Origin of the sequence: Streptomyces sp. NPDC098101, from assembly GCF_044760185.1 — a bacterium.
In the GTDB taxonomy this organism is placed as follows: Bacteria; Actinomycetota; Actinomycetes; order Streptomycetales; family Streptomycetaceae; genus Streptomyces.
On the sequence record NZ_JBIWAS010000006.1, the window covers coordinates 209,275 to 266,090 of the forward strand.

At 74.0% G+C, this 56,816-nt stretch carries 52 protein-coding genes (1 of these 52 running past the window's edge); 36 read left to right on the forward strand and 16 right to left on the reverse strand.

What is annotated here, in order from left to right; translation table 11 throughout:
* Positions 1-172: 172 nt before the first annotated feature.
* Complete coding sequence (locus ACIQVI_RS26420) at positions 173-1,009, reverse strand: siderophore-interacting protein (protein WP_403600155.1); 837 nt, start codon at positions 1,007-1,009, stop codon at positions 173-175.
* A 63-nt stretch (positions 1,010-1,072) separates the two neighbouring features.
* Positions 1,073-1,978, reverse strand: coding sequence for a 5'-3' exonuclease H3TH domain-containing protein (locus ACIQVI_RS26425; protein ID WP_403600569.1), 906 nt, complete (start codon positions 1,976-1,978; stop codon positions 1,073-1,075).
* Positions 1,979-2,246: 268 nt separating this feature from the next.
* On the opposite strand from ACIQVI_RS26425, the gene ACIQVI_RS26430 reads away from it, so the two are divergent.
* The 4 genes from ACIQVI_RS26430 (at position 2,247) to ACIQVI_RS26445 (ending at position 6,775) form a co-directional block, all read left to right on the forward strand.
* Complete coding sequence (locus tag ACIQVI_RS26430) at positions 2,247-3,521, forward strand: glycine betaine/L-proline ABC transporter ATP-binding protein (RefSeq protein WP_403600158.1); 1,275 nt, start codon at positions 2,247-2,249, stop codon at positions 3,519-3,521.
* Positions 3,514-5,301, forward strand: coding sequence for an ABC transporter permease/substrate binding protein (locus ACIQVI_RS26435; RefSeq protein WP_403600161.1), 1,788 nt, complete (start codon positions 3,514-3,516; stop codon positions 5,299-5,301). Before ACIQVI_RS26430 ends, ACIQVI_RS26435 begins: the two co-directional genes overlap by 8 nt.
* A 173-nt stretch (positions 5,302-5,474) precedes the next feature.
* Positions 5,475-6,026 carry a cupin domain-containing protein gene (locus ACIQVI_RS26440; RefSeq protein ID WP_351974025.1) on the forward strand — a complete coding sequence of 184 codons (552 nt, stop codon included), beginning with the start codon at positions 5,475-5,477 and terminating at the stop codon, positions 6,024-6,026.
* On the forward strand, positions 6,023-6,775 hold the full coding sequence (locus ACIQVI_RS26445) for a helical backbone metal receptor (RefSeq protein ID WP_403600164.1): 753 nt from the start codon (positions 6,023-6,025) through the stop codon (positions 6,773-6,775). The genes ACIQVI_RS26440 and ACIQVI_RS26445 overlap by 4 nt, the downstream gene beginning before the upstream one ends.
* Here ACIQVI_RS26445 and ACIQVI_RS26450 read toward each other — a convergent pair.
* Positions 6,702-7,871, reverse strand: coding sequence for a TDT family transporter (locus ACIQVI_RS26450; RefSeq protein WP_403600167.1), 1,170 nt, complete (start codon positions 7,869-7,871; stop codon positions 6,702-6,704). The genes ACIQVI_RS26445 and ACIQVI_RS26450 overlap by 74 nt on opposite strands.
* Before the next feature lie 349 nt (positions 7,872-8,220).
* Between ACIQVI_RS26450 and ACIQVI_RS26455 the strand changes: the two genes are divergently transcribed.
* Positions 8,221-9,171, forward strand: coding sequence for a LysR family transcriptional regulator (locus ACIQVI_RS26455; RefSeq protein ID WP_403600170.1), 951 nt, complete (start codon positions 8,221-8,223; stop codon positions 9,169-9,171).
* Here ACIQVI_RS26455 and ACIQVI_RS26460 read toward each other — a convergent pair whose 3' ends face one another.
* Together ACIQVI_RS26460 and ACIQVI_RS26465 are read right to left on the reverse strand one after the other, a co-directional pair.
* Entirely contained in the window at positions 9,172-10,800 is a 1,629-nt protein-coding gene (locus tag ACIQVI_RS26460) for an amidohydrolase (protein ID WP_403600173.1), read from the reverse strand. It abuts the gene before it with no gap.
* A 102-nt stretch (positions 10,801-10,902) separates the two neighbouring features.
* A complete protein-coding gene (locus ACIQVI_RS26465; RefSeq protein ID WP_351973354.1) occupies positions 10,903-11,553 on the reverse strand; it encodes a TetR family transcriptional regulator in 651 nt (216 codons plus the stop codon).
* A 69-nt stretch (positions 11,554-11,622) separates the two neighbouring features.
* Between ACIQVI_RS26465 and ACIQVI_RS26470 the strand changes: the two genes are divergently transcribed.
* Positions 11,623-13,077 (forward strand): purine-cytosine permease family protein, encoded by a 1,455-nt coding sequence (locus tag ACIQVI_RS26470; protein ID WP_403600176.1) that lies wholly within the window; start codon positions 11,623-11,625, stop codon positions 13,075-13,077.
* Here ACIQVI_RS26470 and ACIQVI_RS26475 read toward each other — a convergent pair whose 3' ends face one another.
* The 3 genes from ACIQVI_RS26475 to ACIQVI_RS26485 form a co-directional block, all read right to left on the reverse strand.
* Positions 13,078-13,770 (reverse strand): gamma-glutamyl-gamma-aminobutyrate hydrolase family protein, encoded by a 693-nt coding sequence (locus tag ACIQVI_RS26475; RefSeq protein WP_351973352.1) that lies wholly within the window; start codon positions 13,768-13,770, stop codon positions 13,078-13,080.
* Between the two features lie 27 nt (positions 13,771-13,797).
* A complete protein-coding gene (eat, locus tag ACIQVI_RS26480) occupies positions 13,798-15,276 on the reverse strand; it encodes an ethanolamine permease (RefSeq protein ID WP_351973351.1) in 1,479 nt (492 codons plus the stop codon).
* 124 nt (positions 15,277-15,400) lie between these two features.
* A complete protein-coding gene (locus ACIQVI_RS26485; RefSeq protein WP_351973350.1) occupies positions 15,401-16,129 on the reverse strand; it encodes an FCD domain-containing protein in 729 nt (242 codons plus the stop codon).
* Between the two features lie 89 nt (positions 16,130-16,218).
* On the opposite strand from ACIQVI_RS26485, the gene ACIQVI_RS26490 reads away from it, so the two are divergent.
* From ACIQVI_RS26490 to ACIQVI_RS26505, 4 genes are all read left to right on the forward strand, one after another.
* Positions 16,219-17,583 carry a glutamine synthetase family protein gene (locus tag ACIQVI_RS26490; RefSeq protein WP_403600180.1) on the forward strand — a complete coding sequence of 455 codons (1,365 nt, stop codon included), beginning with the start codon at positions 16,219-16,221 and terminating at the stop codon, positions 17,581-17,583.
* Positions 17,584-17,606: 23 nt separating this feature from the next.
* Positions 17,607-18,962, forward strand: a complete 1,356-nt coding sequence (locus tag ACIQVI_RS26495) for an aldehyde dehydrogenase family protein (RefSeq protein WP_403600183.1) — start codon at positions 17,607-17,609, stop codon at positions 18,960-18,962.
* A gap of 5 nt (positions 18,963-18,967) precedes the next feature.
* Positions 18,968-19,753 (forward strand): 3-oxoacyl-ACP reductase, encoded by a 786-nt coding sequence (locus ACIQVI_RS26500; protein ID WP_121828697.1) that lies wholly within the window; start codon positions 18,968-18,970, stop codon positions 19,751-19,753.
* Positions 19,754-19,876: 123 nt separating this feature from the next.
* Complete coding sequence (locus tag ACIQVI_RS26505; RefSeq protein ID WP_403600187.1) at positions 19,877-21,133, forward strand: haloacid dehalogenase-like hydrolase; 1,257 nt, start codon at positions 19,877-19,879, stop codon at positions 21,131-21,133.
* A gap of 3 nt (positions 21,134-21,136) precedes the next feature.
* On the opposite strand, the gene ACIQVI_RS26510 is transcribed toward ACIQVI_RS26505, so the two are convergent.
* A complete protein-coding gene (locus ACIQVI_RS26510) occupies positions 21,137-22,339 on the reverse strand; it encodes an amino acid deaminase/aldolase (protein ID WP_403600190.1) in 1,203 nt (400 codons plus the stop codon).
* Positions 22,340-22,447: 108 nt separating this feature from the next.
* Between ACIQVI_RS26510 and ACIQVI_RS26515 the strand changes: the two genes are divergently transcribed.
* The 3 genes from ACIQVI_RS26515 to ACIQVI_RS26525 are packed head-to-tail and all read left to right on the forward strand — an operon-like array spanning position 22,448 to position 26,085.
* Complete coding sequence (locus ACIQVI_RS26515; protein WP_403600193.1) at positions 22,448-24,127, forward strand: hypothetical protein; 1,680 nt, start codon at positions 22,448-22,450, stop codon at positions 24,125-24,127.
* Positions 24,124-25,305: a type VII secretion-associated serine protease mycosin gene (gene mycP / locus ACIQVI_RS26520; protein ID WP_351973684.1), complete on the forward strand. Its 1,182-nt coding sequence runs from the start codon at positions 24,124-24,126 to the stop codon at positions 25,303-25,305. The genes ACIQVI_RS26515 and mycP overlap by 4 nt, the downstream gene beginning before the upstream one ends.
* Before the next feature lie 45 nt (positions 25,306-25,350).
* Complete coding sequence (locus ACIQVI_RS26525) at positions 25,351-26,085, forward strand: SseB family protein (protein ID WP_403600196.1); 735 nt, start codon at positions 25,351-25,353, stop codon at positions 26,083-26,085.
* A 147-nt stretch (positions 26,086-26,232) separates the two neighbouring features.
* On the opposite strand, the gene ACIQVI_RS26530 is transcribed toward ACIQVI_RS26525, so the two are convergent.
* Positions 26,233-26,610, reverse strand: a complete 378-nt coding sequence (locus ACIQVI_RS26530) for a DUF1844 domain-containing protein (RefSeq protein ID WP_030214668.1) — start codon at positions 26,608-26,610, stop codon at positions 26,233-26,235.
* A 286-nt stretch (positions 26,611-26,896) separates the two neighbouring features.
* On the opposite strand from ACIQVI_RS26530, the gene infC reads away from it, so the two are divergent.
* The 10 genes from infC to ACIQVI_RS26580 all read left to right on the forward strand — a co-directional run bounded on the left by infC (position 26,897) and on the right by ACIQVI_RS26580 (position 38,718).
* Positions 26,897-27,625 (forward strand): translation initiation factor IF-3, encoded by a 729-nt coding sequence (infC, locus tag ACIQVI_RS26535; protein WP_403600199.1) that lies wholly within the window; start codon positions 26,897-26,899, stop codon positions 27,623-27,625.
* Positions 27,626-27,748: 123 nt separating this feature from the next.
* Complete coding sequence (gene rpmI / locus ACIQVI_RS26540) at positions 27,749-27,943, forward strand: 50S ribosomal protein L35 (protein ID WP_015032399.1); 195 nt, start codon at positions 27,749-27,751, stop codon at positions 27,941-27,943.
* A 106-nt stretch (positions 27,944-28,049) separates the two neighbouring features.
* The gene (rplT, locus tag ACIQVI_RS26545) at positions 28,050-28,436 is read left to right on the forward strand and encodes a 50S ribosomal protein L20 (protein WP_019884941.1); all 387 of its coding nucleotides are present in this window, start codon (positions 28,050-28,052) and stop codon (positions 28,434-28,436) included.
* A gap of 228 nt (positions 28,437-28,664) precedes the next feature.
* Positions 28,665-29,504, forward strand: a complete 840-nt coding sequence (locus ACIQVI_RS26550; RefSeq protein WP_121829038.1) for an RNA methyltransferase — start codon at positions 28,665-28,667, stop codon at positions 29,502-29,504.
* Between the two features lie 338 nt (positions 29,505-29,842).
* On the forward strand, positions 29,843-31,093 hold the full coding sequence (locus ACIQVI_RS26555) for an ATP-binding protein (RefSeq protein ID WP_403600572.1): 1,251 nt from the start codon (positions 29,843-29,845) through the stop codon (positions 31,091-31,093).
* Positions 31,094-31,250: 157 nt separating this feature from the next.
* Entirely contained in the window at positions 31,251-32,378 is a 1,128-nt protein-coding gene (gene pheS / locus ACIQVI_RS26560; protein ID WP_121829036.1) for a phenylalanine--tRNA ligase subunit alpha, read from the forward strand.
* Positions 32,378-34,906 (forward strand): phenylalanine--tRNA ligase subunit beta, encoded by a 2,529-nt coding sequence (gene pheT / locus ACIQVI_RS26565; RefSeq protein ID WP_403600204.1) that lies wholly within the window; start codon positions 32,378-32,380, stop codon positions 34,904-34,906. The genes pheS and pheT overlap by 1 nt, the downstream gene beginning before the upstream one ends.
* Positions 34,907-35,239: 333 nt before the next feature.
* Entirely contained in the window at positions 35,240-36,307 is a 1,068-nt protein-coding gene (locus tag ACIQVI_RS26570) for a PP2C family protein-serine/threonine phosphatase (protein WP_403600207.1), read from the forward strand.
* Positions 36,308-36,712: 405 nt separating this feature from the next.
* Positions 36,713-38,053: a transcriptional regulator gene (locus tag ACIQVI_RS26575; protein WP_403600210.1), complete on the forward strand. Its 1,341-nt coding sequence runs from the start codon at positions 36,713-36,715 to the stop codon at positions 38,051-38,053.
* A gap of 134 nt (positions 38,054-38,187) precedes the next feature.
* Positions 38,188-38,718: an NUDIX hydrolase gene (locus ACIQVI_RS26580; RefSeq protein WP_205613797.1), complete on the forward strand. Its 531-nt coding sequence runs from the start codon at positions 38,188-38,190 to the stop codon at positions 38,716-38,718.
* 117 nt (positions 38,719-38,835) lie between these two features.
* Here ACIQVI_RS26580 and ACIQVI_RS26585 read toward each other — a convergent pair whose 3' ends face one another.
* Entirely contained in the window at positions 38,836-39,696 is an 861-nt protein-coding gene (locus ACIQVI_RS26585) for a 3-hydroxybutyryl-CoA dehydrogenase (RefSeq protein ID WP_351973370.1), read from the reverse strand.
* Between the two features lie 197 nt (positions 39,697-39,893).
* Here ACIQVI_RS26585 and ACIQVI_RS26590 point away from each other — a divergent pair, with 197 nt between their 5' ends.
* The gene (locus ACIQVI_RS26590) at positions 39,894-41,165 is read left to right on the forward strand and encodes a glycoside hydrolase family 10 protein (RefSeq protein ID WP_403600215.1); all 1,272 of its coding nucleotides are present in this window, start codon (positions 39,894-39,896) and stop codon (positions 41,163-41,165) included.
* A gap of 115 nt (positions 41,166-41,280) precedes the next feature.
* Here ACIQVI_RS26590 and ACIQVI_RS26595 read toward each other — a convergent pair whose 3' ends face one another.
* The gene (locus tag ACIQVI_RS26595) at positions 41,281-41,484 is read right to left on the reverse strand and encodes a DUF1918 domain-containing protein (RefSeq protein ID WP_121829032.1); all 204 of its coding nucleotides are present in this window, start codon (positions 41,482-41,484) and stop codon (positions 41,281-41,283) included.
* A 123-nt stretch (positions 41,485-41,607) separates the two neighbouring features.
* A complete protein-coding gene (locus ACIQVI_RS26600) occupies positions 41,608-42,447 on the reverse strand; it encodes a DMT family transporter (protein ID WP_351973375.1) in 840 nt (279 codons plus the stop codon).
* 502 nt (positions 42,448-42,949) lie between these two features.
* Here ACIQVI_RS26600 and ACIQVI_RS26605 point away from each other — a divergent pair.
* From ACIQVI_RS26605 to ACIQVI_RS26620, 4 genes are all read left to right on the forward strand, one after another.
* The gene (locus tag ACIQVI_RS26605; protein ID WP_403600218.1) at positions 42,950-44,458 is read left to right on the forward strand and encodes a PLP-dependent aminotransferase family protein; all 1,509 of its coding nucleotides are present in this window, start codon (positions 42,950-42,952) and stop codon (positions 44,456-44,458) included.
* A 31-nt stretch (positions 44,459-44,489) separates the two neighbouring features.
* Positions 44,490-44,942, forward strand: a complete 453-nt coding sequence (locus tag ACIQVI_RS26610) for a GNAT family N-acetyltransferase (RefSeq protein WP_351973373.1) — start codon at positions 44,490-44,492, stop codon at positions 44,940-44,942.
* 69 nt (positions 44,943-45,011) lie between these two features.
* Positions 45,012-45,587 (forward strand): histidine phosphatase family protein, encoded by a 576-nt coding sequence (locus ACIQVI_RS26615; RefSeq protein WP_121829044.1) that lies wholly within the window; start codon positions 45,012-45,014, stop codon positions 45,585-45,587.
* Positions 45,588-45,697: 110 nt separating this feature from the next.
* Positions 45,698-46,858 carry a methyltransferase gene (locus tag ACIQVI_RS26620; RefSeq protein ID WP_403600222.1) on the forward strand — a complete coding sequence of 387 codons (1,161 nt, stop codon included), beginning with the start codon at positions 45,698-45,700 and terminating at the stop codon, positions 46,856-46,858.
* Positions 46,859-46,873: 15 nt separating this feature from the next.
* Here the strand turns inward: ACIQVI_RS26620 and ACIQVI_RS26625 are convergent, their stop codons facing one another.
* Entirely contained in the window at positions 46,874-47,299 is a 426-nt protein-coding gene (locus ACIQVI_RS26625; RefSeq protein WP_403600225.1) for a winged helix-turn-helix transcriptional regulator, read from the reverse strand.
* Positions 47,300-47,387: 88 nt separating this feature from the next.
* On the opposite strand from ACIQVI_RS26625, the gene ACIQVI_RS26630 reads away from it, so the two are divergent.
* From ACIQVI_RS26630 to ACIQVI_RS26640, 3 genes are all read left to right on the forward strand, one after another.
* Complete coding sequence (locus ACIQVI_RS26630) at positions 47,388-48,209, forward strand: NmrA family NAD(P)-binding protein (RefSeq protein ID WP_403600228.1); 822 nt, start codon at positions 47,388-47,390, stop codon at positions 48,207-48,209.
* 352 nt (positions 48,210-48,561) lie between these two features.
* On the forward strand, positions 48,562-49,581 hold the full coding sequence (locus ACIQVI_RS26635) for a zinc-binding dehydrogenase (protein ID WP_403600231.1): 1,020 nt from the start codon (positions 48,562-48,564) through the stop codon (positions 49,579-49,581).
* Between the two features lie 39 nt (positions 49,582-49,620).
* The gene (locus tag ACIQVI_RS26640) at positions 49,621-50,025 is read left to right on the forward strand and encodes a MerR family transcriptional regulator (RefSeq protein ID WP_403600234.1); all 405 of its coding nucleotides are present in this window, start codon (positions 49,621-49,623) and stop codon (positions 50,023-50,025) included.
* 187 nt (positions 50,026-50,212) lie between these two features.
* Here the strand turns inward: ACIQVI_RS26640 and argG are convergent, their stop codons facing one another.
* Together argG and ACIQVI_RS26650 are read right to left on the reverse strand one after the other, a co-directional pair.
* Positions 50,213-51,658 (reverse strand): argininosuccinate synthase, encoded by a 1,446-nt coding sequence (gene argG, locus ACIQVI_RS26645; protein WP_351971439.1) that lies wholly within the window; start codon positions 51,656-51,658, stop codon positions 50,213-50,215.
* 127 nt (positions 51,659-51,785) lie between these two features.
* Complete coding sequence (locus ACIQVI_RS26650; protein WP_403600237.1) at positions 51,786-52,232, reverse strand: anthrone oxygenase family protein; 447 nt, start codon at positions 52,230-52,232, stop codon at positions 51,786-51,788.
* Positions 52,233-52,322: 90 nt separating this feature from the next.
* Between ACIQVI_RS26650 and ACIQVI_RS26655 the strand changes: the two genes are divergently transcribed.
* The 5 genes from ACIQVI_RS26655 to ACIQVI_RS26675 all read left to right on the forward strand — a co-directional run.
* Complete coding sequence (locus ACIQVI_RS26655) at positions 52,323-52,901, forward strand: TetR/AcrR family transcriptional regulator (protein ID WP_403600240.1); 579 nt, start codon at positions 52,323-52,325, stop codon at positions 52,899-52,901.
* Positions 52,902-52,996: 95 nt separating this feature from the next.
* Positions 52,997-54,025: an N-acetyl-gamma-glutamyl-phosphate reductase gene (argC, locus tag ACIQVI_RS26660; RefSeq protein WP_403600243.1), complete on the forward strand. Its 1,029-nt coding sequence runs from the start codon at positions 52,997-52,999 to the stop codon at positions 54,023-54,025.
* 88 nt (positions 54,026-54,113) lie between these two features.
* Positions 54,114-55,280 carry a bifunctional glutamate N-acetyltransferase/amino-acid acetyltransferase ArgJ gene (gene argJ / locus ACIQVI_RS26665; RefSeq protein ID WP_351971443.1) on the forward strand — a complete coding sequence of 389 codons (1,167 nt, stop codon included), beginning with the start codon at positions 54,114-54,116 and terminating at the stop codon, positions 55,278-55,280.
* On the forward strand, positions 55,277-56,191 hold the full coding sequence (argB, locus tag ACIQVI_RS26670) for an acetylglutamate kinase (protein ID WP_403600247.1): 915 nt from the start codon (positions 55,277-55,279) through the stop codon (positions 56,189-56,191). Before argJ ends, argB begins: the two co-directional genes overlap by 4 nt.
* On the forward strand, positions 56,188-56,816 hold the start of the coding sequence (locus tag ACIQVI_RS26675; protein WP_403600250.1) for an acetylornithine transaminase. Its footprint extends 646 nt past the window's final position; 629 of the gene's 1,275 nt are visible here — the first part of the coding sequence; its start codon is at positions 56,188-56,190; its stop codon lies off the right edge, out of view. Before argB ends, ACIQVI_RS26675 begins: the two co-directional genes overlap by 4 nt.

The following is a 56,816-nucleotide window of genomic DNA, read 5'->3' on the forward strand; positions in this document are numbered from 1 at the left end:
GGGCCCGACAGGGGTACGCCGTGCTCACCAGCTCACCAGGCCGGCGAGCTCGTGGGCCCCGTCGGTCCGGCAGGCCGGGGCTTACTGGGCGGCCAGCAGCCAACAGCCAACAGTGCACACACCAACGGGGGTGGCAGGCCCTTCGCCCCGCCACCCCCGCCCAGCGGCCCGCTCAGCTCTCCTGTTCGCGTTCCACCTGGTCGTTCCACTCGCGCTTGATCGCGCGCCAGGCCTCGTCCGACTTGCCCAGGCGCCAGTAGCCCGAGATCGACAGGCGCTCGCGCGGCACCTCGCGGTCCAGGCGCAGGTGGCGGCGGAGCTCCTTCACGAAGCCCGCCTCGCCGTGGACGAAGGCGTGGACGTCGCCCGCCGGGAAGTCCAGCGCCCGCACCGCCTCGACCAGCGCCTCGCCCACCGGGCGGTCGCCCCGGTGGAGCCACGTGACGTCGATGCCCGCCGCCGTCTCCAGCTTCTGCTCCTCCGCCGCGTCCGCGATCTCCACGAAGGCGTGCGCCCGCGCCCCGGCGGGCAGCCGCTCCAGGGCCGCCGCGATCGCCGGAAGCGCGCTCTCGTCGCCCGCGAGCAGGTGCCAGTCCGCCGCCTCGTCCGGCGCGTAGCCGCCGCCGGGGCCGAGGAACCGCACCGTGTCGCCCGCCTCGGCGCGCGCCGCCCACGGGCCCGCGAGGCCCTCGTCGCCGTGGACCACGAAGTCGATGGTCAGCTCGCGCCGCTCCGGGTCCCAGGCCCGTACCGTGTACGTCCGGGTCGTCGGCCACTGCTCCCGGGGGAACTCCTCCCGGATCCGCTCCATGTCGAACGGCTCCGGGTAGGTGACGCCGCCGGGCGCGAAGAGCAGCTTCACATAGTGGTCGGTGTACTCGCCGGCGTCGAAGCCGTCGAGCCCCGCACCGCCCAGGACGAGCCGCACCATGTGCGGAGTGATCCGCTCCGTGTGCACCACGCGCGCTTCGGTGGCCTTCGGTGACCTGCGGGCCGGCTGCTCTGCCACGACGTGCTCCCTGACTCTGCGTACTTAGGTCTGCCTAAGTTAACATCCCGCGGCCCGTCCGGGTCAGCGTTCCAGGACCGGCAGCAGCCGCCCCACGGCCCCGGTGAGGCCCCACCGCTTCACCAGCGCGTCCAGAGCCGCCGGGTCGCGGGGCCCCGACGGCAGGGCCGGGTCGAACTCCGGCAGCGGTACGTCGGAGGCGACCCGCACCACCGTCGGCGCCACATCCAGGTACGCGGCCGCCTCCACGATCCCGCGCCGCTTGGCCGGGGTCAGCTTCGACGCCGGGTCCTCCGCCGCCGCCCGCACCCCCGCCAGGTCCCCGTACTCCGTGATCAGCTGCGCCGCCGTCTTCTCGCCGATGCCCTTCACGCCCGGCAGCCCGTCGCTGGCGTCCCCGCGCAGCGCGGCGAAGTCCGCGTACTGGTCGGGGCGCACCCCGTACTTCGTGAGGATCAGCTCCCCGTCCACCAGGTCGCAGTCGCCGACGCCCTTGCGCGGGTACAGCACCCGCACCTCCCGCGCGTCGTCCACCAGCTGGAACAGGTCCCGGTCGCCCGTGACGATGTCCACCGGACCGGTCGCCCGGCCCGCCAGGGTCCCGATCACGTCGTCCGCCTCGTACCCCGCCGCCCCGATCCGTGCGATGCCGAGCGCCGCCAGGACCTCCTCGATCACCGGCACCTGCGGGGACAGGGTGTCCGGGACCTCCTCCTCGTCCGGGCCCGTCTCCGTCTCCGCGGCCACCCGGTGCGCCTTGTACGACGGGATCAGGTCCACCCGCCACTGCGGCCGCCAGTCCTCGTCCCAGCAGGCCACCAGCTCGTCCGGGCGGTGGTCCTGGACGAGCCGGCCGATGAAGTCGAGCAGCCCGCGCACGGCGTTCACCGGGGTGCCGTCGGGGGCCCGGACGGAGTCCGGCACGCCGAAGTACGCGCGGAAGTAGAGGCTGGCGGTGTCGAGGAGCATCAAACGTCGCGTCACCCGGCCGATCTTAGGACGCGGTGCGCCGCCGGACCGCCGGAACCCGTCCCCCCGTCCCGCCCTTTCGTGACCCGCGTCACCTTTGCGTTTGCGACCTTCGGCCCCGGGCATGTGCGTGCCCGGAGTGAACCCCGGTACGGAATTCAACGAAAAGATCCCGTGCGCGACGGGGCGCGGACCGATCCCGCCCGCTCCACGGTCCGGCCTCGCGGGGGTGGCGGGGCCGTTCTTCGTTGCTACCCGTGAGGTGTATGTGTCCAGGCTCCAGGCCGACCACCTGTACAAGGTGTTCGGCAGACGACCCGACGAAGCCGTCCGCAGGCTGGTGGACGGCGCGGACCGCGAGGAGCTGCGCGCCGAGGGGACGACAGCAGCCGTCGTGGACGCCGGCTTCGTCGTCGAGCCCGGCCAGATCTTCGTCGTGATGGGCCTGTCCGGTTCCGGCAAGTCCACCCTCCTGCGGATGCTCAACGGCCTGCTCGAACCCACCGCGGGCCGGGTCCTCTTCGACGGCGACGACCTCACCGCGCTCTCCCCCCGCGACCTGCGCGCGGTCCGCTCCCGCCGGATCAGCATGGTCTTCCAGCACTTCGCGCTCTTCCCGCACCGGAACGTCCTGGAGAACGCCGCCTACGGCCTGGAGGTCCAGGGCGTGCCCCGCGCCGAGCGCGAGACCCGCGCCGCCGAGGCCCTCGAACTGTGCGGCCTCGCCGGCTGGGAGAAGTCCTGGCCCGACGAGCTCTCCGGCGGGATGCAGCAGCGCGTCGGCCTCGCCCGCGCGCTCGCCACCGACGCCGACCTGCTCCTCATGGACGAGTCGTTCAGCGCGCTCGACCCGCTGATCCGCCGCGACATGCAGGACCAGCTCCTCGTCCTCCAGAAGCAGTTGAAGAAGACCATCGTCTTCATCACCCACGACCTCAACGAGGCCATGCGCCTCGGCGACCGGATCGCCGTCATGCGCGACGGCAGGATCGTCCAGCTCGGCACCGCCGAGGACATCCTCGTCCGCCCCGCCGACGACTACGTGGCCTCCTTCATCCAGGACGTCGACCGCTCCCGGGTGCTCACCGCCTCCGCCGTCATGGCGGCGGGTGCCCCCGCGCCCGAGTGCCCCGACGGCTGCGCCTGCCGACCCGTCGGGCCCGACACCCTCGTCGCGGACCTGTGCGCCGTCGCCGCCGGGGCCCCGCACCCCGTGGCCGTGGAGGACACCGACGGCACCGTCCTCGGCGTCGTGTCCCCGGAGCGCCTCCTCGGCGTGATGGGCGGCCTCGGTACGCACGACGCCGCCGCGCACGACGTCACCACGAAGGGCGTCGAGAACAGGCGCGCCGCCACCAAGGGCCCCGCCACCAAGGGCCCCGCCACCAAGGGCTCCGCCGCCGAAGGCCCCGCCCCCAAGGGCCCCGGCGCGAAGAAGACCGACGCGGACGCGAACGCAACGGACGACGCCGTCGCGAAGGGCGGCGACGATGCCGAGAACGTCCCCGCGAAGAACGGACGGGAGGTGACCGCCGGTGCCTAGGCTTCCCCTCGGCCAGTGGGTCGACACCTCCGTCGACTGGCTCCAGGCCCAGTTCTCCTGGCTCTTCGACGCCGTCACCACCGGCGTCACCGGCCTCTACGACGGCATCGACGCCGTCCTGTCCGCGCCGCAGCCGCTGCTGTTCGCCGGCATCCTGGCCGTCGTCGCCTGGTGGCTGCGCGGCTTCGCCGCCGGTCTCCTCGCCTTCGCGGGCTTCGCGCTCGTCGACTCCGTCCAGCTGTGGGACGAGGCCATGGCGACGCTCTCCCTCGTCCTCGTCGCCACCCTGGTCACCCTGGTGATCGCCGTGCCGCTCGGCATCTGGGCGGCCCGTTCGAAGACCGTCAGCGCCGTCATGCGGCCGGTCCTCGACTTCATGCAGACCATGCCCGCCATGGTCTACCTGATCCCCGGCATCATCTTCTTCGGCGTCGGCGTGGTCCCCGGCATCATCGCCACCATCGTCTTCGCGCTGCCCCCGGGCGTCCGGATGACCGAGCTCGGCATCCGCCAGGTCGACGGCGAACTCGTCGAGGCCGCCGAGGCGTTCGGCACCACCCCGCGCAACACCCTGCTGCGCGTGCAGCTGCCGCTCGCCCTCCCGACCATCATGGCGGGCGTCAACCAGGTCATCATGCTCGGCCTGTCCATGGTCGTCATCGCCGGCATGGTCGGCGGCGGCGGGCTCGGCGGCGCCGTCTACCGCGCCATCGGCAACGTCGACATCGGCCTCGGCTTCGAGGCCGGCGTCTCCATCGTCGTCCTCGCCATGTACCTCGACCGGATGACCGGCGCCCTCGGCCGCCAGGTCTCCCCGCTGGGCCGCCGCGCCGCCGCCAAGGCGCGCGCCGCCACCGCCAAGCGCCCCGGCGCCAAGCTCTGGGGCCACCGGCCGCAGCCCGTCACCGCCCTCGTCGGCGTCGTCGTCCTCGCCCTCGTGGCGGGCGGTACCGGCTTCCTCGGCACCGGCTCCGGAACCACCGGCGGCAACGGCAAGAAGGTCAGCATCGGCTACATCCCCTGGGACGAGGGCATCGCCTCCACGTACCTGTGGAAGGAGCTCCTGGAGCGGCGCGGCTACGAGGTCGACACCAAGCAGCTGGAGGCCGGCGCGCTCTACACCGGCCTGGCCGGCGGGCAGCTCGACTTCCAGACCGACGCCTGGCTGCCCGTGACCCACGCCCAGTACTGGGAGAAGTACAAGAACGAGCTGGAGGACCTCGGCTCCTGGTACGGCCCCACGTCCCTGGAGCTCTCCGTCCCCTCGTACGTCAAGGGCGTCGACTCCCTCGCCGACCTCAAGGGCAAGGCCGGGCAGTTCAAGGGCCGGATCGTCGGCATCGAGCCCAGCGCCGGAATGATGGGCATCCTCAAGGACAAGGTCCTCAAGGAGTACGGCCTGGAGGGCGAGTACCAGGTCGTCGACGGCTCCACCCCCGGAATGCTCGCCGAGCTGAAGCGCGCGTACGAGCGCAAGGAGCCCATCGCCGTGACCCTCTGGTCCCCGCACTGGGCCTACTCCGCGCACGACCTGAAGAAGCTCGACGATCCCAAGGGGAGCTGGGGCAAGGGCGACGGCGTCCACACCCTCGCCCGCAAGGGTTTCACCGGGGAGAACCCCGAGGTCGGCGCCTGGCTGAAGGACTTCGAGCTGACCGAGAAGCAGCTCACGGACCTGGAAGCCGTCATCCAGGAGACCGGCAAGGGCAAGGAGCAGCAGGCCGTCCGCACCTGGCTCGACCGGAACCCCGGCCTCGCGGAGAAGCTCACCCCGCGGTAGCCATACGACGGGACCGGAACGGTTCCTGTCCGAAAAGAGGTGGTCGCCGAACGTGTTCGGCGACCACCCCTTTTCCGCACGACGCGAAACCCCGCCCCAAAGCTGCGTAAGGTTCAGGTAACCGACCGGTACGAGGATCGCGACGGGCACGAGGCGCGAGGGAGGGAGCCGACATGGACGAGAAGGAATCACCCCGCGTGGGCGCGGCCGTCAAGAGGCGCCGCAGAGCGCTCCAGCTCACCCTGGCCGTCGTCGCCTCCCGCAGCGGCCTCTCCGTGCCCTTCCTCAGCCAGGTCGAGAACGACCGGGCCCGCCCCAGCCGCCGCTCCCTCGAACTCGTCGCCGGGGCCCTGGAGACCACGGCCGGCGAGCTCCTCGCCGTCGCCGAGGCCTCCCGGACCGTCGACGTCGTACGGTCCGGGGAGAGCACCCCCGGCCTGCCCGAGGGTGTCCGGTCCCTGGTCCGGGGCCGCCACCAGCTGCACGCCCTGGAGTTCACCGGCGAGCAGGACGCGGGCCGCGAGTTCCAGCACCGCAACGACGAACTGCTCTACGTGGCCGACGGCGCCGCCGAGGTCGAGGCCGAAGGCCGCGCCTACCGGCTCGACCGGGGGGACACCCTCTACCTCTCCGGCGGGGTGCGGCACCGCTGGCGCGCCACCGAGCCCGGCACCCGGCTCCTGGTCGTGGCGGTCGGGGAGCACGTGGAGGCGGAGGAGGAGTGAGGGACCGGGGCACCTCCGCGGGGCCGCGGGTCGTCTCGCTCGTGCCCTCCCTCACCGAGGCCGTCGCCGTCACGCTGCCCGGCGCCCTCGTCGGCGCCACCGACTGGTGCGTCCGCCCCGCCGGGCTCGAGGTCGTCCGGATCGGCGGCACCAAGAACCCCGACGTCCCCGCGATCGCCGCGCTCCGCCCCGACCTCGTCCTCGCCAACGAGGAGGAGAACCGCGTCCCCGACCTCGACGCCCTGCGGGCCGCCGGGCTCGACGTCCTCGTCACCGAGGTCCGCACCCTCGACCAGGGGCTGCGCGAGCTGGAGCGGACCCTCGCCGCCTGCGGCGCGCCCCGCCGCCCCCGCTGGCTGGCGGAGGCCGGGGAGGCCTGGGCGGCGGTCGAGCCGCTGCGCCCCGGGGCGCCGCTCACCGCCGTCGTGCCGATCTGGCGCCGCCCCTGGATGGTCCTGGGCCGCGACACCTTCGCCGGGGACCTGCTCGCCCGCCTCGGCGTCCGCAACGCGTACGCGGGTCACCCCGAGCGCTACCCCCGCCTTCCGCTCGACGAACTCCGGGCCGCCGCCACCGACCTGGTCGTCCTGCCCGACGAGCCCTACCGCTTCACGCGCGACGACGGCCCCGAGGCCTTCCCCGGGACCGCCGCCGCCCTCGTCGACGGGCGGATGCTCACCTGGTACGGGCCGTCGCTGGCCGAGGCCCCGGCGGCGCTGTCCCGGGCCCTGCGAGCAGCGCGCCGCTGACGAGCCCGCGCAGGGTGCGGGCCCCGGCCAGCAGCCAGGCCGCCACGAGAAGCGCGTACAGGCCGACGGCGAGCCACCGGAAGACGGCCAGGCCGGTGTGCGCCGCGAGCCCCTCGGCGCCGGTCACGCACGTCCCGACCGGGAAGGTGAAGGCCCAGAAGGTCATCGCGAAGCCCATGCCCCGGCGCCGCGCCCGCAGCACCATCGCGCCGGCGAGCGCCAGCCACAGCAGCGCGAAGCCCATGACGGGCACCCCGTAGAGGACGGCGAAGGCGGCGAAGCCGTGCGCGTACGGCGCGGGCAGCACGCCCGGGGCCGCGTCGGCGAACTTGTTCGCGGCGGTCGTCGACTGGCCGAGGGGGCCGAGGACCAGGAAGAGGGTGGGGGTGAGCGCGAGCGGCGGCGGACCGGCGGTGACGAGCCGCCCGAAGACCAGGGGCAGCATGACCAGGGTGGCGAGCAGGCTGACGCCGAACAGCGCGTGACAGGCGATCAGGAGCGTCTGCTGCGCCTGCCCGGCGGGCAGGTGGGGGACGAGCAGCGGCCCGAGGGCGGCGGAGACCATGGGGGCGACGACCGGCAGCAGCCACACCGGGGACGCGCCCTCGATCCGGTGGTGCGCCACCATGAGGTACGGGACGGCCACGGCCGCCGCCAGGCCGATCAGCGTCCCCGCGCCGAACAGGACGGCGTCGAGGGCGACGGCCGCCGGGAGCCCGGTCCAGTCCCGGCCCACGACGAGGGTCCCGCCGCCGACCGCGAGCAGCGCCATCGAGAGGCAGCCGTAGAACGGGGCCACGGCCGGGTCCATGAGGTGGGCGCGGGCCCGGTCGCGGTGGTGGATCCAGTGCAGCGCGCGGGCCGCGAGCAGCACGAGCAGCATCGCGAGCGACAGGGCCCAGACCGCCGCGCAGACCGTACGGAGACCGGGCACGCGCACCGGGAGGCCGGCGCCCGCGGTGGCGACGATCGCCGTGCCCATCACGGAGGCGTACCAGTTCGGCCCGAGGTGACGGACGCCCCGGAACCGTGGTCCCGGCCGGGCGACGGTCGGGACCGGGAGGGGAGCCGTGCGGAGAGGTGCGACGCTTGCCATACCCCCACCGTCGCCCCCTTCCCCCGCCCGGACCAGGGATCATGCGGCTATGACGTCATAAGCTGGCTTTATGACCAGGGGAACACGGGGCGGCGACGCCCACGAGAACGGGGACGGGGCGGACACGTCTCCGACACCCGGGCGCGCTCCGGCACCCGGCGCGGGGCCTGCGCCCGGAGGCGTCTCCGCGTCCGACGGTGGTCCTGCGGCCAAGCGCGGCCGGGCGCCCGGCGTGGGCCCGGTGGCCGGGAGGGGCCCGAGGGTCGGTGGCGATCCGGTGGCCGGGGACGGGCCCGTGTCCGGCAAGGGCTCCGCGGCCGGGAGAGGTCCGACGTCCGGTGGCGGTCCGGTGTCCGGCAGTGGCCCCGCGCCCGACGCCGCGGGCGCCCGTCCCCATCTCTCCCACCGTGTTCCCGATCTCGGTGCGCTCGAGTTGTTGCTCGCCGTCGCGCGGCACGGGAGTCTCGGGGCCGCCGCCCGGGAGGTCGGGATCACGCAGCCCGCCGCGAGCAGCCGGATCCGGTCCATGGAGCGGCAGCTGGGGATGGCCCTGGTCGACCGTTCGCCGCGCGGCTCGCGGCTCACCGACGCGGGCGCCCTCGTCACGGACTGGGCGCGGCGGATCGTGGAGGCGGCGGAGGCCTTCGACGCCGGGGCGCAGGCCCTGCGCGGCCGGCGCGACTCGCGGCTGCGGGTGGCCGCGTCCATGACGATCGCCGAGTACCTGCTGCCGGGTTGGCTGATCGCCCTGCGCGCCGAGCGCCCCGACACCGCCGTGTCGCTCCAGGCCGGGAACTCCGCGACCGTCGCGGAACGCCTCTTCGCGGGCGACGCGGACGTCGGCTTCGTCGAGGGCCTCGCCGTGCCGGACGGCCTCGACGGCGTGGTCGTCGCCCACGACCGCCTCGCGATCGTCGCCGCCCCCTCGCACCCCTGGGCCCGCCGCCGCGCCCCGCTGGACCCGGCCGAGCTGGCCGCGACCCCGCTGGTGCTGCGCGAGCGCGGCTCGGGCACCCGCCAGGTCCTCGACGCGGCCCTCTCCGCCCACGGCGGCCTCGCGCGGCCGCTCCTCGAACTCGCCTCCACGACCGCGGTGAAGGCCGCCGCCGTCAGCGGCGCCGGCCCGGCCGTCCTCAGCGAACTCGCGATCACCGAGGAACTGGCCTCCCGCCGCCTGGTCGCCGTCCCCGTCGCGGGCGTGCCGCTGCGCCGGGACCTGCGGGCCGTCTGGCCCGCGGGGCACCGCCCCACGGGCCCGGCCCGCGACCTGCTCTCCCTGACCCGCGACCGGCCCCGCTGATCAGACGCTCGCCGCCCGGTGGGTGATCCGGCCGTCGAGGACCGTCAGCAGGACCGGCAGGTCCATCAGCTCGGTCGCGGCCGTGGTCAGCGGGTCGCCGCCGAAGACCGCCAGGTCGGCCCGGTGGCCGAGGGCGATCCGGCCCGCCTCGTGCTCCTCGCCCGCCGCGTACGCCGGAGCCGTCGTCAGGCCCCGCAGCGCCTCCAGCGGCGTCAGCGCCTGCTCGGGCCCGTGCGGCGCCTGCCCGAGGTCGCGGCTCGGCCGCCGGTGCCGGGCCCCCGCCATCACGCCCAGCGGCGGGAACGGCGCGATCGGCCAGTCCGAGCCGAGGACCACGGCCGCCCCGGAGTCCACCAGGTCCCGGCAGCGCCACGCGCGCGAGGCGCGCTCCTCGCCGAGCCGCCGCGACCAGTTGTCGGTGTGGTCGGCGCGGGTGAAGTCGCAGCAGTGGGTGGGCTGCATGGAGGCGAGGACCCCCAGCTCGGCGAAGCGGCGCAGGGTGTCGTCGGGGACGGTCTCGATGTGCTCGACCCGGTGCCGCACCTCGCCGCCGCCCGAGGCGCGCGCCTTCTCGACGGAGTCGAGGACGTGCCGTACGGCCGCGTCCCCGATGGCGTGCGTCGCGGTGGGCACGCCCGCCCGGTGCAGCGCGCCGACGATCCTCGTGTACGCCTCCGGATCCGGCCAGAACGCGTGCGTGGACTCGCCGTGACAGTCGGGCCGCTCCAGCCACGCGGTGCCGTTGTCGATGGTCCCGTCCATGAAGAGCTTCACGCCGGCGACCCGCCACAGGGCCCCGCCGGTGCCCTGCCGCTCGATCAGGGCCCGTACACCGTCCACGTCGGTCCCGGGCTGGCACCAGGGCGCCACCCGCAGTCGCAGCGCCAGCTCGCCGGCCGCGTCCAGCTCCCCGTACAGGGAGAGGCTGTCGCCGTTGGCGTCCATGGCGTGCCCGCCGGTCAGCCCCGCGGCGGCCATGGCGCGCAGCGCGGCCGCGAGCCGCTCCCGGCTCTCCTCGCGCGTCGGCTTCGGCGCGACCCGCTCGACCAGCTCGCACGCGGCGTCCTCCTGGAGGAGGCCGGTCGGGCGCCCGTCGGCGTCGCAGACGACCTCGGCGGAGGCCTGGTCGAAGGTGCGGGGGCCGTCGACCCCGGCGAGTTCGAGGGCCCGGCGGCTGGCGAGGGCCGAGTGGGCGTCGAAGAGCAGCAGGAAGGCGGGCACCCCGTCGAGGACGGAGTCGAAGGGGGCGGTGCCGAGGGGGCGGCCACCGAAGACGTTCGGGTCGAGGCCCCAGCCGAACAGCCACGCCCCGCGCTCCAGGGTCCGCACCTCGCGGGCGAGGGCCTCCCGGACGTCGTCGAGGTCGGCGCAGTACGACAGGTCGAGGCCGTGCGTCAGCTCGGCGCCGCTGACCGGGTGCACGTGCCCGTCGACGAGGCCGGGGGTGACGACGGCCCCCTTGAGGTCGATCACGGTGGTCGCCGGCCCGGCGAGCGCGCGGATCTCGCGGTCGTCGCCCAGGGCCGCGATCCGGCCCTCCTCGGAGACGGCGAGCGCGGTCTCCGGCAGGAACGCCCCCGTACCGGGGTCGAGCAGACGGGCGGAGAGCAGAACGAGACGGGTGCGCACGGTGGCTCCAGGGGTGCGGGACGATTCTTCGGCGGTACGAGTACGAGTACGGGGACGGGGGCGGGGGCGGGGGACGGGCCGCGTGGAGGCGCGGCCGGTGGATCAGTCCGGCACCCCCGGCAGCTCCGTCTCCGTCAGCGTCCCCGCCGCCAGGCCGAGTCCGCGTTCCGCCGTGGTGACGGCCATGCGGGTCACGGCCTCCGGACGGTTCCCCCGGTCGGTGTTGGCGTGGGCGCCGAGGCCGTCGAGGACCACCAGGATCTGGATGGCCGTCGTGCGCGGGTCGTCCGTGCGGAACTCGCCCCGCTCGACGCCCTCGCGGATGAGCCCTTCGAGGCGGTCGTCGGAGGCGCGCTCCTGCACGGCGACCCGGTCGCGCAGGACGGGCCGGTAGCGGCTGAGGTGCCGGGCGTTGATCCACAGCCGGCTGATGTCGTCGTACGCCTCTCCGGACGAGAGCGCGAAGTAGCGCGCGAGGTACTGCACGGGCGTGCCGTGCGGCCGCTCGGCGGGCAGCAGGGAGTCGAGCTCGCCGGTGGAGGCCACGGCGAACGCCTCGGCCACCAGCTCCTCCGCCGAGGGGAAGTAGTGGCTGATCAGACCCGGTCGTACAGCCAGCTCCTCGGCGATCCGCCGCAGGGTGACGCACTCCAGGCCCTCGGTCAGGGCGACCCGGGCCGCGGTCTCCACGATCTCGGCCCGCCGGGCTTCCGGAGTTTTCCGAACGCGTTTGCGCTCGACGCTTGACGACATACCGGGGATGCTATTGAGTGTGCGACCAATAAGCAACCAGGTGGGCACCACACGCTTCCGGAGGGCCGCATGGCTTCCACGATCCCCGACCAGGACCCGGCCTCCCGGGCCGCCCAGGTCACCCCTCCGGCCGCCGACCGGCCCGGCCGCGTCGAGGCCCACGGCATCGACCGCATCCCCGAGGACGAGCGCCGCGGACACCCCCGCGAGCTCTTCTCCGTGTGGGCCGCGGCGAACGTCAACTACCTGAGCCTGGTCATCGGCGGCGCCCTCGTCCTCATGGGACTGAGCCTCTGGCAGGCCGTCGGCGTGATCGTCGTGGGCAACCTCTTCTGGGTGCTCACCGGCCTGCTCGCCACCCCGGGCCCGGTCGCCGGCGCGCCCAGCGAGGTGATCACCCGGGCCGTGTACGGCGTCCGCGGCAACCGCGTGAACAACGCGATCGGCGGCTGGCTGGTCTCCGTCTGCTACTTCGCGCTCAACCTGGCCGCCGCGGCCACCGCCGCCTTCGCGCTCGTGGAGAGGACCGGCATCGCGGTCACCGTCCCCGTCGAGGCGGCCGTCATCGTGGTGATCGCCGCCCTCACGCTGGTCATCAGCGTCTACGGGCACGGCCTGATCATCAAGCTGTACCTGCCGATCACGCTCGTCCTCGCCGGGGTCTTCGCCGTCGTCGCGTTCGCCGTCCTACGGCACGCCGACCTCTCGTACGCCCCCGAGGCCCGGCTCTCCGGGACCGAGCTGTGGTCCCTGCTCCTCGCGGGCACCACGATGATCGCCTCGGGCCCGCTCTCGTACACCACGAGCGCCGACTTCTCCCGCTACCTGCCCCGCACCGCGTCGAAGCGGGCGATCGTCGGCTGGACCGCCCTCGGCGCCTTCCTGCCCAGCGTCCTCGTCTGTTCGCTCGGCGCCCTCGCGGCCACCGCCGTCGACATGACCGACCCGCAGACCGCGCTCCAGGAACTCCTGCCCGGCTGGTTCGTGCCGGTCTTCCTGCTCGCCCTGGTCCTCGGCACCATCGCCATCAACGCCCTGACCGCCTACAGCGCCGGACTCGCGCTCCAGGCCGTCGGCCTGCGCGTCCGCCGCTCCGTCAGCGTCCTCCTCGACGGCGCCGTGGCCGTCGCCCTGACCCTGTACGGCGTGCTCGTCTCCGGCTTCCTGGACACCGTCAGCAACGCCCTCCAGATGATCACGGTCCTGGTCGGCCCCCTGATGGCCGTGTACGCCACCGACGTCCTGCTGCGCCGCTGCCGCTACGACGGCGCGGCGCTCTCCGACGAGACCCCCGGCGGCCCCTTCTGGTACACCGCCGGGGTCAACCGGGCCGGGGCGCTCGCCCTGGTCGCCGGCGTCGCCGCCGCGTCCCTGTGCGTCAACACCCTCTACACCGGCCCGGTCGCCGCGGCCCTCGGCGGCCTCGACCTCTCCCTGCCCGTCGGCACGCTCCTCTCCGCCGCCCTCTACGCCGTCCTGATGCGGGGCGACCGCACGGTCCTCGCCGCCCGCGCGGCCGCCTGATCAGGAACGCCCACGGGCCGCCGCCGCCCGGACCAGCCCCCGCATCACGCGCGTGTCCTCGCCCATCTCCGGGTGCCACTGCACGCCGAGGGCCCAGGCGGGGGCGGCCAGCTCCACCGCCTCCACCGTGCCGTCCTCCGCGTGGGCCGAGGCCGCGAGCCCCGCGCCCAGCCGGTCCACGGCCTGGTGGTGGTAGGTCGGCACCTCGGCGAGCTCCGGCACCAGGGAGGCGTAGAGCGTGCCCGGCACCGGCTTGACCGGGTGCCGGCCGATCACCCCGACCGCCTCCACGTGCCCGTCCAAGTGCTGGACCAGCGTGCCCCCGAGGGCCACGTTCAGGAGCTGCATCCCCCGGCAGACGCCCAGGAGCGGGGTCCCGGCGGCGAGGGCCGCGTCGACCAGGGCCAGCTCCCAGGAGTCCCGCTCCCTGGCCGGAGGACCGGTCCGGGGGTCGGGCTCGGCCCCGTACCGTACGGGCTCCACGTCCGCCCCGCCCGCCACGACCAGGCCGTCGAGCCGGGCCACGACCGCCGCGGCGGCGTCCGGGGCGTCCGGCGGGAGCATCACCGCGAGCCCCCCGGCCTCCCGTACGAGCCGGGGGTACGGGGCCGGGAGCAGCGCGGCCTCCATGTCCCACACCCCCCAGCGGGCCCGGTCCAGATAGGTGGTCACGCCGATCAGCGGCTTGGACACGACAACTCCTCCAGAAAGGTCGGGACGTCAGCCGCGTTCGAGTTCGGCCTCGGCCGCGGCGAGTGCCGCGAACTCCTCCTCGGGCGCCTTGGCCACCAGGTGGTGCCGACTGTAGAACGCGAAGTAGGCGAGGGCGACGACGTACACCCCGAGCGCCATGAGCGCCGCCGTCCGGTCCACCAGGAAGGTCGCCACCAGGGCCGACAGGGCCAGGACGAAGGCCGTCGACGAGGTCGCGATCCCGCCCGGCGTGCGGTACGGCCGGTGCAGGCCCGGCTCGCGGCGGCGCAGCACGATGTGCGAGAGCGCCATCAGGGCGTACGAGATGGTGGCGCCGAAGACCGCGATGTTCAGCATCCGCGCCCCGTCCCCGGTGCCGGCCGCGAGCGCGAAGCCGATCGCGCCCGGGACGAGGAGCCCCAGGTAGGGCGACTTGCGGCGGCTGGTCAGGGAGAGGAAGCGGGGCAGGTAGCCCGCCCGGGAGAGGGCGAACAGCTGGCGCGAGCCCGCGTAGATGAGGGAGAAGAAGGAGGCGACCAGACCCGCCAGGCCCGCGTAGTTCACGAACCGGCTGAGCGCCGTCGGCTCCCCGTCGCCCTGGAGCGCCACGACCAGCGGGTTCCCGGCCTCCTGGATGGCGGCCGCGCCGCGCGCCCCGGTGGCGGCGAAGAAGGTCATGACGGCGAGCAGCACCAGGACGCCCAGCGAGATCGCCAGCGCCTTCGGCATCGCCCTGACCGGGTCCTTCGCCTCCTCGGCGGCCAGCGGCACCCCTTCGACGCCGAGGAAGAACCACATGCCGAAGGGGAACGCGGCCCAGATCCCGAGCAGCCCGAACGGCAGCCAGGAGTTCGACCCGAAGGCCTCGCCGTCCACCGGGATGTCGTTCAGTCCGTCCGCGCGGAATTCGGTGAACGCGCCGAGCGCGAAGACGACCAGGGCCGCGACCGCGATCGCCGTCACCACCAGGCTGAACCGCAGCGCCTCGCCCACGCCCCACAGGTGGATCCCGATGAAGAGCGCGAAGCAGACCAGGTAGACCGGCCAGCCTGACTCCAGGCCGAAGAGCCCCAGGGACTCGACGTAGTCGCCGATGAAGATGGAGATCGCGGCGGGGGCGAGGATGTACTCGATGAGGATCGCGGTGCCGGTGAGGAAGCCGCCCCAGGTGCCGAGCGCCCGGCGGGCGAAGCCGTAACCGCCGCCCGCCGTCGGCAGGATGGCGGAGAGCTCGGCGAGCGCGAAGACCAGACAGGCGTACATCGCGCCCATCAGGACGGTGGCGACGGCGAGTCCGCCGAAGCCGCCCTTCGACAGGCCGACGTTCCAGCCGGAGAAGTCCCCGGAGACGACGTAGGCGACGCCGAGGCCGGTGAGCAGCAGCCAGCCGGCGCTGCCGCGGCGCAGCGCCCGCCGCTTCAGGTAGTCGTCCTCCGGGGCGCCGCCCCCGGACGTGCCTCCGGGCGTCTTCCCGGACGTGCTCCCGGTCGTGTCTTCGAGCGTCATGGCAGCGTCAGCTCCCCGCAACGGGCCCAATGGATTGAGGCCATACCTTTGCGCCGGTCCTGGCGGGAACGCAACCCCCGTGCGTTACTTTCGGGTTACGGGGACCGGCCGACCGGGGCTCCGCTCACGTCAGGAAGCCCCGCAGCAGCGCCGCCGTGCCCGCGCAGTGCTCCCGCATCACCTCGCGCGCCGCGTCCGCGTCCCCGTCGAGGACCGCCTCCACGAGCGCGGTGTGCTGGTGCTGGGAGTGCTCCAGGTTCCGCACGAGCAGCGGGATGCAGTCGAGCAGGTCGTTCACGGTCGCCCGGACCGCCGCGTACTGGGCCGTCAGGGTCGGCGAGCCGGACAGCTCCGCGAGCGTGAGGTGGAGCAGGGTGTCCTGGCGCCGGTAGTCGCCGAGCGGGGCGTCGTGGGTCGCCGCGAGGGCGGACCGCAGCCGCCCGGCGCCCGCCGCGCCGAGCCCGTGGGCCGCGCAGAGCCCGGCGGCCCCCACCTCCAGGACCTCCCGGAAGCGCAGGGTGTCCTCCATGTCGACCGAGGCGATCCGGCGGCGCAGCTCGTCCTCGTCGCCCGTCCGCGTCCGGGGCAGTACGAACGTCCCGCCGTACCGGCCGCGCCGGCTCTCCACGAGCCCCTGCTCCTGGAGGACCTTCAGGACCTCGCGCAGGGTCACCCGGCTGATCCCCATCCGGTCGGCCAGCTCCCGCTCGGCGGGCAGCCGCTCCCCGTCCGGCACCAGACCGAGCCGCACCACCTGGAGGATCTGCTCCAGGGCCTCCTCGAACCCGTTGCCCGCCCGCACCGGCCGCAGCACGGGCGTCAACCGGTCCGCCGATTCACTCGTACTGGCCACGTTCTCGTTTCCTTTCCGCCGGCACTTCCCAAGCAATGGTCTTCCGCAATACCTTATGGCTTCCGGCAGGCCGAAGGAGGAGCAATCCCGTGGCAGACCGCACACCCCCGCTCGACGTCGAGGGGCTGCGCGCCCTCGTCGCGAGCGGCGAGATCGACACCGTAGTCCTCGCCTTCCCCGACATGCAGGGGCGGCTCCAGGGCAAGAGGTTCGCCGCGCAGTTCTTCCTGGACGACGTCCTCGGCCACGGCACCGAGGGCTGCAACTACCTCCTGGCCGTCGACACCGAGATGAACACCGTCGACGGCTACGAGATGTCCTCCTGGGACCGCGGCTACGGCGACTTCGCCATGCACCCCGACCTCACCACCCTCCGGCGCCTCCCCTGGAACGAGGCCACCGCCATGGTGACGGCCGACCTCGCCTGGGGCGACGGCACCCCCGTCGTCGCCGCGCCCCGCCAGATCCTGCGCCGCCAGCTCGCGCGCCTCGCCGAGCACGGGCTCACCGCCCACGTCGGCACCGAGCTGGAGTTCATCGTCTTCAGGGACAGCTACGAGCAGGCCTGGGACGCGAACTACCGCGGCCTCACCCCCGCCAACCAGTACAACATCGACTACTCCGTCCTCGGCACCGGCCGCGTCGAACCCCTGCTGCGCCGCATCCGCAACGAGATGACCGCCGCCGGGCTCACCGTCGAGTCCGCCAAGGGCGAGTGCAACCCCGGCCAGCACGAGATCGCCTTCAAGTACGACGAGGCCCTCGTCACCTGCGACCAGCACGCCGTCTACAAGACGGGCGCCAAGGAGATCGCCGCCCAGGAGGGCTGCTCGCTCACCTTCATGGCGAAGTACAACGAGCGCGAGGGCAACTCCTGCCACATCCACCTCTCCCTCCAGGACGCCGAGGGCACGAACGTGATGGCCGGGGACGACGAGCACGGCATGTCCGAGACCATGCGGCACTTCCTCGCCGGACAGCTCGCCGCCCTCCGCGACTTCTCTCTCCTCTACGCCCCCAACATCAACTCCTACAAGCGCTTCCAGCCCGGCTCCTTCGCCCCCACCGCCGTCGCCTGGGGCCACGACAACCGCACCTGCGCCCTCCGGGTCGTCGGCCACGGCCGCTCCACCCGCTTCGAGAACCGCCTCCCCGGCGGCGACGTCAACCCCTACCTCGCCGTCGCGGGCCTGGTCGCCGCCGGCCTCCACGGCATCGAGCAGCGCCTCGAACTGCCCGAGCCCTGTACGGGGAACGCCTACGCCGCCGACTACGCCCACGTCCCCACCACCCTGCGCGAGGCCGCCGAACTCTGGGAGACCAGCGAGATCGCCAAGGCCGCCTTCGGCCCCGAGGTCGTCGCCCACTACCGCAACATGGCCCGTGTCGAACTCGACGCCTTCGACGCCGCGGTGACCGACTGGGAACTGCGCCGCTCCTTCGAACGCTTGTGAGGCGAACGCTTGTGAGGAAAGAGTTGCTCCAGGTACTGAACCCGGCGACCGGGGAAGAGGTCGCCATCGTCGAGGCCGCCACCCCCGCCGACGTCGACGCCGCCGTCACCCGGGCCGCCGCCGCCCAGCGCGGCTGGGCCGCCGCCGCGCCCGCCGACCGCGCCCGTCTCCTGCGCCGCTTCGCCGCCGTCGTCGACGAACACGCCGAGGAACTGGCCCGGTTGGAGGTCACCGAGGCGGGACACACCATCGGCAACGCCCGCTGGGAGGCCGGAAACGTCCGCGACCTGCTCGAATTCTCCGCCGGGGGAGTGGAGCGCCTCAACGGGCGCCAGATCCCGGTGGCCGGCGGCCTCGACGTCACGATCCTCGAACCCCTCGGGGTCGTCGGCGTCATCGCCCCCTGGAACTTCCCCATGCCGACCGCCTTCTGGGCCACCGCTCCGGCCCTCGCCGCCGGCAACGCCGTGCTCCTCAAACCGGCCGAGACCACCCCGCTCACCGCGCTCCGCCTCGCCGAACTCGCCCTGGCGGCGGGCCTGCCCGAAGGGCTCTTCCAGGTCCTCCCCGGCACCGGCCCGGTCGCCGGGAACGCCCTCGTCGAACACCCCGGCGTCGCCAAGATCGTCTTCACCGGCTCCACCCGGGTCGGCAAGGCCATCATGGCCAAGTGCGCGGAACGGGTGAAGCGGGTCACCCTCGAACTCGGCGGCAAGAGCCCCAACATCGTCTTCGCCGACGCGGACCTCGACGCCGCGGCCGCCGCCGCCCCGATGTCCTTCCTCGACAACAGCGGCCAGGACTGCTGCGCCCGCACCCGCATCCTCGTCCAGCGGAGCGCGTACGACCGCTTCCTGGAGCTGCTCGCCCCCGCGATCGAGGAGATCGTCGTCGGCGACCCCTCCGACGAGCGCACCCAGATGGGCCCGCTCATCTCCCGCGCCCAGCTCGACCGCGTCCGCTCCTACGTCCCCGACGACCTCCCCGGCATCCGGGGCAAGGCCCCCGAGGGCCCCGGCTTCTGGTTCCCGCCGACCGTCCTCACCGGCCTGCCCGAGGACGCCCCCTGCGCCGTCGAGGAGATCTTCGGACCCGTCGCCGTCGTCCTCCCCTTCGAGGACGAGGCCGACGCGATCCGGCTCGCCAACGCCACCGAGTACGGCCTGTCCGGCTCGATCTGGACCCGGGACGTCGGCCGCGCCCTGCGCGTCTCCCGCGCCGTCCGCGCCGGCAACCTCTCCGTCAACTCCCACTCCAGCGTCCGCTACTGGACCCCGTTCGGCGGCTACCAGCAGTCCGGCCTCGGCCGCGAACTCGGCCCCGACGCCCTGACCGCCTTCACCGAAACCAAGAACGTCTTCATCAGCACGGAGGCCTGAACCGCATGACCACCGAAGAGATCATCTGCCGCCGCCTGGTCGGCCGCACCGCCGTCATCACCGGCGCCGGCAGCGGCATCGGCCTCGCCACCGCCCGCCGCCTCGCCTCCGAGGGCGCGAACGTCGTCTGCGGCGACATCGACGAGACCGCGGGCAAGGCCGCCGCCGAGGAGGTCGGCGGCACCTTCGTACGGGTCGACGTCACCGACCCCGAGCAGGTCGAGGCGCTGTTCAAGACGGCCTTCGACACCTACGGCTCCGTCGACATCGCCTTCAACAACGCCGGCATCTCGCCGCCCGACGACGACTCCATCCTCGAGACCGGCCTGGAGGCCTGGAAGCGCGTCCAAGACGTCAACCTCACCTCCGTCTACCTCTGCTGCAAGGCCGCCCTGCCCTACATGCGCCGCCAGGGCCGGGGCTCCATCATCAACACCGCCTCCTTCGTCGCGATCATGGGCGCCGCCACCAGCCAGATCTCCTACACCGCCTCCAAGGGCGGCGTGCTCGCCATGTCCCGGGAGCTGGGCGTCCAGTTCGCCCGCGAGGGCATCCGCGTCAACGCGCTGTGCCCCGGACCCGTCAACACCCCGCTCCTCCAGGAGCTGTTCGCCAAGGACCCCGAGCGGGCCGCGCGCCGCCTCGTCCACATCCCCGTCGGCCGCTTCGCCGAGGCCGACGAGATCGCCGCCGCCGTCGCCTTCCTCGCCAGCGACGACTCCTCCTTCGTCAACGCCACCGACTTCCTGGTGGACGGCGGCATCGCGGGCGCGTACGTGACGCCCCTCTAGCCGCCACCCCTCGGACAGCCGGGCGTCGCGAGGCGCCCGGCTGTCCGCGTACCCCCACCCGCACACCTCCACCCGCGTGCCCCACCCGCACACCTCCGTCCGCCCACCTCCAGGAGAGTGCCCGTGCACCGCCGATCCCGTACGGCCGCGGCCGTCGCCGCGCTCGCCCTCACCGCGACCGCCCTCGTCTCCGCCGCCCCGGCACAGGCGAAGCACCGCCCGTGCCCCACCCTGAGCGTCTCCACCGGCTGGTACGGCGACAACAAGGCCCGGCTCGACCGCCTGATAGCCGACCACTGCGCCGACGGGAGGAGGAAGGGGGAGAAGCCCCTCGCCGTCTTCGACTGGGACAACACCGTCATCAAGAACGACGTCGGCGACGCCACCCTGTACTGGCTCCTGCGCAACGACCGCGTCCGTCCGCCCCGGAACGACGACTGGTCCACCACCAGCCGCCACCTCACCCCCGCCGCCGCGACCGCCCTGCGCGCGGCCTGTCCCGCCGGCGGGCGCACCCTGCCCACCGCCACCGACGTCCGCTGCGCCGACGAGATCCGCTCCGTCTACACCGACGGCGCCACCACCGGCGGCGCGCCCGCCTTCGCCGGCTTCGACCACCGCCGCACGGAACCCCAGTACGCCTGGCTCGCCCAGCTCCTGCGCGGCTGGACCACCCGCGAGGTCGAGTCCTTCGCGGCCGCCGCCCGCGCCGAGAACCTCGCCGCCCCGCAGGGCGCCACCCAGCGGGTCGGCACCGCCCGCGTCACCGGCTGGATCCGCCACTACGACCAGCAGCGCGACCTGATCCACACGCTCCGGCGGGCCGGCTTCGACGTCTGGATCGTCTCCGCCTCGCCCGAACCCGTCGTCGACGTCTGGGCCCGGGGCATCGGGATCGACCCCGCGCACGCGATCGGCATCCGCAACACCACCGAGCGCGGCCGCCTCACCTCCCACTTCAAGGGCTGCGGCACCGTCCGGGACGGCGAGGACACGACGATCACCTACATCGACGGCAAGCGCTGCTGGATCAACCAGGAGATCCTCGGTCTCCGGGGCCCCGCCGCCGAACGCGTCCAGCCCGCCCCCCGCCGCCAGGTCCTCGCCGCCGGGGACTCCGACACCGACGTCTCCTTCCTGCGGGACGCCACGGGCCTGCGCCTGGTCCTCAACCGCAACAAGAACGAACTGATGTGCCGGGCGTACGAGAACGGCGACGGGCGCTGGCTCGTGAACCCCATGTTCATCGAGCCGAAGGCCCGCAAGGCCGCCCCGTACCCCTGCGCCACCACCGGCTACACGGCTGCCGACGGCACGGCGGGGCCGGTCCGCCGGGCCGACGGCAGCGTGATCCCGGACCAGGAGGACACGGTCCACTAGCCGCTAGAGGAAGGTGCGGCCCTCGCCCCGGTACGTGGGCACGGTCGCCGTGATCCGGTCGCCCTCGACCAGGTGCAGGCTCTCGAACCGCTCGCACAGCTCGCCGGCCTTCGCGTGCCGGAACCACACCTTGTCGCCGATCCGCAGGTCGTCGGCCGGCGAGCCGAGCAGCGGGGTCTGCACCTCGCCGGCCCCCTCCTGCGGGTCGTACCGCAGTCCCTCCGGCAGGTACGGCACGGGCAGCCGGTCCGGGCCCGCCGCCCCGGAGGCCGGGTAGCCGCCGCCGAGGACGGTCACCACGCCCATGCCCGGCCGCCGGACCACCGGCTGCGCGAAGAGCGCGGCCGGGCGCCCGCTGAAGGAGGTGTAGTTGTCGAAGAGGCGCGGCACGAAGAACCCCGAACCGGCGGCGATCTCCGTCACCGCGTCCTCGGCGGCCGTGTGCTGCACGCTGCCGGTGCCGCCGCCGTTCACGAACTCCAGGTCCGGCGCCACCGCCCGCACGGCCCGCACCACGGCCGCCCTGCGCTCCGCCAGCTCCCGGCGGGCGGCGGACTGCATCAGCCGGATCGCCCGGGACCGCAGCGGCCGGCCCGCGACCGCGTCCCCGACCCCCGCGACGTGCCCCTCGTACGCCATGATCCCGACCAGGCGGAAGCCCGGGCGGCGCACCACCGAGCGGGCCAGCTCCGCCAGCTGGGAGGGCTCCCGCAGCGGGGAACGGCGGGCGCCGACCCGGATCCGGCCGCCGAGCAGGCTCAGCGCCGTGTCCAGCTCCAGGCAGACCCGGACCTCCTCCGTGCCGCCCGCGCGGGAGGCGTCGATCAGGTCCAGCTGCGCCACGTCGTCCACCATCACGGTCACGGCGGCGGCCAGCTTCGGGTCCCGGGACAGTTCCCCGAACCCGGCGCGGTCCGCCGACGGGTACGCGAGGAGGACGTCCTCGAACCCGGCGCGCGCCAGCCACAGCGACTCGTCCAGCGTGAACGACATGATCCCGGCGAAGCCCTCCCGCGCCAGCGCCCGCTCCAGGAGCGCCCGGCACCGCACGGACTTGCTGGCGACCCGTATGGGCTTGCCCCCGGCCCGGCGCACGAGGTCCGCCGCGTTGGCGTCGAAGGCTTCGAGGTCGACGATCGCCACGGGCGCGTCGAGGTGAGCGGTGGCCCTGTCGTAACGGGCCCGGTCGCCGGCACGGGGAGTCATGGCCCGAGCTTGCCAGACAGGTTTACGGGTGGGTAGCCCCTGAGTTCCCGCCCGGCCGGGAACAGCCCGTAGAGTGACGGGCATTGTCGACACGAGCGGGAGACGGGGATGACCAGCGAGCACCGCCCCCCGTCCTCCCGCATCGCCGACCTCCTCCCGCCCCACCCCGACGCGCCCGTCGCCCCCGCCCGCCCGGGCCCCGGCGACCCCGCGGGCCGGCCGGAGGACGCCCCTGCCGGAACCCCGGCCACCCGCCCGGCGCGGGACGACACCGCCCGCCCGGTGACGGCCGCCGCTTCCGGGGCTCCCGGGGCCGTCCGTCCGGCGACGGCCGCCGCTTCCGGAGCTCCCGGGGTCGTCCGTCCGGCGACGGCCGCCACCTCCGGAGCTTCCGCCCCCGCCCGCCCGGCGACGGCCGGCGCCGACCCGCTCACCGTCGAGACGACGGCCCGCCTCCGGCCCGCCCGCTCCACGGCCCCCGCCTCGCCGCAGGGACGGCCCGGCCCGGCGCACCCGGCCCCCGCACCGCCGCAGGCGCCCCCGTCCCGTCCGGGGCCCGCGTCTCCCGCCCCGGTCCACCCGAGGCCGGGGCCGTCCGCGTCCCCGCAGTCCACCCCGCCCCGCCCGCCGTCCGGCCCGCTCGCCCCGCCGCAGGCACCTCCGCCCCGGCCGTCGTCCGCGCCTCCCGCGCCCGTACGGTCCGCACGCCCGGCCTCCGGCCCGCTCGCCCCGCCGCAGGCGACCCCGCCCCGGCCCCCGGCCGCGCCCTCCGTACCGCCGCAGGGACGGCCCGGCCCGGCGCACCCCGCACCGGCCCCGTCCGTCCCGCCGCAGGCGACCCCGCCCCGGCCCGCCACGCCCTCGCCGGGCCCGGTGCTCCCGGGCCCTCCGTCGTCCGGCCCGGCCCGGCCGGTGCCCCGGCCGTCCGCCCCGGCGCAGGCCGCCCCCGCGTACTTCACCCCCTCCTACGCCCGCGCCACCGTGCCACCCGAGGCGCCCGTCGAGATCACCACGCGGCTGCGGCCCGTACGGGACCGGAGGAGCGCCGGGCGGACGGCCGTGGTCGCCGCCTGCGCCGTGCTCGGGTTCGGGCTCATCGGCGGCGCCCTCGCCGGGGTGTGGCTGGCGGCCTCCGAGCCCGGCAAGCCCGCCGAACCCGCCGGGTACGCCGAGGCCCGGGAGCTCTGGCACAACGCCCCCGTCGACGTCCTCTTCCCCCGTACCCTCGCGGGCCCCGGCGCGGGCCCCGGCCCCGCCGCCCGCACCTGGACCCGGATCGTCGTCGCCCCGGACGCCGCCTGCTCGCCCGCCGCCCTCGCCGAGGGCCTGCTCGCCACCGTCGAGCCGCTCGGCTGCGAACGCGTCCTGCGCGCCACGTACACCGACGCCACCGCCAGCAGCGTGATCACCGTCGGCCTCGTCTTCACCCGCGCCGACGCGGCCGCCCAGCGCGCCCTCGGCCAGGGCCTCACCGCCCGCCTCGGCCAGGACGTCCCCCCGGCCCTCTCCGGCCCCTCCACCGTCGCCGCCCGCTTCGGCGACCGGCAGCGCGCGAGCTGGTGGACGAGCGCCCCCGCCGACCTGCCCGTCGTCGTCACCGCCGTCTCCGGCTTCGCCGACGGCCGGACCGTCGACGCCCCCCAGCCCGCCGACCGGGCCATGACCAAGGGCCGTACCGACGCCGTCGCCCAGTCCGGCCTCGGCCACGAGGCCAAGGGCATCACCGAGCACCTGGAGCGCCTGCTGCGCACGACCGCCACCGCGGCGGCGAAGGAGAAGACCCGGTGAACCGATCCGTCCGCCGGCCCGCGCGCGGCGGCGCGGCCGTCCTGCTCGCCGCCGCCTTCTCCGTCCTGCCCGCCACCACCGCGCCCGCGCACGCCGACACCATCCGGGCCCGGCAGTGGGGCCTCGAAGCCCTCCACACCGACGAGGCCTGGCGCACCACCCGGGGCGAGGGCGTCACCGTCGCCGTCCTCGACACCGGCGTCGACGCCGACCACCCCGACCTCGAAGGCTCCGTCCTGCCCGGACACGACCTCATCGGCTTCGGCGCCGAACGGGGCGACCGCGCCTGGGCCCGGCACGGCACCGCCATGGCCGGGATCATCGCCGGGCACGGCCACGGCCCCGACGACGGGAACGGCGTCCTCGGGATCGCCCCCGAGGCCGAGATCCTCCCCGTACGGGTCATCCTGGAGTCCTCCGACAAGGCCCGCGACAAGGCCCGCAAGAGCCGGGGCACCGCCCTCGCCGAGGGCATCCGCTGGGCCGCCGACCACGGCGCCGACGTCATCAACCTCTCCCTCGGCGACGACTCCGAGTCCGCCCACCCCGACGCGGGCGAGGACGCCGCCGTCCAGTACGCCCTGTCCAAGGGGGTCTCCGTCGTCGCCTCCGCCGGGAACGGCGGCGAGAAGGGCGACCACGTCTCGTACCCCGCCGCCTACCCCGGCGTCATCGCCGTCACGGCCGTCGACCGCTACGGGACCCGCGCCTCCTTCTCCACCCGCCGCTGGTACGCCACCGTCAGCGCCCCCGGCGTCGACATCGTCATCGCCGACCCCGACCGGCGCTACTACGAGGGCTGGGGCACCAGCGCCGCCGCCGCCTTCGTCTCCGGCGCCGTCGCCCTCGTCCGGGCCGCCCACCCCGACCTCACCCCGGCCCAGATCAAGACCCTGCTCATCGACACCGCGCGCAGCCGGCCGAAGGACGGCCGCAGCGACGCCAAGGGGTACGGGACGGTCGACCCGGCCGCGGCGATCGAGGCGGGCGCCCGGCTGAAGGGCGGCGACCCGAAGAACACCGCCACCGGTTACCGGGGCCGCTACTTCGGGCCCGGACCCGTCGCCGCCGCCGAGGAGCCCCGCTCCTTCGGCCTGCTCGCCCCGCTCCTCGGCGGCCTCGGCGCCCTGCTGCTGCTCACCGCCGTCGTGCTCCGGCGCGCCCACCGCACCGGCTGACACCCGGCGGGCCGGGCGCACCCGCCCGGCGGCTAGGCTCGGGGCGTGGCGCTCAAGAACATTCCGGACCCCGGTTTCTCCGAAGACGACGGCACCGCCGACCCGCGGCTCACCGAGGCCCTCGCGGCCTGGGCGCAGGACAGGACCGCCCACGGCCCCGTCCTCGAAGCCCTGCGCGACGCCCGGCTGCTCGTCCCCGTCGTCGCCGTCCTCGGCGAGGTCGAGACCGACGAGAACGGCCTGCGCCGCGAGAAGACCAGCGACATGGCGGTCCCCACCCTCACGGCCGGCGACCGGCGGGCCCTGCCCGCCTTCACCTCGACCGCCTCGCTCGCCCTCTGGGACCCGCAGGCCCGGCCCGTGGCCGTCCCGCTGCACCAGGCGCTCCAGGCGGTCGCGCACGAGAAGGCGGACACGCTCCTCCTCGACCTCGCGGGCCCCGTGCCGTACCAGGTCACCGGCCCGGCCCTGCTCGCCCTCGCCGAGGGCCGTACCAGCGCCGACCCGCTCGACGACCCCGCCGTACGGGAGGCGGTCCGGGCCGCCGTCGCCGCCGAGCCCGCCGTGCTCCGCGCCCACCTGGGCCCCGGCACCGCCGACGGCACCCTCGCGCTGGTCCTCGCCGGGGACGCGTCCCCCGCGGAGACCGCCCAGAGCGTGGCGCGCGCCCTGGCCGCCGACGAAACACTGAGGGCCCGCCTGGTGCGGGGCCTCGACCTGGCACTCCTGCCGGCCTCGGCCACGCCTCCGGGCGAGCCCTTCTACGTACGGAACGCGTAGGAGTACGGGGCCTAGCCGTACACCGGCCCGGTGGCTGTTGTCTTCCGGGGGACGACCCCCGTACCCCCGAGGTCGGGTCCTGGCCGTACACCGGCCCGGTGGCTGTTGTCTTCCGGGGGACGACCCCCGTACCCCCGAGGCCAGGTCCTAGCCGTACACCGGCCCCGTGTACTTCTCGCCCGGTCCCTGGCCCGGCTCGTCCGGGATCAGGGAGGCCTCGCGGAAGGCGAGCTGGAGGGACTTCAGGCCGTCCCGCAGGGGCGCCGCGTGGAAGGAGGAGACCTCCGTCGCGCCGGCGTCGAGCAGACCCGCGAGCGCGTGCACCAGCTTGCGGGCCTCGTCCAGGTCCTTGTGCTTGTCGCCCTCCTCGGTGAGCCCGAGCTTCACCGCGGCGGCGCTCATCAGGTTGACGGCGACGGTCACGATCACCTCGACCGCCGGGACCTCGGCGATGTCGCGGGTCATGGCTTCGAAGTCGGGGGTGTCGGAGGAGTCGGGGGACTCGTTCTGGGGCGTCTCGCTCATGCCCCACACGATATGCCGGTCCCCGGTTAGCGGAGACCGCCGGGTCCTGCTAACCTTGTGTAACGACCGGCTGGACACGTGTGTGCCCAGCCCACAAGTGGAGGCTCCGTACTCCCACCCGACCACCCTCAGGGGAGGCGGGTCACCGGTCAGGTGGCCCCCATCGTTCCGTACGGACGATGGAGCCGCCCGATGTGCGCCCCGCGGTTGACCGCGGCGGTGTTCCGGTATTTCCCTGGAGCCCCGCCTGTGTCCCGTCCGGGGCATTTTTCATGTACCGGCTCGGTTGGTCTCACTAAACAGACGTTGCGCGTCCGTCCGCCAGGCGGTCGCGTGGTGCTACCGAGGAGGATCCATCAGCGCCGAGCCCCGCATCAACGACAGGATTCGCGTTCCCGAGGTGCGACTTGTCGGACCCAGCGGCGAGCAGGTCGGGATTGTTCCGCTTGCCAAGGCCCTGGAGCTCGCACAGGAGTACGACCTCGACCTGGTCGAGGTCGCGGCGAACGCCCGTCCGCCCGTGTGCAAGCTCATGGACTACGGGAAGTTCAAGTACGAGTCGGCCATGAAGGCCCGTGAGGCGCGCAAGAACCAGGCGCACACGGTCATCAAGGAGATGAAGCTCCGGCCGAAGATCGACCCGCACGACTACGACACCAAGAAGGGTCACGTCGTCCGGTTCCTCAAGCAGGGCGACAAGGTCAAGATCACGATCATGTTCCGTGGTCGTGAGCAGTCCCGCCCCGAGCTCGGTTTCCGGCTGCTGCAGCGGCTGGCGTCGGACGTCGAGGAGCTTGGCTTCATCGAGTCCAACCCGAAGCAAGACGGCCGGAACATGATCATGGTTCTCGGTCCGCACAAGAAGAAGACCGAGGCCATGGCCGAGGCGCGTGAGGCCCAGGCCGCACGCAAGGCCGAGCGCCAGGGCGTCACCGCCGAGGAGACGTCCGAGGCTCCGGCACCCGAGGCCGAGGCCCCGGTCGCCGAGGCTCCGGCCGAGACCCCCGAGGCGTGACCCGAGGGGCTGCCACCCAGGCAGCCCCGGGCCCCGCCCGGACCCACCAAACGAAGAACTGACGCTCCCGGACGTCCGGTGCCCGCACCGGGGGGAGCGCCACTGACGAGGAGATACGGCGCGATGCCGAAGAACAAGACGCACTCCGGTGCCAAGAAGCGCTTCAAGGTCACCGGCTCCGGCAAGATCCTGCGCGAGCGCGCCGGCAAGCGCCACCTGCTCGAGCACAAGTCGTCCAAGCTGACCCGTCGCCTCACCGGCAACGCGGAGATGGCCCCGGGCGACGCGGCCAAGATCAAGAAGATGCTGGGCATCTGATCTGATCACCCGCCCTCGGCGACGAGGGCCACCGGCCAGGTCCGGGACCCATTCGTTTTTCGGGTCGTGTGAGTCCAACCACGACCCCGCTACAAGGAGTTAACAAGTGGCACGCGTCAAGCGGGCAGTCAACGCCCACAAGAAGCGCCGGGCGATCCTCGAGCAGGCCTCCGGCTACCGCGGTCAGCGTTCGCGCCTGTACCGCAAGGCCAAGGAGCAGGTCACCCACTCGCTGGTCTACAACTACAACGACCGCAAGAAGCGCAAGGGCGACTTCCGTCAGCTGTGGATCCAGCGCATCAACGCCGCTGCCCGCCTGAACGGCATGACGTACAACCGCCTCATCCAGGGTCTGAAGGCCGCCAACATTGAGGTGGACCGCAAGATCCTCGCCGAGCTGGCCGTCAACGACGCCAACGCGTTCGCCGCCCTGGTCGAGGTCGCGCAGAAGGCCCTCCCGGCCGACGTCAACGCCCCGAAGGCCGCCGCCTGATCTTCCAGGCCCGCAGTACTTCCGCCCGGACCCGCAGACGCCCACGCGCCTGCGGGTCCGGGTGCGTCGGCCCCCGAACCACCCGGCCCGCCGCCGTGCCCGCACCCGTGGCGCGCGCGTGACGCGTCCTCGTGTCCGCGTCCGGCCCCGTGCCGTATCCGGGCCGCGACCGTCCCGCGCCCGGCCCCCGCAGCCCCCCCGGCCCCGAAGAGAGAACCGCCGCACGCCATGGTCACCCCCGAGCTGATCTCCCCGCGTTCCCCGCGCGTCGTCGCCGCCCGGCGGCTCGCCAAGCGCAACTTCCGGGGCAAGGACCGCCTCTTCATCGCCGAGGGCCCCCAGGCCGTCCGCGAGGCCGTCGAGCACCGGGGGCCCGGCGGGGAGCCCACCCTCGTCGAGCTGTTCACCACCGTCGAGGCCGCCGAGCGGTACGACGCCATCGTGGACGCGGCCCGCGCCGCCGGGGCCCGCGTCCACCACGCCTCCGACGCCGTCCTCGCCGAGGTCTCCCAGACCGTCACCCCGCAGGGGCTCGTCGGCGTCTGCCGGTTCCTCGACTCGCCGTTCGAGGAGATCGTCGCGGCCCGCCCCAAGCTGGTCGCGGTCCTCGCGCACGTGCGCGACCCCGGGAACGCCGGCACCGTGCTGCGCTGCGCCGACGCGGCCGGCGCCGACGCGGTCGTCCTCACCGACGCCTCCGTCGACCTCTACAACCCCAAGTCCGTGCGCGCCTCGGTCGGTTCGCTCTTCCACCTGCCGGTGGCCGTCGGCGTCCCCGTCGAGCAGGCCGTCGCCGGACTCAAGGCGGCGGGCGTACGGATCCTCGCCGCCGACGGGGCGGGGCGCGACGACCTCGACGACGAGCTGGACGCCGGCACCATGGGCGGGCCCACCGCCTGGATCTTCGGCAACGAGGCCTGGGGGCTGCCCGAGGAGACCCGGGCCCTCGCCGACGCCGTCGTCCGCGTCCCGATCCACGGCAAGGCCGAGAGCCTCAACCTCGCCACCGCGGCCGCGGTCTGCCTGTACGCCTCCGCGCGCGCCCAGCGCCCCCGAACCTCTCCCTGAGGGACGCCCGGAAGGGCCCATTCCGCCCCGCCCGCCCAGTAGAGTGACGCACTCGGGGGCCCACTGCGCTACACGGAGGGGTGGGGACGGGGATGACGGCCGGCACGGACAGTCCCGCACAGGCACGGAGCGACCGACCGCACGCCCCGATCCCCCCCGCCGCCCCACCGGAGCCCCCACCCTCCACGGGCCCTGCCGGGCCCCAGAACCCCCCCGCCTCGACCGGCCCCGCCGACGCCACTGATCCAGCCGGATCCCCGGACCCTACGGCTTCCGCCACCCCTGCCGGGGCCACCGGTCCAGCCGGGTCCCCAGCACCCACCGGCCCCGCCGGAGCTCTGGATCCCGCCGCCTCCGCGAGCCTCACCGCCTCCGCCGATGCCACCGGCCCTGCCGGGTCCCCGGGCCCTACGGCTTCCACCGGCTCGGCCGGAGCCCCCAGCCCGACCGGCCCCGCCGGCCCCGCCGGAACGACCGGCCCGGCCGACCCCGCCGACTCCACCACCCCCGCCGACCCCGCCGACCCCGTCGGCTTCGCCGGGATCCACCCCGACGACCTCCCCGACGGTCTCGTCGTCGCCGACGCCACCGGCCGGGTCGTCTGCTTCAACGCCGCCGCCGCCCGCATCACCGCCGTCCCCGCCGACCGGGCCCTCGGCCTGCCACTCGACCGGGCGCTGCCCCTGGAGGACCTCAAGGGCCGTCGCTGGTGGGCGCTGACCGATCCGTACGGCGGACTCGCCACCCGGAGCGGACAGCCCGAGCGCAACCTGCTGCTCCCCGGTGGCCGCGAGGTCCTCGTCTCCGCCCGCTACGTCCGCGAGCACCCCACCGGCCCCGTCCGCCGGGTCGTCGTCTCCCTGCGCGGCACCGAGGCCCGCCGCCGCACCGAGCGCAGCCACGCCGAGCTCATCGCCACCGTCGCCCACGAGCTCCGCTCCCCGCTCACCTCCGTCAAGGGCTTCACCGCCACCCTCCTCCACAAGTGGGAGCGGTTCACCGACGAGCAGAAGCGGCTGATGCTGGAGACCGTCGACGCCGACGCCGGCCGCATCAAGCGGCTCATCGCCGAGCTCCTCGACATCTCCCGGATCGACTCCGGCCGCCTGGAGGTCCGCCGCCAGCCCGTCGACATCGCGGCGGCCGTCGGCCGGCACGTCCACGCCCACACCACCGGCGGCCAGTCCCCGGACCGCTTCTTCGTACGGATCAGGCCCCAGCTGCCCCCGCTCTGGGCCGATCCCGACAAGATCGACCAGATCCTCGGGAACCTCCTCGAAAATGCGGTGCGCCACGGCGAGGGAACCGTCACCATCGAGGTGGCACCCACCACGGCGGGCGACGACGGAGAAGAGGGGACGGAGGTCACCGTGAGCGACGAGGGCCCCGGCATCCCCGAGGAGTCCATGAGCCGCGTCTTCACCCGCTTCTGGCGGGGCAGCAAGCGCGGCGGCACCGGTCTCGGCCTCTACATCGTCAAGGGCGTCGTCGAGGCCCACGGCGGAACCATCACCGTCGGACGGGGCCCCCGCGGCGGGGCCGAGTTCCGATTTATCCTGCCCGTCGGCACCCCGGCCCACCTCCTCTGACGTCCCGCCCCGCGAGACCGGAGACGATCAGGAGCCGCCCGGCCCGCCCACGGGCTCATTCGCGTCCCCCCACCCCGTTAGACTCGACCTTTGGCACGTTTGCGCCCTTGACGTCGAGCGGGGCCGCCCAGCCAAGCCAACGGAAGCACGGGAAGAGATGTCCGCACCCAATAAGTCGTACGACCCGGTTGAGGTCGAGGCACTGAAACCGGAAGAGATCGAGCGTATGCGGGACGAGGCGCTCGCCGCCTTCGCCGCCGCGGACGATCTCGACGCGCTCGCGCACGCGAAGACCGCGCACACCGGTGGCACCTCGCCGCTGGCGCTCGCCAACCGCGAGATCGGCGCCCTGCCCCCGCAGGCCAAGGCCGCCGCGGGCAAGCTCGTGGGCCAGGCCCGCGGCGCCGTCTCCAAGGCGCTCGCCGCCCGCCAGACCGAGCTGGAGGCCGAGCGCGACGCCCGCGTCCTCGTCGAGGAGGCCGTCGACGTCACCCTGCCGTACGACCGCGTCCCGGCCGGCGCCCGCCACCCGCTGACCACCCTCATGGAGCGCGTCTCCGACGTCTTCGTCTCCATGGGGTACGAGGTCGCCGAGGGCCCCGAGGTCGAGGCGGAGTGGTTCAACTTCGACGCGCTCAACTTCGTCCCGGACCACCCGGCGCGCCAGATGCAGGACACCTTCTTCGTCGAGGGCCCCGAAGGCACCACGGGCGACGAGTCCGGCGTCGTGCTGCGCACCCACACCTCCCCGGTGCAGGCCCGCACGCTCATCGACCGGGAGCCCCCGGTCTACGTCGTGTGCCCCGGCCGCGTCTACCGCACCGACGAGCTCGACGCCACGCACACCCCGGTCTTCCACCAGATCGAGCTGCTCGCCGTCGACGAGGGCCTCACCATGGCGGACCTCAAGGGCACCCTCGACCACATGGTCCAGGCGCTCTTCGGCCCGGACATGAAGACCCGGCTGCGCCCGAACTTCTTCCCGTTCACCGAGCCGTCCGCCGAGATGGACATGCTCTGCTACGTCTGCCGCGGCGAGTCCGTCGGCAACCCGGACCGGCCCTGCCGCACCTGCGGCAGCGAGGGCTGGATCGAGCTCGGCGGCTGCGGCATGGTCAACCCGAAGGTGCTCGTCGCCTGCGGCGTGGACCCCGAGAAGTACAGCGGATTCGCCTTCGGGTTCGGCATCGAGCGGATGCTGATGTTCCGCCACAACGTCGAAGACATGCGAGACATGGTCGAGGGTGACGTCCGGTTCACCCGGCCGTTCGGGATGGAGATCTGATGCGGGTCCCGCTTTCTTGGCTGCGGGAGTACGTCGACCTGCCGGCGACGGAGACCGGCCGCGACGTCCAGGCCAAACTCATTTCGGCGGGCCTCGAGGTCGAGACCGTCGAGCAGCTCGGCGCCGGCCTGACCGGCCCGCTGGTGGTCGGCAGGGTCCTCACCATCGAGGAGCTGACGGAGTTCAAGAAGCCCATCCGCTTCTGCACCGTCGACGTCGGGCAGGCCAACGGCACCGGTGAGCCCCAGGAGATCATCTGCGGCGCCCGGAACTTCGCCGAGGGCGACAAGGTCGTCGTGGCCCTGCCCGGCGCCGTGCTCCCCGGCGACTTCCGGATCGCCGAGCGCAAGACGTACGGCCGCGTCTCCCGGGGCATGATCTGCTCCGGCGACGAGCTCGGCATGGGCGACGACGGCTCGCACGGCATCATCGTGCTGCCGCCGGAGCACGAGGTCGGCACCGACGCCACGGTCCTCCTGGAGCTGTTCGACGAGGTCCTCGACATCGCCGTCACCCCGGACCGCGGCTACTGCCTCTCGGTGCGCGGCGTCGCCCGCGAGACGGCCACCGCCTACGGCCTGCCGCTGCGCGACCCGGCGCTGCTCGACGTGCCCGCGCCGAACTCGTACGGTTACCCGGTCCAGATCACCGACCCGATCGGCTGCGACCGCTTCACCGCGCGCACCGTCGTCGGCCTGGCGCCCGAGGCCCGCTCCCCGATCTGGCTCCAGCGCCGCCTCCAGAAGGCCGGAATGCGCCCGATCTCGCTGGCCGTGGACGTCACCAACTACGTGATGCTGGAGCTCGGCCAGCCGCTGCACGCCTACGACCGCAACCGGCTCGACGGCCCCATCGGGGTCCGCCGCGCCGAGGCCGGCGAGAAGATCACCACCCTCGACGGCACCGTGCGCGTCCTGGACGCCGCGGACCTGGTCATCACCGACAACCGCGGCCCGATCGGCATCGCGGGCGTCATGGGCGGCGCCAACACGGAGATCGCCGACCCGGTCACCGACCCGGAGACCGGCGTCGTCACCGGCACCTCCGAGGTCGTCGTCGAGGCCGCGCACTTCGACCCGATCTCGATCGCCCGCACGGCCCGCCGCCACAAGCTGGCCTCCGAGGCGTCCAAGCGCTTCGAGCGCGGCGTCGACCCGCAGGCCGCCGCCGCTGCCGCGCAGCGCACCGTCGACCTGCTCGTGCTGCTCGCGGGCGGCACGGCCGAGGCCGGCGTCACCGAGGTCGTCGCCCCGTCCGCGCCCCGGACGATCGTCATCCCGGCGGACCACCCGGACAAGGTCGCGGGCGTCGCCTACGGCCGCGAGACCGTCGTCCGCCGCCTCCAGGAGGTCGGCTGCGACGTCTACGGGCAGGACGAGCTGATCGTCACCGTCCCCTCGTGGCGGCCCGACCTCAACGAGCCGAACGACCTGGCCGAAGAGGTCATCCGGCTGGAGGGCTACGAGAACCTGCCCTCCACGCTGCCCAAGCCCCCGGCCGGCCGCGGGCTCACCGAGCGCCAGCGCGTCCACCGCCGGGTGGGCCGCGCCCTGGCCGGCGCCGGCTACGTCGAGGCGCTGAACTACCCGTTCATCGGCGAGCAGGCCCTCGACAACCTCGGGCTCGACGCGGACGACGCCCGTCGCCGCCTGGTGAAGCTGGTCAACCCGCTCTCGGACGAGGAGCCCGCGCTCCGTACGACGCTGCTCCCGGGCCTGCTCGGGACGCTGCGTCGCAACGACAGCCGGGGCGGCCACGACCTGGCCCTCTTCGAGACCGGCCTGGTCTTCCTGGCCGGGGAGCGGCCGGGCGTCGCCGTCCGCCTCGGCGTCGACCGGCGCCCCACGGACGAGGAGATCGCCGAGGTCAACGCGGCCCTGCCCGCGCAGCCCCGGCACGCCGCCGTCGTCCTCGCCGGTGCGCGCGAGCAGGCCGGCTGGTGGGGGAAGGGCCGCCCGTCCGACTGGGCGGACGCGGTCGAGGCCGCCCGCACGGTCGCCCGCGAGGCCGGCGCCGAACTGATCGTGCGCCAGGGCCAGTACGGCCCCTGGCACCCGGGCCGCTGCGCCGAGCTGCTGGTCGTCGTCGACGGCGAGGAGCGCACGGCGGGTTACGCGGGCGAGCTGCACCCGCGCGTGGTGAAGTCCTTCGGCCTGCCGGCCCGGACCAGCGCGATGGAGCTCGACCTCGACCTGGTCGAGGCGGCGTCCGGGGGCCCCCTCAAGGCCCCCCGGATCTCCTCCTTCCCGGTCGCCACCCAGGACGTCGCCCTGGTCGTGGCCGCCGGCGTCCCGGCCGCCGAGGTCGAGGCCGCCCTCCGCGAGGGCGCGGGTGAACTCCTGGAGTCCATCCGGCTGTTCGACGTCTACACCGGCGACCAGCTCGACGAGGGCACCAAGTCCCTCGCCTACGCCCTCAAGTTCCGCGCCCCGGACCGCACCCTGACGGTCGACGAGGCCACCGCGGCCCGCGACGCGGCCGTCACCCTGGCATCCACCCGCACGGGCGCCACCCTGCGCGGCGCCTGACCTCGCGACGGCACCCAGCGGCACCGGGAGGGCCGCCCCGGAAGAACTCTTCCCGGGGCGGCCCTTCGCCGTTTCCCGGAGCCGCCGACATCTGCTGTGTAAGAGCAGCGCTCCGTTCCCGAAGTGCGCACACCTTCACGAGAATCGTGTGTCCGTGCCGATGGCGCGGCCCTGGCGCAGCGCGGCGCGCCGGGGGTGGTCACTCCTTCGGGTGAGATCGTTCTGGGGTGTTCCGTAGGGGTGGGCGCGGTCGGGAGAATCGACGCGGCCGCAGGGGCGGACCTGCGTGTCGCAGGGCCTTCGGGCACTGTCGGGGCTCGGGAAGGGCCGTGCATGATCCGTACGAGGTCGTTGGACTCCGATGGCTCCCGGCTCCGCCGGCTGGCCCCGCTCGCTCTTCCCGCCGCCTGGGGCGCGGTGGCCGTGGCGTGGAAGTTCGCCTGCCCGCCGGCCAGGGAGCCGGGGCTGCCGATACGGATCGCCACCAGCGTCGTCTTCCTCTCCGTCGGCATCGGTCTCGTCCTCGGCGTCCGGCGCGGGCTCGCCCAGGAGCTGGCGCGGGCCCGGGCCGTCGCGGCCGCCGCCCAGCGGGTGCTGCTGCGGCCGCCGCCGGGCCGGCTCGAAGGACTGACCCTGGCCGCCGGGCAGCTCTCCGCCTCCCGGGGCGCGTCCGTCGGCGGGGACCTGTACGAGGCGGTGGCCACCCCCTACGGGGTGCGGATCGTCATCGGGGACGTCCGGGGCCACGGGCTCGCCGCGCTCGGCGCCGTGGTCGCGGTGCTCGGCAGCTTCCGCGAGGCCGCCCACGACGAGCCCGAACTCGCCGGAGTGCTGCGGCGGTTGGAGCGGGCCCTGGAGCGGCACCTGCGGGAGCGGGCCCGGGACGAGCACCCGGCGCGGGCCGGGACGGACCCCGAACACCCGGCGGCGGAGGAGTTCGTGACCCTGCTGCTCCTGGAGGTCGCGCCCGACGGGCGGCTCTCCGTGTTCAACTGCGGTCACCCCGGCCCGTACCGCCTCGGCCGGGAGCCGGAGCGGCTGCCCGTGGGGGACCCGCTGCCCCCGCTCGGCGTGCTGCCGCTGCCCGCCGGCCTCGCGCCGTACACCGCGGCCCGGCTGCTGCCCGGCGAGACCCTCGTCCTGCACACCGACGGCGCGGAGGAGGCCCGGGACCACCGGGGCCGGTTCTTCGCCCTCGACGCCGCCCTGGCCGGGCCGCCCGGCGAGGCGCCCGCGGCCCTCGTCCGCCGGGTCCACGCGGAGCTGCTGCACCACACGGGCGGCCGGCTCGCCGACGACGTCGCGCTCCTCGTCGTACGGAACGACCGTGCCAGGGTGCCGGCGCAGCCCGCCGAACCCGGGCTGCGCCGCCCCCGGCCCGCCCCCTCCTCCCACTGCTGAGCGGAGGGGGACGGGACCGGCGCCGCCCGCCCCGCCACGGAGTGTCGGGCAGATCAGCGGGGCGGGCGACGCGGACCGGGCGGCCGCACTGTACGAGGGGGAGCCGGCGGCCCGGTCGTCGCCTTGCGGCGAGAAGCACAGTCAACCGGGGGCGGGACGGGCGCGGCAGAGCACGCGGGCCGGGAGAACGGGTGCTTCGTTCACACCCCGTGCGAAATCCCCGTGCCGGACCCGTGCCGGACCCGTGCCGGACCCCGTGCCCGACCCCGTGCCGCACTCCGCGCGGGACCTCCCGCGCGTACACCCCGTGCCCGCGATTCCCCCCTACGGGGCCACTCCCGCCACTTCGCCCCGTACGAAATCGGCCACCGCTACGCTGAGTTCACCGAGCGGACCGGAGCGGCCATGCAGCCCAACACCTTGCTCGACGCCCTGCTCGACGAAGCGGGCGTCTCGCACGCCGGCCTCGCCACCCGGGTGAACCGGGCGGGCCGGGCCAGGGGACTCGCCCTGCGCTACGAACACACCGCCGTGGCCCGCTGGTTGAAGGGCCAGCGGCCGCGCGGCCAGGTGCCCGACCTGATCTGCGAGGTGCTCGCCGCCCGGCTGCACCGGCAGGTGACCCTGGACGACATCGGCCTCGGCGTCCCGGGCGGCCCGGCCCCGGCGGCCGGTTCGCCGCTCTCCGGCTTCGTGGAGCGGGCGGCCGCCCTCTGGCGCTCCGACGAGCAGCAGCGGCCGCACATCGTCGCCGCACCCGCCCTGACCGGCACCCCCGCCGTGATGCCCGTGTGGGAGTGGGAGAACCCGCCGGAGGACGTGGACGTCTCCCGTACCGGCAGGACCGCCGTCTCGGCGGCCGACATCGACGTCCTGGTCGCCGCCCGGTCCCACTACGAGCAGATGTACCGCAAGGCCGGCGGCGTCGCGACCCGGGCCCGGATCGTCGGCTTCCTCACCGCCGAGACGGCGCCGCTGCTCCGGGGCACGTACGGCGACGCCCTCGGCCGGCGGCTGCACCGCGCCGCCGGCGGCCTGGTGGCGGTGGCCGGGATCTGCGCCTACGACGCCGACGCGCACGGCCTGGCCCAGCGCTACTTCCACCAGGCGCTGCGGCTCGCGAAGGCGAGCGGGGACCGGGGCCTCGGCGCGTACGTGATCGCGCTCCTCGTCAACCAGTCGCTGTTCACGGGGGAGTACCGGCAGGCGGTGGCGTTCGCGGAGGCGGCGCTGCGGGCGGCGGGGCCCGGGATCACCCCGGCGCTCGCCGCCGACCTGACGGCGATGCAGGCGAAGGCGTACGCGCACCTGGGCGACGGCGCGACCGCCCTCGCCTGCATCCGGCGGGCCGAGGCGGCGGCGGAGCGGATCAGTCCGGGCGACGAGCCCGCCGAGACGGGCTACGTGCAGCCGGGGCTCGTCAACGTGCAGATCGCGGAGGCCCTCCTCGGTCTGGGCGACCTTCCGGCGGCCCACGAGCACGCCACGGCGGCGGTCGGCGCCCCCTCGCACGACCGGGGGCGGGTGCACCGGCTCGCCATGCTGTGCCAGGTCCAGCTGCGGCGGGGGGAGGCCGACGGGGCGGCGCACACGGCCGTGGAGATGACGGAGCTGGCGCGCGGAATGGAGTCGCGGAGGCTGCGGGACCGGCTGCGGGAGGTCCGGGAACACCTCCTGGCGAGCGGCGCGCAGGACGCGCGGGAGGCGGTGGCCCTCATCGACGGGGCGCTGCGCGTCCCCCTCTGACGCCCCTCCGGCCTTCCGTCCCTTCGCCCCGCCCCTTTTCAGTCTTCTCCGGTCCTATCTGATCCCCTTCGGACCCTCAACTGCTGCGATATTGCCACCGAACAAGCTCCGACCAGTCGGAAGGTGGCAAGAACGTGCAGTGGACGAAACGGAGCGAACGCTCCGTCTATGAGAACCGTTGGTTCCGAGTGAACCTCGCGGACGTCGAACTCCCGGACGGCCGCCACCTGGACCACTACCTGATCCGGCTCCGTCCGGTCGCCGTCGCGACCGCCGTCAACGAGGCCGACGAAGTCCTGATGCTCTGGCGCCACCGCTTCATCACCGACAGCTGGGGCTGGGAACTGGCCGCCGGCGTGGTCGAGGACGGCGAGGACGTCGAGTCCGCCGCCGCCCGCGAGATGGAGGAGGAGACCGGCTGGCGGCCGGGGCCGCTGCGCCACCTCCTCACCGTCGAGCCCTCCAACGGCCTCACCGACGCCCGCCACCACCTCTACTGGGCGGAGCGGGCCACCTACACCGGGCCGCCCGAGGACGCGTTCGAGTCCTCGCGGCGGGCCTGGGTCCCGCTGAAACAGGTCCCCGACATGATCGCCCGGGGCGAGGTCCCGGCCGCCAACATGGCTGCCGGGCTGCTGATGCTCCACCATCTGCGCCTCGGCTGAGCCGGGCCCGGGGAAAGGCCGGACGGCCCGTACCTGTGCGGGAGTACGGGCCGTCCGGGTGGTGCGGAGAGTGGTCGTGAAGCCCCGGCGGGAAGCCGCCGGGAGCGGAGGGAGGCGTCAGGAGTACGGGTAGAAGCCCCAGCCCGTCTTCCGGCCGAGCCGGCCCGCGTCCACCATGCGCTGGAGCAGCGGGGGAGCGGCGTACAGCGGCTCCTTGAACTCCGAGTACATCGAGTCGGCGATCGAGGCGATCGTGTCCAGGCCGATCAGGTCGGACAGCTTCAGCGGGCCCATCGGGTGGGCGCAGCCGAACTCCATGCCGTTGTCGATGTCCTCGCGGCTCGCGATGCCCGACTCGAACATCCGGATCGCGGAGAGCAGGTACGGCACGAGCAGCGCGTTCACCACGAAGCCGGAGCGGTCCTGGGCGCGGATCGCGTGCTTGCCGAGCGTCTTCTCGGCGAAGGCCTGCGCCCGGCTGATCGTGCCCTCGGAGGTGGTGAGGGCCGGGATCAGCTCGACGAGCTTCTGCACCGGGGCCGGGTTGAAGAAGTGGATGCCGACGACCTGGTCGGGGCGGGAGGTCGCCACGGCCAGCTTCACCAGCGGGATGGAGGAGGTGTTCGAGGCCAGGATGGCGTCCGGCCGGGTCATCACCTGGTCGAGGACCTGGAAGATCTCGGTCTTGACCTGCTCGTTCTCCACCACGGCCTCGATGACGAGGTCGCGGTCGGCGAACTCGCCCAGGTCGGTGGTGAAGCTGAGGCGCGCGAGCGTCGCGTCCCGCTCCTCCTCGCTGATCTTGCCGCGCTCGGCGGCCTTCGCCAGCGAGTTGTAGAGCCGCGTGCGGCCGATCTCCAGCGCCTCGCCGGTGGTCTCGGCCACCTTTACCTCGAGCCCGCTCCGGGCACACACCTCCGCGATGCCCGCGCCCATCTGGCCGCAGCCCACCACTCCGACGCGCTCAATGTCGGCCATGGAGTCCGTCACCTCGTGCCTTTCGCTCTTCTGCCGGCGGCGGGCCCGTGTGATTCCGGTGCGTCCGCCTCGATCCCCCGACGTTACCGCTCATTAACCGATGATCGATCGTCCGGGGGAGTGGGCATTCTCCAGGTGAGTGTGACGTATCCGACAAAGGAGGGGTACAAGTGCGGCCTATCGGCAGAAGAGGGTTCGTGGTCGGCACCACCGGGGCGGCGCTCGCCGTGACGGGAACGACAGGCACGACGGCGGTGACCGGAGCGGCCCACGCGGGCGCGGAGGCGGGCGGGGCACCCGAAGTGCGGAGCCAGGCGCGAGGGCGGCCCGGGAGGCCCCGCCGCCGGGAGTTCCGCGGCGTGTGGGTGGCGACGGTCAACAACATCGACTGGCCCTCCAAGCCCGGCCTCACCGCCGGGCAGCAGCGCTCCGAGCTCCTCGTCCACCTCGACAGGGCAGCCGAGCGGCGGCTCAACGCCGTGGTCCTCCAGGTCCGGCCGACCGCCGACGCCCTGTGGCCCTCGCCGTACGAACCGTGGGCGGAGTGCCTGACCGGCGTCCAGGGGCGCGACCCCGGCTGGGACCCGCTGGGCACGGCCGTCGCCGAGGCCCACGCGCGGGACCTCCAGCTGCACGCCTGGTTCAACCCGTACCGGGTGGCGAACCACACCGACCCGGCCCGGCTGGTCGCCTCCCACCCGGCGCGGCGGCACCCGGAGTGGGTGCTGCCCCACGGCGGGAAGCTGTACTACGACCCCGGCCTTCCCGAGGTCCGGCGCTTCGTCCAGGACGCCATGCTGGACGCGGTCCGCCGCTACGACGTCGACGCCGTGCACTGGGACGACTACTTCTATCCGTACCCGGTCGCCGGGCAGGTCTTCGCGGACGACGGGACGTACGCGCGCCACGGCGGCGACTTCCCCGACAAGGCGTCCTGGCGGCGGCACAACACCGATCTGCTGGTCTCCGAGATGTCCGCCCGGATCAAGGCCGCCAAGCCGGGGGTGGCCTTCGGGGTGAGCCCCTTCGGGGTCTGGCGGAACGCCGCCACCGACCCGGAGGGCTCGGACACCACGGCCGGTGTCCAGACCTACGACGACCTGTACGCCGACACCCGGAAGTGGGTGCGGGAGGGCTGGCTCGACCACATCGTGCCGCAGCTGTACTGGAACATCGGCCTGCCCGCGGCCGACTACGCCAAGCTGCTGCCCTGGTGGGACGAGACGGTACGGGGGACCGGCGTCGGCCTCTACGTCGGCGAGGCGCTCCACAAGGCCGGCGACCCCGCCCAGCCCGCCGCCTGGCAGGACCCGGGGGAACTCTCGCGCCACCTGGACCTCGCCAAGGGGTACGCCGGGGTCGGCGGGCACTGCTTCTTCTCGGCGAAGGAGGTCGCGCGGGACCGGATCGGGGCGATGGCCGAGGTGGTGGCCGACCACTACCCGACCAGGGTCCGTCCACCGGGGTGACGGCCTCTCGGCCGGTTCCCGTTCCTCGGCCGGGTCCCGTTCTTCGGCGGGTCCCAGCACCTCGGCCGGTCCTCGTTCCCCAGCCGGTCCCAGCCCCTCGGCCGGTCCCCGTTCCTCAGCCGGTTCCCGCCTCCGGGTGGTGACGCACGACGGTGTCGGGGCCCGGTGACATCAGGGCCTCGTGTCCGTCGTCGTCGAACTTCACGCGGTACGGGGGAGTGCCGTTCTCCCCCAGTACCTGAAGGACCTCGGCCGTACGGTCGTGGTGGCCGACGGTCCGTCCGTGCACCAGCAGTTTGTCGCCCACGCTCGCCTGCATCGGGGTGACCTCCTCGCGATCCGGCCCGTGCCGGTTCTTCGCTCTTCGGAGCCTCTGCTTGTCATTGTGACCCTTTTCGTCCGCTTCCGTCGCGCGGGACCTCCCCGGTCGCCGGGGGGCGGGTCACGACTTCGAGCGCTGGGTGACCGCGATGCAGACCAGGACCGCGACCGCCGCGACGGGGGCGGCCGGGGACAGGGTTTCGCCGAGGAGGGTGACCGACCAGACGAGGGTGAGGAGCGGCTGGGCGAGCTGGAGCTGGCTGGCCTTGGGGATGCCGATCGCGGCCATGCCCCGGTACCAGACGTACAGGCCGAAGAAGGTCGAACCGGCGGCGACCCACAGCAGTCCGACGACGCCGTGGGCGGTGAGGTGGACCGGCTCCAGGGACAGGGCGACGGCCGAGGCGACCAGCATCAGCGGCAGGCAGAGGATCAGGGCCCAGCCGATGACCTGCCAGCCCGGCATCAGCCCGGCGAGCCGGCCGCCCTCGGTGTAGCCGGCCGCGCACACGAGCAGCGCCCCGAAGAGGTACAGGTCGCCGGTGGAGAGCGCCCCGCCGCTCTCCGCGAGCGTGAAGCCGAGCACCACCACGGCGCCGGAGACGGCGGCGATCCAGAAGGTGCGGGAGGGGCGCCGGCCCGTCCGCAGGGCGGCGAAGGCCGCCGTGGTCAGCGGCAGGAGGCCCACCACCACGGCGGCGTGGGAGGTGGTGGAGGTCTGGAGCGCCAGGCTGGTCAGGAGCGGGAAGCCGATGACGACCCCGCCGCCGACCACCGCGAGCCCCGCCCAGTGGCGCCGCTCCGGCAGCGGCACCCGGCCGACGAGCAGGAAGACGCCGGCGACGAGCGCGGCGAGGGTGGAGCGCACGGCCACCAGCGACCAGGGTCCGAAGCTCTCCAGGCCCCAGACGGTCGACGGGAAGGTGAGCGAGAACGCGACGACGCCGAGCCCGGCGAGCAGGGTCCCACGGGTGCGGGGGTCGGGCGCGGGGGTCCGGTGGGTGCTCGCGGTGCCGGTGGTGCCAGGGGTGCTGGGGCTGCCGGAGGTACTGGCGGTGCCGAGGGCCTGGCGGGCGGCCGTGGTTCCGTTGGCACCCGGAGCTCGGCGGCCGGTCGTGGCTCCAGCGGCTTCGGTAGCCCGGCGGGCGGTCGCGCCTCCCGCAGGGCCGGGGGCCGGGTGAACGGGCGCGGCGCCCGCGACCCGGCAGGTGTCCGTGGCTTCGGTGATCCCCGGGACCGGGGCACCCGGCGCCCCGGCGGCCCCCAGGACCGAAGGAACCGAAGGAGTCGACGTCCAGGTGGCCCCGGAGACCGAGGGCCCCGGGGCTCCGCCGGCCCTCAGGGCCGAGGCAGTCGGCGCCCCGGCGGCCCCCGGCGCCGAAGGGTCCGACGCTCCGGCGCTGCCGCCCCCCGAGGTGGTGACCGCTATCGCGTCAGCAGTAGTAGCGCTATCGTATGTCCTCATGCATGAGCGTAGCAGTGTCGCGGAACTGGTGAAATCCCTGAGGGCAGAGCTCGACCGCTACTCTCCCGGTGGAAAGCTGCCGTCGAGCCGGGCCCTCGTCGAGCGCTACCGCGTCTCCCCGGTCACCGTCACCCGCGCCCTCGCCCAGCTCGCCGCCGAAGGGCTCGTCGTCACCCGCCCCGGCGCCGGCGCCTTCCGCGCGGAACCCCGTACCCCCACGCCGGTCACCGGCGACACCTCCTGGCAGGAGGTCGCCCTCAGCGCCGACACCGCCACCGAACTCGTGCCCCGGGCCGTCGACGCCTCCGGCGTCCTCGTCACGCTCGCCGCGCCGCCGCCCGGCACGATCGAGTTCAACGGCGGCTACCTCCACCCCTCCCTCCAGCCCGAACGGGCCCTCGCCGCCGCCCTCGCCCGGGCCGGCCGACGTCCCGGCGCCTGGGGCAGGCCGCCCATCGACGGCCTGCCGGAGCTGCGCGAATGGTTCGCCCGCGAGATCGGCGGCAGCGTCACGGCGGCCGAGATCCTCGTCACCGCCGGGGGCCAGTCCGCGATCACCACCGCCCTGCGCGCCCTCGCCCCGCCCGGCACCCCCGTCCTCGTCGAGTCCCCCACCTACCCGGGGATGCTCGCCGTCGCCCGCGCCTCGGGCCTCCGGCCCGTCCCCGTGCCCGTCGACGCCGGGGGAGTCCGCCCCGACCTCCTCGAAGCCGCCTTCCGCGCCACCGGGGCCCGCGTCCTCGTCTGCCAGCCGCTCTTCCAGAACCCCACGGGCGTCGTCCTCGGACCGGAGCGGCGCCGGGAGGTCGTCCGGATCGCCCGCGCCGCCGGGGCCTTCGTCGTCGAGGACGACTTCGCCCGCCGCCTCGTGCACGAGGACGCCCCGCCGCTCCCCGAGCCCCTCGCCGCCGAGGACCCGGACGGCGTCGTCGTCCACGTCCGCTCCCTCACCAAGCCCACCTCTGCCAGCCTCCGCGTCGGCGCCCTCGCCGCCCGCGGCCCCGTCCTGGAACGGCTGCGCGCCATCCAGGTCGTGGACAGCTTCTTCGTCCCCCGCCCCCTCCAGGAGGCCGCGCTCGAACTCGTCGGCTCCCCGGCCTGGCCCCGCCACCTCCGCGCCGTCTCGCAGGAGCTCAAGGCCCGCCGGGACGCCATGACCGGCGCCCTCGCCCGCCACCTCCCCGAACTCGCCCTGTCCCACGTCCCCTCCGGCGGCTACCACCTCTGGCCGCGCCTCCCCGACGCCCTGCCCGAGGCCTCCCTCCACGCCACCGCCCTGCGCACCGGGGTCGCCGTGGCCCCCGGCCGCCCCTATTTCTGCGCCGAACCCCCCGCCGGCCACATCCGGCTGAGTTTCGCGGGTGTCGCGGGCCCCACGGAGATCGCGGAGGGCGTGCGCCGCCTGCGGACGGCGGTGGACGAGCTCACCGGCCGGCATCCGGGACCGGGCCGTACGGAAGCCCCGCCCGCCCCCGACCCGGCAACGGCCCCGGGCAAATCCGCCTGACAACACCCCGTACTCCTGAAAGCCTGCGTCCATGAGCGACAGCACCGTCCCGGAAGGCCCCGTCATGCACGGGGCGTACGAGATATCGGCCGACCCCGCCCGGATCGACGCCGCCCGCGTCCACCACTGGATCTCCACCGACTCCTACTGGGCCCCGGGCCGACCTCGGGAGAAGCAGGACCGGGCCATCGCGGGCTCGCTCAACGTCGGCGCCTACCACCGCGAGACCGGCGAGATGGGCGCCTACGCGCGCGTCGTCACCGACTACGCCACCTTCGCCTGGCTCTGCGACGTCTACGTCGACCGCCCGGCCCGGGGCACCGGCCTCGGCACCGCGCTCGTCACCGCCGTCCGGGACCTCCTGGAGCCGTACGGGCTGAGCCGGATCATGCTCGCCACCGCCGACGCGCACGGCGTGTACGCGAAGGTGGGTTTCGCGCCACTACGAAATCCGGACAAGTGGATGGCTCTCGGGCGGCAGTGAGCCGAGCCCCCTCCGCCCCCGCGAAACGACCCCTTGACCAGCGGCGCCACCGGCCTCACGATCGCGGCCATGGGTCTTAGGGTGACGCTCGTCACGGCGGCACGCAGCTCCTCCCTGCTCGCCGAACGGTTCGACGACGACCGGCCGCTCGACGAGGCCGGCTGGTACGAGGTGCAGCAGGCCGCGCCCGCGCTCATCCCGCTCGGCGCGGCCGAACTGCGCTACTGCTCCCCGACCCCGCGCAGCCGCGCCACCGGCACCGCCCTCGGCTACGCGCCCCTCGCCCAGCCCGCGCTGCGCGACTGCGACATGGGGCGCTGGCGCGGCCTGACCCTCGCCGAGGTCGCCGCCCTCGAACCGGCCGCCGTCGACGCCTGGCTCACCGACGCCCGCACCGCCCCGCACGGCGGCGAACCCCTCCTCGCCTTCATCGCCCGGATCGGAGGCTGGCTCGACACCCGCCCCGCCGAGGACGGCGCCATCGTCGCCGTCGCCGAACCCTCCGTCGTACGGGCCGCCCTCGTGTACGCCCTGAAGGCGCATCCCGCCACGTACTGGAACGTCGACGTCCGCCCCCTCTCCACCGTCACCCTCACCGGCCGCCCCGGCCTCTGGCACCTCCAGCTCGGCGCGGCCCTGCGCTGACCGGCCCGCGCCACCGGGGACAGGCCGGGGACGAGGCGGGGACGGGGCGGGGCGGGGACGAGGCGAGGGCGGGGCGGCCCGGCCCCACGACCGGCTAGCCTGAACCCACGATGAACCGTTTGAGCACGTCATGGGGCGCCTTCGCGCTGACCCGCCACCCCGAGGACCCGCGCGACCCGCTGCGCGCCTGGGACGCGTCCGACGAGTACCTCCTGGGGCACCTGGCCGAGACCGGCACCGACCTCTCCGGCACCGTCGCCGTCCTCGGCGACCGCTGGGGCGCCCTCGTCACCGCCCTCCAGGCGGCGGGCACCGGCACCCTCGTCCAGATCACCGACTCGTACCTCGGCGGGCGGGCCACCCGGACCAACCTCGCCCGCGCCGGCGCCGCCCCGGACGCCGTCCGGCTGCTCACCACCCAGGACCCGCCGCCCGAGCGGATCGACGTGCTCCTCGTCCGCGTCCCCAAGAGCCTCGCGCTCCTGGAGGACCAGCTGCACCGCCTCGCCCCCGCCGTCCACGAGGACACCGTGATCGTCGGCACCGGCATGGTCAAGGAGATCCACACCTCCACGCTGAAGCTCTTCGAGCGGATCCTCGGCCCCACCCGCACCTCCCTCGCGGTGAAGAAGGCCCGGCTGATCCACACCACGCCGGACCCCGCCGCCGCCCCGGGCCCGAACCCCTGGCCGTACCGGTACGCGCTCCCCGCCGACACCCCCGCGCCCGGCCTCCCCGGACGGACCGTCACCAACCACGCGGGCGTCTTCTGCGCCGACCGCCTCGACATCGGCACCCGCTTCCTCCTCGCGCACCTGCCCCGCGACCTGGGCCGGGCCCGCGTCGCCGACCTCGGCTGCGGCAACGGCGTCGTGGGCCTCGCGGTCGCCCTCGCCGAACCCGGCGCGGACCTGGTCTTCACCGACGAGTCGTACCAGGCCGTCGCCTCGGCCGAGGAGAACTTCCGTGCCCACGCGGGTGACGGGCGCACGGCCGAATTCCTCGTCGGCGACGGACTCGCGGACCTGGCCCCCGGCTCGGTGGACCTGGTCCTCAACAACCCGCCGTTCCACAGCCACCAGGCCACCACCGACCGTACCGCCCGCCGCATGTTCGCCGACGCCCGGCGCGCCCTGCGCCCCGGCGGCGAACTGTGGGTCGTCGGCAACCGGCACCTCGGCTACCACGTCACCCTCCGCCGGATCTTCGGCAACAGCGAACTGGTCGCGAGCGACCCGAAGTTCGTGGTCCTGCGCGCGGTCCGCGCCTAGATCCTGTCCGGCGGATCAGGGGCGCGGATCAGGGTCGGGGTGGGCCCGGTCGTACACCTGTCGCGCCTCGGCGATGACGGAACGATGCGCGAGGGACCAGTCGGCGAGCGCCTTGACCAGGTGGGTCAGGCCGGCCCCGGTCTCGGTCAGGCGGTAGTCGACCCGGGCCGGGACGGTCGGGTACACGGTGCGCAGCACGAGGCCGTCACGTTCGAGCCTGCGCACGGTGAGGGTGAGCATCCGCTGGGAAATGCCGTCGACGGCGCGCTGGAGTTCACGGAAGCGACGTGGCCCGCCGGTGAGTTCGACGATCACGAGCACCGACCACTTGTCGCCGATGCGGTCCAGGACGTCGCGGATGCCGCAGTCGGGATGGTGTTCGCGTCCGCACGGGTCGATTTCGGCGGGGGCGGTGGTTACCCCGGTGTGCGTGAGTGACATCGAACTGCCTCCTTGTGGCCGGTGGGCATGAGGTCGAGGATCAAGCGCAGTTACCGATGAGAACCACTACGGAAGACTGTGATCGATCATGATTTTAGTGACCGGAGCGAATGGGAACCTCGGCGCGGCCACCCTCGCGGCGCTGCACGCCCGCGGTGCCGTTGCGACGGGCGGCAGCCGCACACCGGGCGAGGGGATGCGGCGCCTCGACTTCGACGACCGTCCGAGCCTCGACCTGACCGGTGTGTCGACTCTGGTGCTCGTCTCCGCCGGTTACGCCGAGGACGACCGGGTCGTCGCCCGGCACGCGGCAGTCCTGGACGCCGCCGTCCGTGACGGCGTCGGCCACGTCGTCTACACGAGCCTGACCACCGCCGGCGACCATCTCGGTTTCGCCCTGGCCCACCGCGCGACCGAGCGCCTGGTGCGGGCGAGCGGATTGCCGTGGACGATCCTGCGCAACGGCCTGTACGCCGAACTCTTCGGCGGTCTGCTGATGTGGGCCGGTGACGAGGTGGAGTCCGCGTTCGGGGACGGCGCCCTGGCCGCGGTCTCGCGAGAGGACCTGGCCGAGGCCGCGGCGGTGGTGGCGTCGGATCCCGCACCGCATGGCGGGCGCGTCCATGACCTCGTCGGCACGCCGATCACGGCAGGGCAGGTGGCCGGCGAGCTCGGCGTCGCGTACCGCTCCATCAGTCTGGGCGAGTACCGGCGCAGGCTCCTCCACGAGACGCCGGGACTGCTGCCGTTCCAGCCGCCGATGCTCGCCTCGATCGCCACGGGCATCCGGCACGGCTTCCTGGACGGCACCGCACCCGACCTCACCGACCTCCTCGGCCGCGCGGCCCGCTTTCCCCTGGCCACGGCCGTCGCGGCCGCATCCACTGCCAGGCCGAAAGCAGACGATTAGCGGCGACGGCGACGGCGACGACAGCGACAGCGACACGAGCTCGGCGGCGACAGCGACACGAGCTCGGCGGCGAAGCGAGTCCTCCCGGCGATCGCGGCGGGAGGACTCGCCCGTGTCACGCGACGCGCCCCTTTCCCGCGAGACGACGAAAAAGACGGCCACCGCGATCACGCCTGCCACCGCCCCCGCACCGCTGTCGGAAACCACCCACCAGCAGCTCGACTCCACGCCGGTGCCACCGACGTACGGCCCCGTACACCCGGCGGGCACGTGGCGGGCGGGCTTGCCCCTGACGCGCGGGTCAGGGTTTACGGTCCCGCCGACCCGCCCGCCCCTCCTCCTGGAGCACGTCATGGCCACCCACCGCGAGATCCGGCTGCGCACCCGCCCCGCCCACGGCCTCCCGACCCCCGACCACCTCGAACTCGTCACGACCGCGCGCCCCGTGCCCGCCCCCGGCGAAGTCCTCGTCAGGAACCGCTGGTTCGCGGTCCAGGCCGCGCTGCGGACCCTCGTCTCCGGCCGGATCGAGGGCGCGCCCCTCCCATCCGTCGAGCCGGGCGACACGCTGTTCGGCGCGGCCGTCGGCGAGGTCGTGTCCGCCCCGCACGGCGGCGGCCCGCGCCCCGGGGAGCTCGTCCTCCACTGGCAGGGCTGGCGCGAGTACGCCGCCGTCCCCGTCGCCGCCTGCACGCCCCTCGGCGACGCGCTGCCCGACCCGGTCGCCCACCTCTCCCAGGGCAGGACGGCGTACGCGGCCCTCACCCGGGGCGCGGAGGTGCGTCCCGGCGACACGGTCCTCGTGACCGGCGGGGCGGGCGCCGTCGGCACCATGGCCGGGCAGATCGCCCGGCTCCTCGGCGCGGGCCGGGTCGTCGGCAGCACCGGCTCACCGGCCAAGGCCGAACGGCTCGTCACCGAACTCGGCTACGACGCGGCCGTCGTACGGGACACCGGTACGCCCTTCGCCGCGCAGCTCGCCGAGGCCGCGCCCGACGGCGTCGACGTGATCTTCGACAACGTCGGCGGCGGGCAACTGCGCGCGGCCGTCGACGCGGCCCGCCCCGGGGCCCGCGCCGTCGTCGTCGGCGCGCTCTCCGGCCAGCTCGACCCCGCCGGAACCGGCACCACCGCGCGCGTGGAGCTCGATTCGTACGCGCTCGTCCTCAAGCGGATCTCGCTGCGCGGCTTCAGCCCGCTCGACCACCCGGAGACGGACGCCGAGTGGCGGGAGCGCTTCGGCGGCTGGCTCCGTGCTGGCGAGATCACCTTCCCGCACGTCAGGGCGGCGGGCATGGAACGGGCCCCCGACGCGTTGCACGAGGTGATGACGGGACGGCATCTCGGCGCGGTCGTGGTCGAGTTGCCCTGACGGAGGTGGCCGCCGGGGGCCACGGCGGGGACGGTCGGCATGAGGATCGGTGACGCGGCGGCAGCGGCGGGGACCACGCCCAGGGCCCTGCGCCTGTACGAGCAGCGGGGCCTCCTCCCGCCCCCCGTCCGCACCCCGGCAGGCCAGCGGGAGTACGGCCCGGACGACGTGGCACGCGTGCGCGTGGTGCGCGAACTCCTCGCCCTCGGCCTGACGATCGAGGACGTCCGGGCCTGCGTGGACCGCCTCTCCCTCCTCGACGTGGAGGCGATCCGCTCCCGGCGGGTCCCGGAGGGCGTCTGCGCGCGGACCTCCCCGGTCGTGCACCGCCGGATCGAGGCCCTCGACGAGGAGATCGCCCGGCTGACCCGGATGCGCGACGAACTGGTCTCCCGCGCGGCCGCGACGCGGGGCGACCGGAACCCGGAGCGAACGACGGCCTGACCTGCCGCGCCGCCCGCATGGAACCGGTGCGCGCGAAAGGCCCGCCCGCACCGGTTCCACGCGGCCCGCGAAAAGGCTGCCCCCACACCGCCTCCAGGCCGATCGGCGAAAAGGCCGGCCCGGCACCCAGCAGGGTGCCGAACCGGCCTTCCGCCGCCGACGGGCCGTCGCCCGACGGCCCGCGCGGTCAGTCCGTGCCGAACTCCATCGCGGCCCGGTCGAGCAGCTCGTCGTCGTCCGAGGCCTCGCCGCGCGAGGCGATGGCCTCGGCCCCGCCCTCCGGCATGGTGCCGATCAGCCCGGTCGCGGCGGCCTGCGCGGCGCCGATGGCCGGACCGCCGCTGCCGATCAGGCCGAGGCCCGCGTACTGCTCCAGCTTGGCGCGGGAGTCGGCGATGTCGAGGTTCCGCATGGTGAGCTGGCCGATCCGGTCCGCAGGACCGAAGGCCGAGTCCTCGGTGCGCTCCATGGACAGCTTGTCCGGGTGGTAGCTGAACGCCGGGCCCGTGGTGTCGAGGATCGAGTAGTCCTCGCCGCGCCGCAGCCGCAGCGTCACCTCGCCGGTGACGGCCGCGCCGACCCAGCGCTGGAGCGACTCGCGGACCATCAGCGCCTGCGGGTCCAGCCACCGGCCCTCGTACATGAGCCGGCCGAGCCGCCGGCCCTCGTTGTGGTACTGGGCGAGGGTGTCCTCGTTGTGGATCGCGTTGACCAGGCGCTCGTACGCGGCGTGCAGCAGGGCCATGCCGGGGGCCTCGTAGATGCCCCGGCTCTTGGCCTCGATGATCCGGTTCTCGATCTGGTCCGACATGCCCATGCCGTGACGGCCGCCGATGGCGTTGGCCTCCATGACGAGGTCGACGGCGGAGGAGAACTCCTTGCCGTTGACGGTCACCGGGCGGCCCTGGTCGAAGCCGATCGTCACGTCCTCGGCGGCGATCTCGACCGACGGGTCCCAGAACCGGACGCCCATGATGGGCTCCACGGTCTCGACGCCGGTGTCCAGGTGCTCCAGGGTCTTGGCCTCGTGGGTGGCGCCCCAGATGTTGGCGTCGGTGGAGTACGCCTTCTCCGTGCTGTCCCGGTAGGGGAGGTCGTGGGCGAGGAGCCACTCCGACATCTCCTTGCGGCCGCCGAGCTCGGTCACGAAGTCGGTGTCCAGCCACGGCTTGTAGATCCGCAGGTGCGGGTTGGCGAGCAGCCCGTAGCGGTAGAACCGCTCGATGTCGTTGCCCTTGAAGGTCGAGCCGTCGCCCCAGATCTGGACGTCGTCCTCCAGCATCGCCCGGACGAGCAGGGTGCCGGTGACGGCACGGCCCAGGGGCGTGGTGTTGAAGTAGGCGCGACCGCCCGAGCGGATGTGGAACGCGCCGCAGGTGAGCGCGGCGAGGCCCTCCTCGACCAGCGCCGCCCGGCAGTCGACCAGGCGCGCGATCTCGGCACCGTAGGTCTTCGCGCGGCCGGGCACCGAGGCGATGTCGGGCTCGTCGTACTGGCCGATGTCGGCGGTGTAGGTGCAGGGGATGGCGCCCTTGTCGCGCATCCATGCGACCGCGACGGAGGTGTCGAGGCCGCCGGAGAAGGCGATGCCGACGCGCTCGCCGGCGGGCAGGGAGGTGAGGACCTTGGACATAGGAAGAGTATGCATCATCTCGCATGGTCATGCAAAGAGGGATGGGGGAGCCGGGCAAGGGGTCCCGGCGTCCGGGGCGCGGCGCGAGCTTCCGCGCGCCCGTCGCCGCCCCGCCGCCCCCGGCCCCTCAGGCGAGCGCGGTGACCAGCAGGGCGAAGGCGCCGATGATGACGGCGACGCGGATGTAGTGGAAGAAGTCCCAGCGCTTCATCTGCTCCTTCCAGTCGGCGGGCCGGTTCCCGGGGGTCCACGTCTTGCTCCGGTTGTTGATCGGGACGAGCAGCAGGATCGACATGGCCACGCTGACGAGCAGCAGCCCGCCGGCGGTGACGACGAGGGCGGTGCCGCCGTCGTGCCGCCCGGCGACGGCCCAGATCGCGGCGAGGACGAGCGAGCCGATGTACCAGAACGGCATCACGGCGCCGAGCATCCGGCCCCCGTGGGCACGGGCGAGTTGGCCGCTGTCCTCGGGGAGCGCGCTGAAGATCGGGTTCATGACGAAGGCGACGGAGAACTCCACCCCCACCATCACGCCGACGACCACGGTGGTGAAGACCTCAAGTGCGGTGAGCATGGTGACCCTCCCGGGTTCTAGCGTTGCTAGCCAGTAAGGCAACGCTAGACCTTCTGCCGCTCGATTGTCTAGCGGTGCTAGGATTCCTTCATGTCGGTACAGGAACGCAAGGAACGCGAACGGGCGGACCGCGAGCGGCTCATCGTGGCGACGGCCCGCGAACTCGCCGAGCGGCAGGGCTGGGACGCGGTCACCACCCGCCGGCTCGCCGAGCGCATCGAGTACAGCCAGCCCGTCCTCTACAGCCACTTCCGCGGCAAGCGCGAGATCATCGGCGCCGTCGCCCTCGAAGGCGCCGCCGAGATGGCGGCGGCGCTGCGGGCCGCGACCTCGGCCGCGGACGGCCCGCGCGCGCGGGTCGCCGCCCTCGCCCGCGCCTACCTCGACTTCGCCGGGCGCAATCCGGCGGTCTACGACGCGATGTTCCGGCTCGACGGCGGCCTGGCGTTCGCGGAGGAGGACACTCCCGAACCCTTGAAGGATGCCTTCGCCGCCCTGCTGGAGCCCCTCGACGAGGTCGCGGGCGAGGGCGTCCACCCGGGGCTGTTCACCGAGGTGTTCTGGGCGGCCCTGCACGGCCTCGCGACCCTGGCCCGGGCGGGACGGCTGCCGCCGGGGGATGCCGAGCGGCGGACGGAGCTGCTGGTGGACCGCCTCGCCGTGGTCTGACCCCGCCGTCCACGCGCGCGGGGCGCCTCCCCTCCGGTTCGTTGCATAAAACTGCGGCTCCACGTATAGTCATGCCATCCATGAGGAGGGTTTCGATGACGGTACGAGTAGCGGTGGCGGGTGCGAGCGGATACGCGGGCGGAGAGCTCCTGCGTCTGCTCCTGGCACACCCCCACGTCGAGATCGGGGCACTGACCGGCCACTCCAACGCCGGCCAGCGCCTCGGGGCCCTCCAGCCCCATCTGCTGCCGCTCGCCGACCGCGTCCTCGTGCCCACCGCCGCCGAGGAGCTCGCCGGGCACGACGTCGTCTTCCTCGCACTGCCGCACGGCCAGTCCGCCGCCGTCGCCGAGCGGCTCGGCCCGGACGTCCTCGTCGTCGACATGGGCGCCGACTTCCGGCTTGAGGACCCCGCCGACTGGGAGACGTACTACGGCTCCCCGCACGCCGGGACCTGGCCCTACGGCCTCCCCGAACTGCCGGGTGCCCGCGCCGCGCTGGAGGGGTCCAAGCGCGTCGCGGTGCCCGGCTGCTACCCCACCGCCGTCTCGCTCGCGCTCTTCCCCGCGTACGCGGACGGCCTGGCCGAGCCCGAGGCCGTGATCGTCGCCGCCTCCGGCACCTCCGGCGCCGGCAAGGCGGCCAAGCCGCACCTGCTCGGCAGCGAGGTCATGGGCAGCATGTCCCCGTACGGGGTCGGCGGCGGCCACCGCCACACCCCCGAGATGATCCAGAACCTCAGCGGACCGGCGGGGGAGCGGGTCACCGTCTCCTTCACGCCCACCCTGGCCCCGATGCCCCGCGGCATCCTCGCCACCTGCACGGCCGCCGCGAAGCCGGGGACCACCGCCGAGGCCGTGCGGACCGCGTACGAGAAGGCCTTCGCGGACGAGCCGTTCGTCCACCTGCTCCCCGAGGGACAGTGGCCGGCGACCGCCTCCGTCTACGGCTCCAACGCCGTCCAGGTCCAGGTCGCGTACGACCCCGGCGCGCGCCGGATCATCGCGATCAGCGCCATCGACAACCTCACCAAGGGCACCGCCGGCGGCGCGGTGCAGAGCATGAACATCGCCCTCGGGCTCCCTGAGGGCACCGGACTTTCCACGATTGGAGTCGCTCCGTGAGCGACGCACGCGCAGCCACCGGTCTGCAGACGACGACGAAGCCCGCACCTCTGCGCTGCGCGGGCGGAGAAGCGAACGGAGAAGCACAGTGAGCGTCACCGCAGCGAAGGGATTCACGGCGGCGGGCATCGCCGCCGGGATCAAGCAGAACGGCAACCCGGACCTGGCCCTCGTGGTCAACACCGGGCCCCGCCGCGCCGCCGCGGGAGTCTTCACCTCCAACCGCGTCAAGGCCGCCCCCGTCGTCTGGTCCCGGCAGGTCCTCGCCGACGGCGAGCTGACCGCCGTCGTCCTCAACTCCGGCGGCGCCAACGCCTGCACCGGCCCCCAGGGCTTCCAGGACACCCACGCCACCGCCGAGAAGGTCGCCGAGGTCCTCTCCGCGAAGGGCGAGGAGGTCGGCGCCGGCGAGGTCGCCGTCGCCTCCACCGGCCTCATCGGCATCCTGCTCCCCATGGACAAGCTCCTCCCCGGCGTCGAGAAGGCCGCGGCCGAACTCTCCGAGCACGGCGGCGAGAAGGCCGCCATCGCCATCAAGACCACCGACACCGTCCACAAGACCGCCGTGGTGACCGGGGACGGCTGGACGGTCGGCGGCATGGCCAAGGGCGCGGGAATGCTCGCCCCCGGTCTCGCGACCATGCTCGTCGTCCTCACCACCGACGCCGACGTGGACGCCAAGCGCCTCGACGACGCCCTCCGGGCCGCCACCCGCGTCACCTTCGACCGGGTCGACTCCGACGGCTGCATGTCCACCAACGACACCGTCCTGCTCCTCGCCTCCGGCGCCTCCGGCCTCACCCCCGCCCAGGACGAGTTCACCGGGGCCGTACGGGCCGTCTGCGACGACCTCGCCCGCCAGCTCATCGGCGACGCCGAGGGCGCCAGCAAGGACATCCGCATCGAGGTGGTCAACGCCGCGACAGAGGACGACGCCGTCGAGGTCGGCCGGTCCATCGCCCGCAACAACCTCCTCAAGTGCGCCATCCACGGCGAGGACCCCAACTGGGGCCGGGTGCTCTCCGCCATCGGCACCACCTCGGCCGCCTTCGAGCCCGACGAGCTCAACGTCGCCATCAACGGCGTCTGGGTCTGCCGAAACGGCTCGGTCGGCGAGGACCGCGACCTCGTGGACATGCGCTACCGGGAGGTCACCGTCACCGCCGACCTCGCCGCCGGCACCGAGTCCGCCGTCATCTGGGCCAACGACCTCACCGCGGACTACGTCCACGAGAACAGCGCGTACTCGTCGTGACCGGCGCCACGCGGAAGCACACCGCGCTCCCCAAGGCCCAGATCCTCATCGAGGCCCTGCCCTGGCTCACCCGCCACCACGGCAAGACCGTCGTCATCAAGTTCGGCGGCAACGCCATGATCGACGAGGACCTCAAGGCCGCCTTCGCCCAGGACGTCGTCTTCCTGCGCCACGCCGGCCTCAAGCCGGTCGTGGTGCACGGCGGCGGCCCCCAGATCAACGCCGCCCTCGACCGGCACGGCCTGGTCAGCGAGTTCAAGGCCGGCCTGCGGGTCACCACCCCCGAGGCCATGGACGTCGTGCGGATGGTGCTCGCCGGGCAGGTCCAGCGCGAGCTGGTCGGACTGCTCAACCAGCACGGCCCGTTCGCCGTCGGGATGACCGGCGAGGACGCCCGCACCATCACCGCCGTCCAGCACCGCCCGGTCATCGAGGGCGAGCAGGTCGACATCGGCCGGGTCGGCGAGATCACCGCCATCGAGACCGGCGCCATCGAAGCACTCCTGGAGGACGGCCGGATCCCGGTCATCTCCTCCATCGCACGCTCCCGGGACGACGCACATGTCTACAACGTCAATGCTGATACGGCGGCTGCGGCACTCGCTGCGGCGCTGGGTGCCGAGACCCTGATGGTCCTGACCGACGTCGAGGGCCTCTACGAGGACTGGCCGAACAGCGACGAGGTCATCAGCCGGCTCACCGCGAGCCAGCTGGAGAAGCTGCTGCCCGAGCTCTCCAGCGGCATGGTCCCCAAGATGGAGGGCTGCCTGCACGCCGTACGGAACGGGGTCACCACGGCCCGCGTGATCGACGGCCGCGTCCAGCACTCGATCCTGCTGGAGATCTTCACCGACGAGGGCATCGGCACGATGGTCGTACCGGACAGCCACGAAGGACAGGGGGACCGATGAGCGACAACGACACCAAGACCGGCGGCGGCACCGAAACCGGCGGCATCGGGACAGACAACACCGCCGACGGCACCGGGACCGGCAACGCGGAGCTGACCCGGCGCTGGCAGGGCTCGCTCATGAACAACTACGGCACGCCCCGGCTCCCCCTCGTCCGCGGCGAGGGCGCCCGGGTCTGGGACGCCGACGGCAAGGAGTACCTGGACTTCGTCGGCGGCATCGCCGTCAACGCCCTCGGCCACGCCCACCCGGCGGTCGTCGAGGCCGTCTCCCGCCAGGTCGGCACCCTCGGCCACGTCTCCAACCTCTTCGTGGCCGAACCGCCCGTCGCCCTCGCCGAGCGGCTCCTCGGCCTCTTCGGCCGGCCCGGCAGGGTCTTCTTCTGCAACTCGGGCGCGGAGGCCGTCGAGGGCGCCTTCAAGCTCGGCCGGCTCACCGGCCGCCCCCACATGGTCGCCACCCACGGCGGCTTCCACGGCCGGACCATGGGCTCCCTGGCCCTCACCGGCCAGCCCGCCAAGCAGACCCCCTTCCTGCCGCTGCCCGGCGACGTCACCCACGTGCCGTACGGCGACGCCGAGGCGCTGCGGGCCGCGGTCACCGAGGACACCGCGCTGGTGATCAT

Bases quoted from the DNA above. Each gene is read 5' to 3' on its own strand.
- ACIQVI_RS26465 (WP_351973354.1), bottom strand. From the start codon at position 11,553: ATGTCGTCAAGCGTCGAGCGCAAACGCGTTCGGAAAACTCCGGAAGCC.
- ACIQVI_RS26605 (WP_403600218.1), top strand. From the start codon at position 42,950: ATGCATGAGCGTAGCAGTGTCGCGGAACTGGTGAAATCCCTGAGGGCA.
- ACIQVI_RS26650 (WP_403600237.1), bottom strand. From the start codon at position 52,232: ATGCTCACCGCACTTGAGGTCTTCACCACCGTGGTCGTCGGCGTGATG.
- ACIQVI_RS26440 (WP_351974025.1), top strand. From the start codon at position 5,475: ATGGACGAGAAGGAATCACCCCGCGTGGGCGCGGCCGTCAAGAGGCGC.
- ACIQVI_RS26595 (WP_121829032.1), bottom strand. From the start codon at position 41,484: ATGCAGGCGAGCGTGGGCGACAAACTGCTGGTGCACGGACGGACCGTC.
- ACIQVI_RS26470 (WP_403600176.1), top strand. From the start codon at position 11,623: ATGGCTTCCACGATCCCCGACCAGGACCCGGCCTCCCGGGCCGCCCAG.
- ACIQVI_RS26510 (WP_403600190.1), bottom strand. From the start codon at position 22,339: ATGACTCCCCGTGCCGGCGACCGGGCCCGTTACGACAGGGCCACCGCT.
- eat (WP_351973351.1), bottom strand. From the start codon at position 15,276: ATGACGCTCGAAGACACGACCGGGAGCACGTCCGGGAAGACGCCCGGA.
- ACIQVI_RS26655 (WP_403600240.1), top strand. From the start codon at position 52,323: ATGTCGGTACAGGAACGCAAGGAACGCGAACGGGCGGACCGCGAGCGG.
- ACIQVI_RS26575 (WP_403600210.1), top strand. From the start codon at position 36,713: ATGCAGCCCAACACCTTGCTCGACGCCCTGCTCGACGAAGCGGGCGTC.
- rpmI (WP_015032399.1), top strand. From the start codon at position 27,749: ATGCCGAAGAACAAGACGCACTCCGGTGCCAAGAAGCGCTTCAAGGTC.
- ACIQVI_RS26620 (WP_403600222.1), top strand. From the start codon at position 45,698: ATGAACCGTTTGAGCACGTCATGGGGCGCCTTCGCGCTGACCCGCCAC.
- ACIQVI_RS26610 (WP_351973373.1), top strand. From the start codon at position 44,490: ATGAGCGACAGCACCGTCCCGGAAGGCCCCGTCATGCACGGGGCGTAC.
- ACIQVI_RS26640 (WP_403600234.1), top strand. From the start codon at position 49,621: ATGAGGATCGGTGACGCGGCGGCAGCGGCGGGGACCACGCCCAGGGCC.
- ACIQVI_RS26585 (WP_351973370.1), bottom strand. From the start codon at position 39,696: ATGGCCGACATTGAGCGCGTCGGAGTGGTGGGCTGCGGCCAGATGGGC.
- ACIQVI_RS26500 (WP_121828697.1), top strand. From the start codon at position 18,968: ATGACCACCGAAGAGATCATCTGCCGCCGCCTGGTCGGCCGCACCGCC.
- ACIQVI_RS26615 (WP_121829044.1), top strand. From the start codon at position 45,012: ATGGGTCTTAGGGTGACGCTCGTCACGGCGGCACGCAGCTCCTCCCTG.
- ACIQVI_RS26530 (WP_030214668.1), bottom strand. From the start codon at position 26,610: ATGAGCGAGACGCCCCAGAACGAGTCCCCCGACTCCTCCGACACCCCC.
- ACIQVI_RS26635 (WP_403600231.1), top strand. From the start codon at position 48,562: ATGGCCACCCACCGCGAGATCCGGCTGCGCACCCGCCCCGCCCACGGC.
- pheS (WP_121829036.1), top strand. From the start codon at position 31,251: ATGTCCGCACCCAATAAGTCGTACGACCCGGTTGAGGTCGAGGCACTG.
- ACIQVI_RS26550 (WP_121829038.1), top strand. From the start codon at position 28,665: ATGGTCACCCCCGAGCTGATCTCCCCGCGTTCCCCGCGCGTCGTCGCC.
- ACIQVI_RS26630 (WP_403600228.1), top strand. From the start codon at position 47,388: ATGATTTTAGTGACCGGAGCGAATGGGAACCTCGGCGCGGCCACCCTC.
- argC (WP_403600243.1), top strand. From the start codon at position 52,997: ATGACGGTACGAGTAGCGGTGGCGGGTGCGAGCGGATACGCGGGCGGA.
- ACIQVI_RS26450 (WP_403600167.1), bottom strand. From the start codon at position 7,871: ATGGCAAGCGTCGCACCTCTCCGCACGGCTCCCCTCCCGGTCCCGACC.
- ACIQVI_RS26570 (WP_403600207.1), top strand. From the start codon at position 35,240: ATGATCCGTACGAGGTCGTTGGACTCCGATGGCTCCCGGCTCCGCCGG.
- ACIQVI_RS26625 (WP_403600225.1), bottom strand. From the start codon at position 47,299: ATGTCACTCACGCACACCGGGGTAACCACCGCCCCCGCCGAAATCGAC.
- argG (WP_351971439.1), bottom strand. From the start codon at position 51,658: ATGTCCAAGGTCCTCACCTCCCTGCCCGCCGGCGAGCGCGTCGGCATC.
- ACIQVI_RS26425 (WP_403600569.1), bottom strand. From the start codon at position 1,978: ATGCTCCTCGACACCGCCAGCCTCTACTTCCGCGCGTACTTCGGCGTG.
- ACIQVI_RS26515 (WP_403600193.1), top strand. From the start codon at position 22,448: ATGACCAGCGAGCACCGCCCCCCGTCCTCCCGCATCGCCGACCTCCTC.
- pheT (WP_403600204.1), top strand. From the start codon at position 32,378: ATGCGGGTCCCGCTTTCTTGGCTGCGGGAGTACGTCGACCTGCCGGCG.